This window comes from Streptomyces sp. NPDC059255 (genome assembly GCF_042752355.1).
GTDB lineage: Bacteria > Actinomycetota > Actinomycetes > Streptomycetales > Streptomycetaceae > Streptomyces.
Map to the genome: position 1 here is coordinate 1 of NZ_JBHYZP010000043.1, position 57671 is coordinate 57671.

Here is a 57671-nt window from a genome sequence, read left to right on the forward strand (position 1 = left end):
GGGTGCCTGTGTGTGTTTTGTGCGCTGGGTTTGCTCTGGCGCGCTTCGGTGGTGGGGGGCGGCCCGGGGTCTCCGGCGGGGCCCCGCCCCTCTCCGTTCTCCGAGTGCTCCGAGTTCTGCGAGTTCTTCAAGGTCTCCGCCTACTTGCAGACCGTGCCCGCCGCCGGCACCTTCCCGTCCAGCAGATAGCCGTTCACCGCGTTCTGCACGCACCGGTCGCCGCTGTCGTACGAGCCGTGCCCCTGCCCGTGGTACGTCAGCTCGACCCCGACGCCCTTGCCCAGCGCCGTCGCCATCGCCTTCGCGCCCGCGTACGGCGTCGCCGGGTCACCGGTGTTGCCGACGATCAGGATCGGCGCCGAGCCGGGCGCGCTCACGTCCGGGGTACGCCACTGCCCCTTCACGGGCCACCGGGAGCAGCTCATCAGCCCCCAGCCCAGGTAGTCCCCGAAGACGGGCGACGCCTTGCGGAACGCCGGCAGCCTCTCCTTGGTCTGCGCCAGGGTGTAGCGCTCCTTGGAGTCCGCGCAGTTGACGGCCACATTGGCGGCCTGGAGATTGCTGTACTGACCGTTCTGGTCGCGCCCGTTCAGCGAGTCGGAGAGCGCGAGCAGCAGCGCGCCGTTACCGCCGTCCGCCTCGTCGAGGCCCTGCTCCAGATAGGGCCAGAAGTCCTTCGAGTAGAGCGCCTGCGCCACGCCGTTGGTGGCCTGCGTCCCGGTCAGCTTCCGGGCACCGATCCCCTGGATGGGATGCTTCTCGATCCGGTTGAGCAGATCGATGATGAACGACTGGATCTCCTTCGGCGTCGAGCCGGGCAGCCGGCAGGCGGCGCCGCGCGCCAGGCAGTCCTTCTCGAAGTTGTCGAGGGCGAGCTGGAACCCCTTCGCCTGGCCGAGCGAGCCCTGCTCGGAGTTCTGCGTCGGGTCGACGACGGCGTCGAAGACCGCCCGGCCGACGGACTTCGGGTACAGGTGGGCGTAGACGCCGCCCAGCTCGGTACCGTACGAGATCCCGAAGTAGTACAGCTTCTTGTCCCCGAGGACCTGCCGCATCAGCTCCATGTCACGCGCGGCGTTGGTCGTACCGACGTACGGGAGGATCTTGCCGGAGTTCTTCTCGCAGGCCGCCGCGAAGTCGGCGAGCCCCTTCGTGAAGGCCTTCTCCTGGGCGGGCGTGGTGGGCGTGGCGTCCTGGGCGAAGTACGCGTCGAGCTGCTTGGCGTTCTCGCACCGGACGCCGTCGCTGAGGCCGACCCCGCGCGGGTCGAAGCTCACCAGGTCGTAGCGGGAGCGCAGCTTCTCGTAGTCCTTGGCGAAGGCCGGCAGCCCGGTGATGCCGGAGCCGCCGGGGCCGCCGAAGTTGAAGATGAGCGAACCGATCCGGTGCTTGGTGTCCCGCGCCTTGGCCCGGATGAGGGCGAGGTCGATCGTGGCGCCGCCCGGTTTCGCGTAGTCGAGCGGCGCCTTCATCGTGGCGCACTGCCACCGCGTGCCGCCGGGCAGCGGCGAGGGTGCCGTACCGCCGCCCTCGGAGGCCGACGGGGCCCGGCACGTCTTCCACCGCAGATGCTGGGTGGTCAGGTCGCCGGGGATGCTCGTGGCCCGGGCGTTCCCGCCGGCCGGATTCCCGAGGGCGGCGTCCGAGGCGTCCGCCCGGTCGGAGCCCGGGGTGCCGGAGCATCCGGAGGCGGCCAGCAGGGCGACGGCGGTGACGGCGGCGAGGGCCGCGGACCGCCGTTCGGGGGAGAGGGGCATGGACCCATCGTGCGCCGGGTCGGCCCGCGCCGCGCGGGGCCGCGGTCCATGCGAGTGGCGGCGTCCGCCGTGACGGACTCCACGGGGCCGCTCCCGGTACGGACGGCCGGCCGCCGTGGGGTGCTGTTCCTACAGGGCGCCCTTGCGCGTGAGGTGGCTGAAGCTCAGCCACCCGGGCAGCACGGGCAGCCAGAGCGTCAGCAGCCGGTAGAGCAGCACCGCGGGCGCCGCCACCTCCTTGGGCAGGCCGACCGCGATCAGACCCAGCGTCAGCGCGCCCTCGACCGCGCCGACCCCGCCCGGGGTGGGCGCCGCCGAGCCCAGCGCGTTGCCCGCCAGGAAGACCACCGCGATGCTCGCGTAGCTGAGCTGCTGGTTGCCGTTGTCGAACGCCCGGATCGAGGCGTCCAGGCACATCACGAACACGCCCGTCAGCAGCAGCATCCCGCCGATGCCGGTGAGCAGCTTCAGCGGCCGCTGGAGCACGTCCAGCATGCGCGGCACCACCCCGGCGAACAGCGAGCGCAGCCGCGTGGCCACGAACTTCCGCAGGAACGGGATCGCGGTCACGACCAGGACCAGCACGGCGACGGTCAGCAGCCCCGCGATCACCGTCCTGGACGGGGTGAGCGACGCGGTCTTCTCCGTGCCGGTCAGATAACCGAAGGAGAGCAGCAGCAAGATGTGCGCGCCGAGCCCGAAGAGCTGGGACGCGCCGACGCTCGCCACCGCGAGCCCCGGCCGTACCCCCGCGCGCTGGAGGAAGCGGGTGTTCAGGGCGACCCCGCCGACCGCCGCCGGGGCGACGACCTTGACGAAGGACCCGGCGACCTGCGCCATGACCGTCCGCCCGAACGGCACCCGCTCCGGTACGAAGCCGAGCAGGCTCATCGCCGCCGCCACATAGCTCAGCGCCGAGAACACCAGCGCCGCGAGCACCCAACCCCAGTGCGCGTCGCTGACGACGGTGGCGAAGTCCACCTGGGTGAGCTGCGTCAGCAGGAAGTATCCGGCGACGGCCCCGGCGATGAAGCTGAGGAGCGTCCGCGGTTTGATCCGCTCCAGCTGGACCGGTTCGACCGGCGCCTGCGGCCTGATCAGCAGCACCTGCTGCCGCATCTGGGAGAGCAGATCCTCCTCGCGGGCCTCGTCCAGCGCGTCGTCTATGGCCCGCTTCTCGGCCTGTTTCTCGGCGCGCAGGGACTTCCGTACGGCCTTGCGGTCGCCGCCCCGGTCGAGGGCGGCCACCTCCGCCGCCTTGGCGCGCTTGGTCCTCTCCGAGGCCGCGAGGACCGCCTCGCGTTCGCGCTGCGAGCGCTCACGGGCGAGCCTGCGCAGCGTCGCGCGGGAGGAACGGCTCAGCGCGATCGGCTGGAGCAGCGGCAGACAGTCGGCGATCGCGTCCGGTCCCAGCACCTCGACCGCCGCGGCGACGGAGCGCTCCGCGCCCACCCGCAGCCCCATGGTGGTGAGCATCTGCGCGGTGTCCATCCGCAGCACCAGATCGCCCGCCGCGATCTCGCCGCCGCGCAGCTCCGTCAGGATCACCTTGCCGGAACGATCCACCAGCAGGGCGTCGCCGGTGAGCCTGCGGTGTGCGATACGCCGCGACTGGAGCGCCTTGACCTGCCGCCAGGCCTCCCGTACCAGCTCGTCGGTGATCTCCTCGTCCGGCAGCGAGTCCAGCGACCGGCCGCCCAGGTGCTCGTAGACGAGCATGACGGCGTCCGGGCCCAGCTCGGAGGTGGCGATCAGCTTGGGCGCGTTGGCCCCGGCGGCGATGGCCGCGTACGCGAGCAGCGCCTCCTGTTCGAGGGCCTGGCGCAGGGAGGGGATGGATCTGCGGGTGGTGATGGAGCGCAGCGTGAGCTGGCGCCAGACCCGGTAGAAGAAGCCCTGCGCCTGCTGCTCGCGGTCGACGACGGTGACGTCGAGGGGCGGGCCGTCCTCCAGGGTGACCAGATAGCGCCGCCCCCGGTCGCCCTGTTCGGTCGCGTCGGCGACGTCCTCGGCGCGCATCGCGTTGACGGGGCGGAAGCCGACATGGCGCAGACCCGCCATCAGGGTCTGCCCGGTCGGCCGTACGTTGGGCGAACCGACCGCGTAGAGCGTGCCGTACGCGACGGTCCAGCCGATCAGCACGGTCAGCATGATCGAGAACGGTGTGGTGTACCCGGCGACCAGCATCGCGAAGGCGTCCAGCAGCAGCACCACCCACAGGACCACCCGCCAGCGTGGTCTTCGGGCCATCCCCACGGCGGTCATGTAGGCGATGACGGGGGCGAGGTAGCCGTGGACGGGGTCGGTGGAACCGGCGCCGAGCTGGGGCCGCGTCAGGGCGTCCGTGATCGACTCGGGCGCGGCCCTGGCGACCCAGAGATCGGTGGCGAGAGTGACGCCGTGCGCCAGTACGGCGGCGAGGACACCGTCCGCGATGCGCAGCCCGTCCCGTTTGATCAGCCGCTCGATCGCGAAGGCGACCGGGACGAGCAGCACGGCGATGCTGGAGACCAGCCCGGCCAGCTTGACGATCAGGTCGGGGGCCTGGCCGGTGCCCTTGCTGATGTCCTGTTCCAGGCCGGAGGTGGTGCCGTGGGCGAAGGCGGAGAGGCCGAGGACGAGGGCGATGGCCAGCACGCCGATGAGCAGCCGCAGCAGGTCGGAGGGGCGGTGGACGCGGGCGGCGAGCAGCGGTTCGTCACCGGAGACGCGGTCGGCCCGGGTGGCGCCGCCGTCGCCATCGGTGTCGTCGTTGCCGTCGCGGCCGGTGTCGGGGGCGGTGTCCGGGCCGGTGTCCCGACCGGTGTCCGGGCCGTCGTTCCGACCGGTGTCCGGGCCGGTGTCCCGACCGGTGTCCGATCCTCCGGTGTGCTGACCGCTCTCCGGGCCGTTGTGCCGACCGGTGTCCGATTCGGCGTCCGGGCCGGAGGACGAGGGCCCACCGGCCTCCGGGCGCGGCTCAGCGCCGGAGGTGTGTGCCGCCGGGGGATGCCGCACGGCCCCCTCCTCTGCCGAATCCGTGTCTTCTTGATCTCGTATCACCAGTCACCGCCCGGATGATGGTGGCACGAGCATCCGACAGAGGGGGGCATCAGGGTGTATTGCGGGGGCATCCGGCGCGTGGGTCCGGGGTGCCGCCGATGTCGGTGGCGTGCGGCAGGATGGTCCGGATGAGGAGCGAGCAACCCGAGGACCCCACGGCGCCCGACGGGTCCGGGCCGCCTGACCTGCCCGGACCGTCCGGCCCCCCGGGGCTGCCGGAGTACGTGGAGCGGGTGCTGGACGTGGCCGAGCTGATCCCACCCGGCCGGGTGATGACGTACGGCGATGTCGCGGAGTGGCTCGGCGACGGCGGGCCGCGCCAGGTGGGCCGGGCGATGGCGCTCTACGGCTCCGCGGTGCCCTGGTGGCGCGTGGTCCGGTCCGACGGCGTCCTGCTGCCCGGGCACGAACTGCGCGCCCTGGCCCACTACCGCGAGGAGGGCACCCCGCTGCGCGAGGCAGCGCGGAGCGCCGAGGGCCATGTGCCGCGCCTGGACATGCGGCGGGCGCGCTGGGACGGCGAGGGCGGCGCGGGGCCGGGCACGGACACGGGCGATGTGACTCACAGATGACAGCTTCCGCCATCGGGCCGCGCGGCGGGCGATCCGGCGTCCGGCCCGCCCGCCGTACGGATGACTCCACCGGCACCACGGCCCACGGAAGAGCGCCGTGCCACGGGGCGGAAGGGGCGGAAGGGGCGGAAGCGTCGGAAAGGGCGGAAGCGGCAGAAGCGGCGCCCGCGACGGAAGCGGCACCGGAGCGCGCGACGGAAGCCACACCGGAGCGTGCGCGTCCGGGACGTCCGACGGCGTAGCGTCGACGGGACGCGCCCGCGGTGTCACAGGCGTTCCGTACGCTCCACGCGTTCTCGGCGTCCTCCGCGTTCCGCGTATCCAGGCCAGCCCCGTCACCACCAGCACCTCCTCCAGGACCGGCGAACCACGTGAGCTCCTCCTTTTCCACCGGACGTACCCCGCACCGCCGGGTACGGCAGCGGCCCCCCGGCGGGTACCGGCTGCTGCGTACGCCGCCCGTGCCGGTGACCCCTCCTGTGCTGGACGCAGCGCAGCGCGCCGTGGTTGACCACCGGACAGGGCCACTCCTGGTGCTGGCGGGCCCCGGCACCGGCAAGACGACGACGCTGGTGGAGTCGGTGGCCGAGCGCGTCGCCCGGGGCACCGCCCCCGAACGGATCCTGGTGCTCACCTTCAGCCGCAAGGCGGCGGTGGAGCTGCGGGACCGTACGGCGGTACGGCTCGGCGGCACCCGGGGTCCGCAGGCGACCACCTTCCACTCGTTCAGCTACGCCCTGATCCGCGCGCATCAGGAGGCCGAACTCTTCACGGAGCCGCTGCGGCTGCTCTCCGGGCCCGAACAGGACGTCGCCGTACGGGACCTCCTCGCCGGCGAGATCGAGCTGGCCCGCGACGGCCGGGGGCGCGTCCGCTGGCCCGACGAACTGCGCGCCTGCCTGACCACGCGGGGCTTCGCCGACGAGGTCCGCGCGGTGCTCGCGCGCAGCCGCGAACTGGGCCTCGGCCCCCGCTCGCTGGCCGCCTTCGCGCGCCGTACGGGCCGCCCCGACTGGTCGGCCGCCGCGTCCTTCCTCGCCGAATACCTGGACGTCCTGGACATGCAGGGGGTGCTCGACTACGCGGAACTGGTGCACCGCGCGGACCTGCTCGCCCGGCGCCCGGAGGTCGCGGAGAAGCTGCGGGCCCGGTACGACGCGGTGTTCGTCGACGAGTACCAGGACACCGACCCGGCGCAGGTACGGCTGCTGGACGCACTGGCCGGCGGGGGGCGCACGCTGGTCTCCTTCGGCGACCCGGACCAGTCGATCTACGCCTTCCGCGGCGCCGACGTGAACGGCATCCTCGACTTTCCGCACGCCTTCCCCCGTACGGACGGCACCCCGGCGCCGGTCGAGGTCCTGACCACCTCCCGCCGCTCGGGCGCCGGCCTGCTGGCGGCCACCCGGCTGCTGACGCGCCGTATGCCGCTGAACCGGCTGCCGGCGGAGAAGGTACGGGCCCACCGTGAGCTGGCGGCGGTACGGGAGGGCGGGCGGATCGAGACGTACACCTTCCCGACCCCGTCCACGGAGCTGGACAACATCGCCGACATCCTGCGCCGCGCGCATTTGGAGGACGGCGTGCCCTGGCAGGACATGGCGGTCCTGGTCCGTGCGGGAGGCCGCACGATCCCCTCGATCCGCCGCGCCCTGACCTCGGCGGGCGTCCCCCTAGAGGTCGACGGCGACGACGTACCACTGCGCCACGAACCGGCCGTCGCCCCCCTGCTGACGGCGCTGCGGGCGGTGGCGACGGCGTCGATCGCCCCGCCGGAGGAGCCCCCCGCCCCCGTAGCGGAGCCCGCCCCTGAGCCCGCGCCCTCCCCCGAGCCGGCGCCCGCGCCTGTGCCCGCCCCAGCGCCCGTCCCCGAGCCGGAACCCACCCCCACCCCCATCGCTGAGCCCGTGCCCGCCACCTGGCTCGACGTGGAGACCGCGCTCACCCTCCTCGCCTCGCCCCTCGGCGGCATGGACGCCGCCGATCTGCGCCGCCTCGGCCGGGCCCTGCGGGACGAGGAACGGGCCGGCGGGACCCGGATCCCGGCCGCCTCCGACGTGCTGCTCGCCCGCGCGCTCGCCGAGCCCGAGCGACTGGTGGCGCACGACCCCGCGTACGCCCGGGGCGCGCAGCGGCTCGGCGCGCTGCTGCGCAAGGCGCGCGAGCTGCTGGCCGGCGGCGGCACCGCGGAGGAGGCGCTCTGGGAGCTGTGGGACGGCACGCCCTGGCCCACGCGGCTCGAACGCTCCGCCCTGCGCGGCGGCGCCGGCGGCCGCAACGCCGACCGCGATCTCGACGCCGTGTGCGCCCTGTTCGACGCCGCGGCCCGCGCCGAGGAACGCACCGGCGGCCGGGGCGCGCTCAACTTCCTGGAGGAACTGGACGCCCAGGACATCGCCGCCGACACGCTCAGCCGCCGCGCCGTACGCCCCGACGCCGTGCGGCTGATGACGGCGCACCGCGCCAAGGGGCTCGAATGGGGCCTGGTGGTCGTCGCGGGCGTACAGGAGGGCCTCTGGCCCGATCTGCGGCGCCGGGGCTCGCTCCTGGAAGCCGACCGGATCGGCCGCGACGGGCTCGCGGAACCGCTCACTCCGGGGGCCCTGCTGACGGAGGAGCGCCGCCTGTTCTACGTGGCGGCCACCCGGGCGCGCGACCGGCTCGTCGTCACCGCGGTCAAGGCCCCCGCCGACGACGGCGACCAGCCCTCCCGCTTCCTCACCGAGCTGGGCGTCGAGCCCAGGGACGTCACCGGCCGCCCGCGCCGCCCGCTCGCCGTCGCCGCGCTCGTCGCCGAACTGCGCGCGACCACCGTCGACCCGGCCGCCTCCCCGGGCCTGCGCGACGCCGCGGCACGCCGCCTCGCCCGGCTCGCGGCCCTCAGCGACGAGGAGGGCCAGGCGCTCGTCCCGGCCGCCCATCCGCACCGCTGGTGGGGCCTGTACGAGCCGACCCGCAGCGCGGTCCCGCTGCGCGACCGGGACCAGCCCGTAGCGCTCTCCGGGAGCGCCCTGGACCAACTGGCGAACACCTGTGCCCTCCAGTGGTTCCTGGGCCGCGAGGTGAAGGCGGACGCGCCCGCCACCGCTGCCCAGGGGTTCGGCAACGTCGTCCACGTGCTGGCCGACGAGGTGGCCTCCGGCCGTACCCCCGCCGATCTCGCCGTTCTCATGGAGCGGCTGGACTCCGTATGGGACGCCCTCGCCTTCGACGCCCCATGGAAGTCCCAGCAGGAGAAGGAGCAGGCGCGGGCGGCGCTCGAACGCTTTCTGCGCTGGCACGTCACGGACCGCGGCGGCCGCACCCCCGCCGCCACCGAGCACGGCTTCGACGTGACACTGGAGGCGGGGGCCTACGAGGTACGGATCCGGGGCTCCATGGACCGCGTCGAACAGGACGCACAGGGGCGGGCCTACGTCGTCGACTTCAAGACCGGCAAACAGGCCCCCTCCAAGGACGAGGTGGCCCACCACCCCCAGCTCGCCGTCTACCAGCTCGCGGTCCGCGAGGGCGCCCTGGACGAGGTCTTCGACGGCCGCCGCCCCGAACCGGGCGGCGCCGAACTCGTCCAGCTCCGCCAGCCCGCGCCGAAGAAGGAAGGCGGCGACGCGCTCCCCAGGATCCAGGCACAGGAACCGCTCACGGGGGAGTGGGTCGGCGAACTGCTCACCACGGCGGCCGGCCGCGTACTCGACGAACGCTTCACCCCCACCACGGGCCAGCACTGCGGCCACTGCGCCTTCCGCGCCTCGTGCAGCGCGCAGCCGGAGGGCCGCCAGGTCGTGGAATGAGACACCGGATCGACGGGTGACCGGTATGGGTGGTGGTCCGGGCGGCCTGATCCGACAGCCCCGGAACGGCCCCCGCCCGTGATGTCGGTGGGGCCGGTTAGCCTTCCTGAGGTGTCCGTGCATCTCACCGATCCCGAGCAGCTCAAGGAGCTGCTGGGCATCCCCTTCACCCCGGAGCAGATGGCGTGCGTCACCGCGCCGCCCGCCCCGCAGGTCATCGTGGCCGGGGCCGGGTCGGGGAAGACGACGGTGATGGCCGCCCGGGTGGTGTGGCTTGTCGGCAGCGGACAGGTCGCGCCCGAGCAGGTCCTCGGGCTCACGTTCACCAACAAGGCCGCCGGCGAGCTCGCCGAGCGCGTCCGCAAGGCGCTGGTGCGGGCCGGGGTCACCGATCCCGACGCCCTCCCCGCGGTCCCCGGTGGCGGCTCCCACCCATCACCCGGCCGCCAACCCTCGACGGCGGCGACGAGCGCCGACCCCTCCGATCCGCCGGGCGAGCCGCGTATCTCCACGTACCACGCCTTCGCCGGCCGGCTGCTCACCGACCACGGGCTGCGGATAGGACTTGAGCCCACCGCCCGGCTCCTCGCCGACGCCACCCGCTTCCAGCTCGCCGCCCGCGTCCTGCGGGAGGCGCCGGGACCGTACCCGGCCCTGACCAAGACGCTCCCGGCCCTGGTCAGCGATCTGCTCGCCCTCGACGCCGAACTGGCCGAACACCTCGTCACCCCCGGCCGGCTCGGCTCGTACGACACCGACCTCCTGCGCACCCTCGACGGCGCGCGGCTCTCCAACGCCGACCTGCGCAAGGTCCCCGAGACGGCCGTCGCCCGCCGTGAGCTGCTCGACCTCGTCGGCCGCTACCGCGCCGCCAAACGCGCCCGCGACCTCCTCGACTTCGGCGACCAGATCGCCCTCTCCGCCGAACTCGCCACCACCCGCCCCGAGGTCGGCGCCCTGCTGAGGGACGAGTTCCGGGTCGTCCTCCTCGACGAGTACCAGGACACGTCCGTCGCCCAGCGGCTCCTGCTCTCCGGACTCTTCGGCGGCGGCACCGGACACGCCGTCACCGCCGTCGGCGACCCCTGCCAGGCGATCTATGGCTGGCGCGGCGCCTCCGTGGCCAACCTCGACGACTTCCCGGCCCACTTCCCGGCCGCCGACGGCGCCCCCGCCGCCCGCTTCTCCCTCAGCGAGAACCGCCGCAGCGGCGGCCGGCTCCTCGACCTCGCCAACGGCCTCGCGGAACCGCTGCGCGCCATGCACGAAGGCGTCGAGGCGCTGCGCCCCGCCCCCGGCGCCGAGCGCGACGGTTCCGTACGCTGCGCCCTGCTCCCGACGCACGCCGAGGAGATCGACTGGCTCGCCGACTCCCTCGCCCACCTCGTCCGCACCGGCAAGGATCCCGGCGAGATCGCCGTGCTCTGCCGCACGGCGGGGGACTTCCCGGAGATCCAGGGCGCGCTGGTGGCCCGTGACATCCCCGTCGAGGTCGTCGGCCTGTCGGGGCTCCTGCACCTCCCCGAGGTGGCCGATCTCGTCGCCATGTGCGAGGTCCTCCAGGACCCCGGTGCCAACGCCTCCCTCGTACGCCTCCTCACCGGCCCCCGCTGGCGCATCGGCCCGCGCGACCTGGCGCTGCTCGGCCGCCGCGCCCGGCTGCTCGTCCACCGCGGCCCGGCGGAGGGCGCACCGGACGACACCGAGACGCGGCTGGCCGCGGCCGTCGAGGGCACCGACCCCGCCGAGGTGATCTCCCTCGCGGACGCCCTCGACACCTTCCTGGAGCCGGCCGGGGCCCCGGCGGACCACCTGCCCTTCTCCGCCGCCGCCCGGGTCCGCTTCGCCCGCCTCGCCACCGAGCTGCGTGAGCTGCGCCGCTCCCTGGCCGACCCGCTGATGGACGTGCTGCACCGCGTCCTCGCCACGACCGGCCTCGAAGTCGAACTCTCCGCGTCCCCGCACGCCCTGGCCGCCCGCCGCCGGGAGACCCTGAGCAACTTCCTCGACATCGCGGCCTCCTTCGCCGCGCTCGACGGGGAGGCCGGGCTGCTCGCCTTCCTGGCGTTCCTCCGTACCGCCGCGCAGTACGAGAAGGGCCTGGACCACGCGCTGCCGGGCGGCGAGAACACGGTCAAGGTGCTCACCGCCCACAAGTCCAAGGGCCTGGAGTGGGACGTCGTCGCGGTCCCCGGACTGGTCACCGGACACTTCCCGAGCACCAAGGCCCGCGAAGCCTGGACCGCCCAGCCGAAGGTCCTTCCGCACGCGCTGCGCGGGGACGCGCCGACCCTCCCCGAGGTCGCGTCCTGGGACGCGAAGGGGCTCAAGTCCTTCAAGGAGGAGCTGAAGGCGCACCAGCACACCGAGGAACTCCGCCTCGGCTACGTCACCTTCACCCGCCCGCGCTCCCTGCTGCTCGGCTCGGGCCACTGGTGGGGCCCCACCCAGAAGCGGACGAGGGGGCCGTCGGACTTCCTGTACGCGTTGTACGAGCACTGCGCGGCGGGGCACGGCGAGATCGAGGTGTGGGCGGACGAGCCGGAGGAGTCCGAGGAGAACCCGTCCCTGGCGGCCGGGACCACCCCGCACCCCTGGCCGCTGCCTTTGGACGCGGAGTCCCTGGCCCGCCGCAGGGAGGCCGCGGACACGGTCCTGGCCCACCTGGAGGAACTCCGTGGCCAGGAGTCCGGGGCGGCGAACGCCCCGCGGGAGCTGGGAGCCCCGGGCACCTCGGACGCCCGGGAGAGCGCGGACGAGCTGGCCGGCCCTAACGACCCGGCCGATCCTGACGACCCGGCCGACCCTGACGACCTGGCCGACCCTGACGACCCGGAATTCTGGAACGGCCTCTTCGACTCCGACCTCACCGACCCTGCTGATCCCACCGACCCTGCTGATCCCGGCGACCACTCCGACCCCACCGGCGACGCGGGCGATCTGGGCGCCCCGGACGCCCCGGGCCGGTCCGTTGTTCCACCGGCCGTGTCCGACGAGGACCCCTGGGACCCCCCGGACCCCTGGGACTCCCCGGACCCCTGGGACTCCCCGGACCCCTGGGAGGACTATCCGGAGGACGCCCCCGGGGAGGACCACCCCGACCCCCGGGAGACCGCGCCCCAGCCCTTCCTCCCGGCCCCCCGGTCACCGGTTCCCGGGCGGGGCGGGGCGGGGGAGGGGCCGACCCCCGAAGAGGCCCGCACCCTCGCCTCCTGGGACCGCGACCTCGACGCCCTCGCGGGCGAACTCGCGCGGACCCGCGCCACCGTCCGCGATGTCCCCGTACCGCCGTCCCTCTCCGCCTCCCAGCTGCTGCGCCTCGCCGCCGACCCCGACGCCTTCGCCCACGAACTGGCGCGCCCCATGCCCCGGCCCCCGCAGCCCGCCGCGCGCCGGGGCACCCGGTTCCATGCCTGGGTGGAGTCGCGGTTCGAGGAGCTGCCGCTCCCGATGCTCGGACCCGACGAGCTGCCCGGCGGCGCCGAGGACGAACCCGAGATCGCCGACGAACGCGACCTCGCCGCCCTCAAGGAGGCGTTCGAGCGCACCCCGTACGCCCGGCGCACGCCGTACCGCGTGGAGGCGCCGTTCCATCTCACCCTCGCGGGCCGGATGATCCGCGGCCGTATCGACGCCGTCTACCGTCACCCCGCGTCCACCGACGCGTCCGCGCAGGGCACCGACGATTCCGCACCCGGCGCGGACGCGGCGCCGTACACGTACGAGATCGTCGACTGGAAGACCGGCCGCACCGGCGGCGACCCCCTCCAGCTCGCCGTCTACCGCCTCGCCTGGGCCGAGCAGCACGGGCTCCCGCCCGAGGCCGTGTCGGCGGCGTTCCTCTACGTACGGACCGGCGAGGTCGTCCGCCCCGGCCGGCTCCCGGGCCGCGCGGAGCTGGAACGGATCCTCACCGCCGAGGCTCCTTACGACACCGGGGGCGGCCACGGCGGTCCCGGCGCACCCACGGACGAGCGATCTGCGCGACAGGCAGACGAGACAGCCCGCCGGGCCCGTTAGGCTCGACGTCATGAGCGACATGCCGGACAGCGTCGTCCGTACGTATATCCAGACCCACCGCACGGCCTTCCTCGACGACCTCGCCGACTGGCTGCGCATCCCTTCCGTATCCGCCGACCCCGAACACGACGCTGACGTGCGGCGCAGTGCCGACTGGCTTGCCGCCAAGCTCAAGGAGACGGGCTTCCCGGTCACCGAGATCTGGGACACCCCGGGCGCCCCCGCCGTCTTCGCCGAGTGGCCCTCCGAGGACCCGGACGCCCCCACCGTGCTCGTCTACGGCCACCACGACGTGCAGCCCGCCGCCGTCGAGGACGGCTGGGACACCGACCCCTTCGAGCCGGTCGTACGGGACGGCAGGATGTACGGGCGGGGCGCCGCCGACGACAAGGGCCAGGTGTTCTTCCACACGCTCGGCGTGCGCGCCCATCTCGCCGCCACCGGGCGCACCACCCCGGCGGTCCACCTGAAACTCCTCGTCGAGGGCGAGGAGGAGTCGGGCTCCCCGCACTTCCGTGCCCTCGCCGAGCAGCGTGCCGCGCGTCTCGCCGCCGATGTGGTGATCGTCTCGGACACCGGCATGTGGTCCGAGGACACCCCGACCGTCTGCACCGGCATGCGGGGTCTCGCCGACTGCGAGATCGAGCTGTACGGCCCCGACCAGGACATCCACTCCGGCTCCTTCGGCGGGGCGGTCCCCAATCCGGCCACCATCGCGGCCCGCCTCGTCGGGGCGCTGCACGACGAGGACGAACGCGTCACGGTCCCCGGTTTCTACGACGGCGTCGCCGACCTCACCGACGCCGAGCGTGCCCTCATCGCCGAGCTGCCCTTCGACGAGGCGGAGTGGCTCCGTACGGCCGCGTCACACGGCACCCTCGGCGAGGCCGGCCACTCCACCCTGGAGCGCGTCTGGGCCCGCCCCACCGCCGAGGTCAACGGCATCGGCGGCGGCTACCAAGGCCCCGGCGGCAAGACGATCATCCCGTCCTCCGCCCACCTGAAGCTCTCGTTCCGGCTGGTCGCCGGGCAGGACCCCGACCAGGTGGAGCGGGCCGTGCGGGCCTGGGCCGAGGCGAGGATCCCGGCCGGGATCCGGCACAAGATCAGCTTCGGTGCGGCCACCCGGCCCTGTCTGACCCCGCTGGACCACCCCGCGCTCCGGTCGGTGGTCCGGGCCATGACCCGTGCCTTCGGACAGAAGATCCGCTTCACCCGCGAGGGCGGCTCGGGACCGGCCGCCGATCTCCAGGACGTGCTGGGCGCACCCGTACTGTTTTTGGGTATCTCCGTGCCGTCCGACGGCTGGCACGCGCCCAACGAGAAGGTCGAGATCGACCTGCTCCTGAAGGGTGTGGAGACCACCGCCTACCTGTGGGGCGACCTCGCGGCCACCCCCACCCCGCGCTGACCCCACGCCCGCCTTTCCACCGCCCGCCTCACCACCGACGACTCCACCGACCACTCCGCTGACCAGACACCCACACCGCCCCGGGGGAGTAGAAAGAACCTGTGAGCACCATCAGCAGTGACGCCACCGCACACCAGCCCATCGGCCTGACCGCGCACAGCGGCATCGACCGCGCGGCGCACCACCGTCTCGACGAGGCATGGCTTGCGGCGGCCTGGAGCCACCCGACGACCAGGGTCTTCGTGGTGTCCGGCGGCCAGGTGCTGATCGACGACACCCCTGACGGGCGGACCGAACTGGTCATGACCCCGTCCTTCGAGGCTCCCCTCACCGAGACGCACCGCTACTTCCTCGGCACGGACGGGGACGGCGTACGGTACTTCGCGCTCCAGAAGGACTCGCTCCCCGGGCGGATGGACCAGTCCGCGCGCGCCGCGGGGCTGCGTGAGGCGGGTGTTCTGCTCTCCGCGCGTGACGCGGGTCTCATGGTGCACGCCGTGGCGCTGGAGAACTGGCAGCGGCTGCACCGCTTCTGCTCCCGCTGCGGCGAGCGCACGGTCATCGCGGCGGCCGGTCACATCCGCCGCTGCCCTGCGTGCGGGGCCGAGCACTACCCGCGTACCGACCCCGCGGTGATCATGCTGGTGACGGACGAGGAGGACCGCGCGCTGCTGGGCCGCCAGGTCCACTGGCCCGAGGGCCGGTTCTCCACGCTCGCCGGCTTCGTCGAGCCCGGCGAGTCGATCGAGCAGTCGGTGGCCCGCGAGGTCTTCGAGGAGGCGGGCGTCACGGTCGGCGAGGTCGAGTACATCGCCAGCCAGCCGTGGCCCTTCCCGTCCAGCCTGATGCTGGGCTTCATGGCCCGCGCCACCTCGTCGGAGATCACCGTGGACGGCGAGGAGATCGAGGAGGCGCGCTGGTTCTCCCGCGAGGACCTGCGCACCGCGATCGAGACGGGCGAGATCCTGCCCCCGCTCGGCATCTCCATCGCCGCGCGCCTGGTGGAACTGTGGTACGGCAAGCCGCTGCCGAAGCCGCTGAACTGACCCCGTCGGCACGGCGGACCCCGAGGCACCCGCCCCACCGCCCCAGGGCATCCCGCACAGCAGAGACCCCCGGCCGCCGTCCACGAGGCGACCGGGGGCCGTGCGGTGCGAGGATCAGGCGCTGAGGGCCTGCTTGACCTGGGCGAGGCTCGGGTTGGTCATCACGACCTCGGCGCCCCCGCCGACGGGAACCACCTGCACCGTCGGCACGGTCTGGTTGCCGCCGTTCGCCTTCTCGACGAAGGCCGCCGACTCCGGGTCGTGCTCGATGTTGATCTCCGTGTACGCGATGCCCTCGCGGTCCATCTGGCCCTTGAGCCGACGGCAGTATCCGCACCACGTGGTGCTGTACATCGTCACAGTGCCCGGCATGGTCTCGCACTCCTCTGTCTCGCCTGTCCCGCTGGAAGCGCCGTCCGTCGTACCGGTACGGCGCCCGCAGAATGCTGAACGTAACCGATCCGGCGACCATTCCCGAGGCCGGTATCGCGGGCGCACGATCTGACGGTACGACCGGTGCGGCACCCCTGTGGACAACCGCCGCACCCGCACCGGGGGACCTGGCAGCATGGCGGGGTGACAGCAGCAACGCACCCCTCACTGTTCCCGCGGGAATCCGCCGGCGGCCAGATCGTGGCTCCGCCGCGTGACGCCGACGCCGTGCTCGACGGGCTCGACCCCGAGCAGCGCGAGGTCGCGACGGCCCTGCACGGCCCGGTGTGCGTGCTGGCGGGGGCCGGCACGGGCAAGACGCGCGCGATCACCCACCGGATCGCGTACGGGGTGCGCGCGGGGATACTCCAGCCCGCCAGTGTGCTCGCCGTCACGTTCACCAACCGCGCCGCGGGCGAGATGCGCGGGCGGCTGCGGCAGCTCGGCGCGGGCGGTGTGCAGGCCCGGACGTTCCACGCGGCGGCGCTGCGCCAGCTCCAGTTCTTCTGGCCCAAGGCCGTCGGCGGCTCGCTGCCACGGCTGCTCGACCGAAAGGTCCAGCTCGTCGCGGAGGCCGCCGCGCGCTGCCGGGTCCGGCTCGACCGTAACGAACTGCGCGATGTCACCGGCGAGATCGAGTGGGCGAAGGTCACCCAGACCGTGCCCGCGGACTACCCCGCGGCCGTCGCCAAGTCCCACCGCGACGCCCCGCGCGACGCGGCCGAGATCGGCCAGATCTACGGGATGTACGAGCAGCTCAAGCGCGAGCGCTCGGTGATCGACTTCGAGGACGTCCTGCTCCTCACGGTGGGCGTCCTCCAGGACCGGCACGACATCGCGGACCAGGTCCGCCGCCAGTACCAGCACTTCGTGGTGGACGAGTACCAGGACGTGAGCCCGCTCCAGCAGCGGCTGCTCGACCTGTGGCTCGGCGACCGGGACGACCTCTGTGTGGTGGGGGACGCCAGCCAGACGATCTACTCCTTCACCGGCGCCACCCCCGACCATCTGCTGAACTTCCGCACCCGGCACCCGGGCGCCACCGTGGTCAAGCTGGTCCGCGACTACCGCTCCACCCCGCAGGTCGTCCATCTCGCCAACGGCCTGCTGGGCCAGGCGCGCGGCCGGGCCGCCGAGCACCGCCTGGAGCTGATCTCGCAGCGCGACCCGGGCCCCGAGCCGGTCTGTACGGAGTACGCGGACGAACCCGCCGAGGCCGAGGGCACCGCCCGCCGGATCCGCGATCTGATCGCCGCGGGCGTCCCGGCCGGCGAGATCGCGGTGCTGTACCGCATCAACGCGCAGTCGGAGGTGTACGAACAGGCGCTCGCCGACGCGGGCGTGCCGTACCAGCTCCGGGGCGCCGAGCGGTTCTTCGAGCGCCAGGAGGTCCGGGAGGCGGGCGCGGCCCTGCGCGGTGCCGCGCGCTTCGGAGGGAACGACGCGCTGCTGGACGATGTGGTGGAGCTGCCCTCGCAGGTGCGGGCCGTGCTCTCCACCAAGGGCTGGACCACCGAGCCGCCCGCCGGGTCCGGCGCGGTCCGCGACCGCTGGGAGTCGCTGGCCGCGCTCGTCCGGCTCGCCGAGGACTTCGTACGGGCCAAGCCATCGGCGACCCTCGCCGACCTCGTCACCGAACTGGACGAACGCGCCGCCGCCCAGCACGCGCCCACGGTGCAGGGCGTCACCCTCGCCTCGCTGCACGCGGCGAAGGGCCTGGAGTGGGACGCGGTGTTCCTGGTCGGCCTCACCGAAGGGATGATGCCGATCACCTACGCCAAGACGGACGAGCAGATCGAGGAGGAGCGCCGGCTGCTCTATGTGGGGGTCACCCGTGCGCGGCTCCATCTCACCCTCTCCTGGTCCCTCTCGCGCTCTCCGGGCGGCCGGGCCTCCCGGCGGGTGACCCGCTTCCTGAACGGGCTGCGGCCGGGCTCCACGGCCCCCGGAGCCCGCGCCGCGGGGCCGGGGGCGGGCGGCTCCGTCGAGCGCGGCGGCGCCACCGCCGACGCGCCGGCCGGTGCCACCCGGCGCAGGCGGCGGGGCCCGGCCCGCTGCCGGGTGTGCGGCAGGACCCTCACGGACGCCGGCGAGATGAAGCTGATGCGCTGCGAGGAATGCCCCTCCGACATGGACGAGGGGCTGTACGAGCGGCTGCGGGACTGGCGCGCCGGTCAGGCCAGGCGGATCGGTCAGCCCGCGTACTGCGTGTTCACCGACAAGACGCTGATGGCGATCGCGGAGGCCGTGCCCGGCAGCGCGGGAGAGCTGACCGGTATCCCGGGCGTCGGGATCCGCAAACTGGATCGCTTCGGAGCCGATGTGCTGGCCATCTGCGCAGGTGAGGAAGGTGTGGGCGAGGACGGCGACGACTGAGCCAAACTCGTCGGAAAAATAGTTTGCGCCCGCGCGGGGAATCCCCATAGGTTCTTAACCACGGAACGGCGGGCTTCTCCGAAGCCCGGTCCCCGTGCTCTACTTGTCAAGCAGTACATGTCCACACATACGTGTGACAGATCTTCGGACCTGTCCTTGAGACGCCGAGAGGAGGCGATTCCAGTGATCAGCATCGACTTCAGCTTCATCAGCACCGTCAAAATGACCGATCGTCCGATCGCCTCCGCCTGCTCGCTCGGCCTCTCCCGCACCGAACTCATCGCCAGTGGTCTGTCCGGCGTCTCCGCCGTCAAGCCCGCCGGTCTCTCGGGTCTGCTGACCCGTGAGCGGCCCGTCATGGTCCGCGATGAGCGACCGACCGAGGCACTGGAAGCAGGAGTAGCAGCAGCAGGCAATGCCTATGCCTTTGCGGCGACCGGTGCCGAAACGAAGCAGCAGACGCAGCATCACCTGATGTGGGCCTTCCGTGGGCTCGAACCCTGGAGTGATCCAGCCTGATCGACGATCAGGCCGGCGCCTTCAGGGCCGCGGAACCCCACCCGGGATCCGCGGCCCTTCTGTTTGTCCCGAACGGGACAGCCGGAGCGAAGGGGCCTCGGGACACGCACCACCCGGTACCAGCCGACAACTGGCCGACCAGGCCGGACCGACCAGACGAGGAACGAAACCCGTGCAACTCGAAGCGCACGCCCCGTCCGTACCGCCTTCCGAAGCGATCTCCCCGCCCGTCCCCACGGAGGACTCCACCTTGACCCCGCTGACCGCGCTCACCGCGCTCGACGACGCCATCGAGAACCTCGGCGTGCCCGTTCCCTGCCGTGCCTACGACCCGGAGGTCTTCTTCGCCGAGTCCCCGGCCGACGTCGAGTACGCCAAGGCGCTCTGCGGCACCTGCCCGCTGATCGAGGCCTGCCTCGCCGGCGCGAAGGAGCGGCGTGAGCCGTGGGGTGTCTGGGGTGGCGAACTCTTCGTCCAGGGGGTCGTCGTGGCGCGCAAGCGGCCGCGTGGCCGTCCGCGCAAGAACCCGGTCACGGCATGAACGCCGCCGGAACGATCGACCGTCCCTTCACGCACGATCCCCAGAAGCAGGCCCCGATGACCTCTTCCCTGAGCGAGCCGTCCGGCTCCGCCACCCCAGTTGTTTCCACCATGGGCGCGAACGACTCGCGTCAGAACAGGACCCGCGAGATGCAACTCATCCCAGAAGCCCTGGCTCGCGCGCATATGAACGAGCGCCTGCGTGAGGCCGACGCGGAACGCCGGGCCGTGCGCCTGGTCGCCGCGAGGCGCATGCAGCGTCGTGCCGAGCGCGTGTCCATGCGCGCGCGCCGCGCGCTGGCCATGGCCGTCATGCAGTAACACGGCCTCACCAGGCCATGGGCGTCAGCCACCACCCACGCACCGCGGGGGCCGGTCCCGAGGGACCGGCCCCCGCGGTGCGTTGTCCTGCGTTGTCCAGCGCCGGTGCTCCCGGCGCGGTTGTCGTCGCCCCGCCCCGCCCCGTGCCGAGCAGACCCGACCCGGCCCGCTCGCGACACACGCGGGGTCTCTCAGGCCCCCGCGTCCACCCCCGCTTCGGCGGCCTCGGCGTCCCCGGCGGCCTTGGCCGTCTTCACCTCGTCGAGGTCATCCGCGTCAGGCGCGTCCTCCGCGGCATCCGCTGCGTCCGTGGCCTCCCGCTCCGGCAGGAAGCCGGGCAGCCACTCCTCCAGCTCGTCCCTGAGCCGTACCGCCGCGTTGAGCTGGCAGAGCACCCCGATCGTGCTCAGCGTGACGCGGTGGATCAGCAGATACGACGGCGGCAGATTGAGCTGCTTGCCCAACTGATGGGCGGGCGAACGCGGATCGGCGATCCTCGCCGCCTGCGTACGGATCCAGCTCCGGGTGAAGACGAACTCCTCCACCGCGGCCGGCTCGATGATCGGCAGCAGATACTCCAGCACGGCGTCCGGGTCGAGAGCGATGGATTCCTTGACGAACCCCTCCTCACGCAGCCGGTCGTACACCGCCTCGGCGTCGCCCGCCAACGCCAGCCGCAGCGCCTCACCTATGATGTCGGGCAGCCCGCCCGGGAGCCGGTCCACCGTCCCGAAGTCCAGCACCCCCAGCCGGTACGCGCCCTCCCGCTTCCCGTCCGGTGCCTCCCCGCCCTCCGCGGGCGGCAGCAGCCGGAAGTTCCCCGGGTGCGGGTCCGCGTGCAGCAGCCCCGTGCGCGCCGGACCCGAGAAGAGGAACCGCGCCAGGAGCTGACCCGCCCGGTCCTGCTGCTCCGGTGTGCCGTCCGCGATCACCTCCGACAGCGGAACCCCGTCGATCCACTCGCTCACCAGCACCTGCTCGCCCTGGTGCACCACCTCGGGCACGACCACGTCCGGATCGTCCGCGAACTCCGCCGCGTGCGCCCGCTGGGCCTCCGCCTCCAGCGCGTAGTCCAGCTCCTCGGAGACCCGGTCACGCAACTCGGCGATCAGCGGCTTGATGTCCATCCCCGGGATCAGCGGCCCGAGCAGCACCGCGAAGCGGCTGAGCTGCGTCAGATCGGAGAGCAGCGCCTCCCCGGCCCCCGGATACTGCAGCTTCACCGCGACCTGGCGCCCGTCGTGCCACACCGCCCGGTGCACCTGGCCGATCGACGCGGCGGCCGAGGGCTTCTCCTCGAACTCCAGGAACAGCTCACGCCACTCCTCGCCCAGCCGCTCCGACAGCACCGCGTGCACCGTGCGCGTGGGCATCGGCGGCGCCGCTTCCTGGAGCTTGGTGAGCGCCGCCCGGTAGGGCCCGGCGATCTCCTCGGGCAGTGCCGACTCGAAGACCGACAGGGCCTGCCCGAACTTCATCGCGCCGCCCTTCAGCTCCCCCAGCACCTTGAAGAGCTGGTCCGCCGTGCGCTGTTGGAGCTCCCGGGTGACGATCTCGGCCGACTTGCCGCCGATCCGTTTGCCCAGCCCCCATGTGGCCCGGCCCGCGAAGCCCAGTGGCAGCGTGGCCAGCTTCGCGGTGCGGGTGACCGCCTTCCGGGGAAGATCAGACATGAAGCCCCTCCTAATCCCAGACAGCCGCGCCGCGTACGGCGGTTACCCGGCCATTGTGTCGTGTGGCGCGCCCGTCCCGGCGACGCGCTCCCCCCTTCGCGGTCCGGCCGCCCCGCACGGGCAGTCCCGATGAGGGGCGATCCGCTCCGCACGCCAGTCCAGCAGCGGCAGTGCCGCCTCCCATCGTGCACCCGTACTCGCCGGAAGCTCCCCGTCGAGGAACGAAAGAGCATGAGCCGCCGTCAGCCCGGCCACCGCGGTGGCGAGCGCCAGATCACACGCCTGAACGGCGCGCGCCCCGCGCCCGGAGCGCCACTGGGCCAGCATCCTCGGCCACCCCGCGTCGTGGTCGGTACGGACCCGCGCGAGGCATCCCGCGCACGCCGTCCCGCCGGGCAGCACCAGCGGCCCCACCAGCCCCGTGGCCTCGATCACCCCGGCGTAGAGGTGCGGCGTACCCGTGGCCATCCAGGGCTCGGCCGTCACCGGATCCGGTGCGTACGCCGCGAGCCCGTCCCGCGGCGCGACGATCACCAGGGAGAGCGGCGGCTCTCCCGCCGCGGACTCCCGCGACTCCCCGGGTCCCGGTGGCCGGCCGGGCGCGGACCGCCTGACGAGCTGCCGGGCCGCCAGGTCTCTCCGCTCGCCGACCGAATGGTCCGGCAGCCCGCCGGGCGTCACGTCCCCCGCCGTCGCGCACCCGCCGTCCAGCACATCGACGCGCCCCACCCCCGAAGCCGCCAGGACCGCGGCGACGGCCGCGCCGACCCGGCCCGCACCTCTGACCTGCACCCGCGCGAGCCGCCGCTCGGCCAGCTTCCGCGCCGCCGCGCCCGGCTCCGGATGCAGGACGGAGAGCGACGCGAGATCGGGCCGCAGCCGCTCGACCTCCCCCGTCCTGCCGCGCAGCGCGTCGGCCGCCGGGCCGCCCGCCCCCGGGTCGTCGAGCACCCCCGCCGCGGTGAGCCGCCGTACCAGCGCCTCGACCAGCCCGTCCGGCAGCCCCATCGCACGGGCCTCCTCCCGCAGCAGGGGCAGCCCGCGCGTCCCGTCCAGCAGTTCCAGAAAACTGCCCGTGGCCGTGTCGACCGGGCCCATCACCACCGCGTGCGCGGGCGTCACCCCGAACTGCACCGTCTGCCGGTCCCGCCAGGCGCGCCGCAGCGCGGGCTTCATCATCGGATGCATGTCGGCCTCCCCGTTCCCGCTGATCCGTGTCCGCGTTCGTGATCTCAGCGTGCAGGACGGCGGCCGGCCGTGCCGAAAGTTATCCACAGCCCCGGGTATTAGTCGTTCGAATGGTGCGCGTCTCGCGGGGAAGAAGGGGATCCGGCGCGGCAATCACGGGGATCAGGTGGGAACCCTCCAGGAGGCGGGACTTCCGCCACACCGAGCGGGTAACGTCGGGGCGTGCCCGCCGACCCTTCCGTCAGTCGCCCGCTCCGTGGCTCGGGGACGAGCGCTGTCGAGGTCCGCAGAAGCGCCCGCCGCAGCAGAACGGTCTCGGCGTACCGTGAGGGCGACCGCACGATCGTGCTCATCCCCGCCCGGATGTCGGAGGCGGAGGAGCACCGCTGGGTCTCGGTCATGCTCGACAAGCTCGCCGCCCAGGAGAGCAGACGGGTCCTCGGCGACAGCGCGCTGACCGAGCGGGCCGAGCGGCTCTCCGCGCAGTATTTCGACGGGAGGGCGCGGCCCGCCTCCGTCCGGTGGGTCACCAACCAGAACACCCGCTGGGGCTCCTGCACCCCCGCCGAGGGCAGCATCCGGCTCTCGCACCGGCTCCAGGGGATGCCGGAATACGTCGTCGACTACGTCCTCGTCCACGAACTGGCCCATCTGCTGGTGCCGGGGCACGGCCCGCGCTTCTGGCGGCTGCTGGAGGCGTACCCCCGCACCGAGCGGGCCCGCGGCTATCTCGAAGGCGTGGTCGCGGCCGAACGGCTCCCGCATCTGCCCCTCGCGCGCGGCGGGAACGGAGCGGACGGCGAGGACACCGACGCCGATGTCATGGACGGTGCCGATGTCATGGACGACGCCGATGTCATGGACGACGCCGATGACACGGTCGAAGCGGGCCACGCGGTCGAAGCGGGCGACGGCGAAGCCCGTGCGTGAGCGCCGGCCCCGTCCGGAAGAGCACCTCCCGCTCGGGTGCGGTCGCTGACCGCCGCCCGGGGAGCGCCCGTTCACCGATCCTGTCCCGAGTCTGTACCGGCTTGGCCGATTGTCCGAGGCAGCCGTTAGCCTGGCGCGACGCATTGACATTCGGGATGGGGGACGGTCGTTACGTATGGCACGGGAATTCCAGCGTGGCCACAAGGCCAAGATCAGTGATCTCACGGCGGGGACGGATCTGTACGTGGGGGTGCAGATCGCGGGCCCGGGTCTGACCTTCGACATCAGCTGCTTCGGGCTCGACGCCGACGAACAGCTCTCGGACGACCGGTACTTCATCTTCTTCAACCAGCCGAAGTCCCCCGAGGAATCGATCCAGTTGCTGGGCCCGCAGGCCGGCGACACGGAATCCTTCCGGGTCACGCTGGACCGTGTCCCGGCCGCCGTCCAGAAGCTGTCGTTCACCGCCACGATCGACGGCGCGGGACAGATGTCGCAGGTCGGCCCCGGATACATCCGGATCGTCGCGGGCGGCGAGGAAGTCGTCCGATACGCCTTCACCGGCTCGGAGTTCACCACCGAGCGTGCCGTCATGCTCGGCGACTTCTACCTCAAGGACGTCTGGCGGTTCGCCGCCGTCGGCCAGGGGTTCGACGGCGGACTCGACGCGCTCCTGAAGAACTTCGGCGGCGAGGTCGCCGAGGAGGAGCCCGCCGCCCCGCCACCCCCGGCCGCCGACGGCCCGGTCCCGGGCTTCGCCCCGCCCGCCGGGCCCGCCGCGCCCGCACCGTCCTTCGGAGCCCCCGTCGCACCACCGGCCCCGGCCCCGGCACCGCGGCCCGTGCACGCCGCGCAGACCATCGTGGCGCCGATGACCCCGCCGGGCGGCACCGTGCCGCCGCCGCCCGCGCCGTCCCCGTACGGCCAGCCGCCCCCGCAGCCCCAGTTCGGCCAGGTGCCCGGACAGGCTCCGGGACAGTTCGGCCAGGTCCCGGGAGGGTTCCCCGGCACGCAGCCGCCCGCCGCGCCGTCCCCGTACGGAGTGCCCGCCGCCACCCCCTTCGGCCAGCAGCCGCCCGGCGCCCCCCAGGGCGTCCCGCAGGGCGTCCCCGCCGGCGGCGCCGGTCTCGCCGCGGCTCTCCAGCCGTACAAGGAAGCGCCCACCGGGCAGCGCTGGACCTCGCAGAACGGCCAACTGGTCCGGGTCGACCTCGGTGAGGACGGCAGCCCCGTCCTCGCCCGGCAGGGCAGCATGGTCATGTACCAGGGCAAGGTCGACTTCGGCTACAAGGGGGCCGGTTTCGTCGGCCGTGTCATCGGCAACGCCACCGGCCAGGAGATGCAGCTCATGCGCTGCACCGGACGCGGCCAGGTCTTCCTCGCGGAGGAGGGCGCGCACCTCCACCCCGTCGAACTCCAGGGCGACGGCATCTGCGTCTCGGCGGAGAACGTCCTCGCCTTCGACGAGAGCCTCCAGTACGAGGTCCGCCGCATCGAGGGCCACGGCATCCCCGGCGGCGCCCTGTTCACCATGCAGTTCCAGGGCACGGGCACCGTCGTCGTGAAGACCCACGGCACCCCGGTGGTGCTGCCCGTCACGCCCACCACCTTCGCCGACAGCAACGCCGTCGTCGCCTGGTCGTCGGCCGCGCAGGTGATCATCTCCAGCCAGGTCAGGCTGCGCCGCAACGCCTACCCCGGCCACAGCGGCGAGACCGTGAACCTCCAGTTCCGGGGAGCGCCCGGCAATTTCATCGTCGTCCAGCCGTACGAGGTCTGAAGGAGCCCGGATCATGAACCAGCAGCTCGCGGGCTTCGCCCCGACCCCCGTCGCGGCCCGGATGGAGAACCACGGCCGCTCCATGCTCAAGGTCGCCATGGCCTCGGGACACGACCTCTACGCCCGCACCGGCTCGATGGTCGCCTACGAGGGCTTCGTCCAGTACGAGCCGAACCCGCCCGCCGTCCGCCAGATCGCCTCGCAGTGGGTCACCGGCGAGACCACGCCCGTGATGAAGTGCGCGGGTGACGGTCTGCTCTATCTCGCCGACTACGGCGCGGACGTCGTCGTCATCAACCTCGACAACGACGCGCTCTCCGTCAACGGCTCCAACCTGCTCGCCTTCGACGCCCACCTCCAGTGGGGCGTCGAACGCGTCAAGGGGCTGGCCAAGTTCGCCGGCCAGGGACTGTGGAACGTACAGATCTCCGGGACGGGCTGGGTCGCCCTGACCTCGCGCGGCACCCCGGTCGTCGTCGACTGCGGACGCGGCGAGGACGAGACCTATGTCGACCCCGACGCGCTCGTCGCCTGGTCACCCGCGCTCAAGGTGAAGGGCAAGCGCAGCTTCACGATGTCCTCGCTGATCGGGCGGGGCAGCGGAGAGGCCTACCAGATGGCCTTCTCCGGCCAGGGCATCGTCGTCGTACAGCCCAGCGAGGACAGCACCGACCGCCTGCGGGTCCGGGGCTGAGGGGAGCGAGGAACCCATGCAGAGTCCGCTTTTCGCCTACACGGAACAGCAGTCCCAGGACCGCTACGCCGTCCAGAACCCACAGCTTCTGCGGGTCGCGCTCACCGGCCACGACGATGTCCTCGCCCGCAAGGGCGCGATGGTCGCGTACCAGGGGCTCATCGAGTTCGACGGTGAGTACGAGTCGCACGGACAGCGCCAGACGCGCGCGGTCACCGGCGAGGGCCTGGACCTGATGCGCTGCTCCGGGCAGGGCACGGTGTATCTGGCCAACCTCGCCCAGTACATCCATGTGGTGGATGTCGACCACGACGGGATGACGGTGGACGGCGACTACGTACTGGCGCTCGACTCCGCGCTGCACAGCGAGGTCGTCGCCGTGGACAGCGAGTACGGGATCTCCGGATCCGGCAAGTACCAGCTCAACATCTCCGGGCGGGGCAAGGTCGCCCTGATGACCTCGGGGCAGCCGCTGATGATGGAGGTCACGCCGGACAAGTACGTCAACGCCGACGCCGACGCGGTCGTCGCCTGGTCCTCCGCCCTGCGGGTGCAGATGCAGGCGCAGACGCACTCCTCGGGCGTACGGCGGCGGCGCGGCTCCACCGGCGAGGGCTGGGAGCTCAGCTTCCTGGGCCAGGGGTTCGCGCTCGTCCAGCCCAGCGAGGTCATGCCGCCGCAGCACGCGGAGATCGGCCAGGGGCTGGCCGCGCAGTACGGCGTCGGGGGGAACGGCGCGTACGGGCAGAACCAGGCCAACGACTGGAGCAGGTGACCCCGAGAGGGGGCGGGCCCGGCGCGGGACCCGCCCCCTCACCGGTTCAGGTCAGGCGTCCAGGAGCGCGCGCGTACGCTCCAGCAGCCGGACGACCGAGCCGTCGGCCACCCCCGCCACCTCGTCGTACGCGAACCAGCGCAGGTCCAGCGATTCCTCGCTGATCGACTCGACGGCCCCGGGCCGGGTCAGCGCCGCGTACTGGACATCGAGATGCCAGTGACAGGGCGCCGGGATCGGGTGCCGGTCGAGCTGTACGGGGCCGCCCGCCAGGGGCGTCAGCTCCAGGATCCCGGACTCCTCCCTGGCCTCCCGCAGCGCCGCGCCCTCCAGTGTCGGGTCGCCGGGCTCGCAGTGGCCGCCCATCTGGAGCCACATGCCGAGCTTCTTGTGCAGGGTCAGCAGGACGCGGCCCCGCTCCGGGTCGACGACCAGCGCGCTCGCCGTCAGGTGCCCGGCCTCGCACGCCTTCCACATCCCGTCCGGACGGGCCGCGAGATGGTCCAGATAGAGGCCGCTCAGCTCGCGCTGCGCGGGGTCGGACCCCTCGTACGCCTTCAGGACGAGGACCGCGTTGTCGTGCAGGCTCACTTGTCGGTGTCGTCCTTGTCGTCCTTGTTGCCGGTGCCGCCGTTGCCCGTGCCGCCGTCACCCGCGCCACCGGTGCCGCCCTTGGCGTCAGTGCCGTCGGTGGCGTCCTTGGCGTCCTTGGCGTCCTTCTGGAGGTTCGGCCCGTTGCCGGCCGCCTCGCCGAGCATCTTGTCCAGCTCGGAGAAGTCGAGCTGCTCGTGGTGGACAAAGCCGTCCGGGTCGTCCAGGTCGGAAGCGGTCGGCAGCATGTCCGGGTGCTCCCAGAGCCGGTCGCGCCCGTCGACCCCCCGCGCGTCGGTGAGGGAGGCCCACAGCCGGGAGGCGTCCCGCAGCCTGCGGGGCCGGAGCTGGAGCCCGATGAGCGTGGCGAACGTCTGCTCGGCCGGACCGCCCGAGGCCCGCCGCCGACGCAGCGTCTCGCGCAGTGCGCCCGCCGCCGTCAGCCGGTCCTTCGCGGCCTCGTGGACCACCGCGTCGACCCAGCCCTCGACCAGCGCCAGCGCCGTTTCGAGCCGGGCGAGCGCCGCCTTCTGCTCCGCCGTGTCCTCCGGCTGGAACATGCCCTGCTGGAGTGCTTCCTGGATCTCCTCGGGGTGGCTGGGGTCGAACTGGCCGACCACGTCCTCCAGCTTGGAGGTGTCCACCTTGATCCCGCGGGCGTACCCCTCGACCGCGCCGAACATGTGCGACCGCAGCCACGGCACATGGGCGAAGAGCCGCTGGTGGGCGGCCTCGCGCAGCGCCAGATAGAGCCTGATCTCGTCCTTGGGCACGCCGAGGTCCTTGCTGAACGCCTCGATGTTCAGCGGAAGCAGCGCGGCCCGGCCCGCCGGGCCCAGCGGCAGTCCGATGTCGGTCGAGCCGACGACCTCACCGGCCAGCACGCCCACGGCCTGCCCGATCTGCTGGCCGAACATGGCGCCGCCCATGGAGCGCATCATGCCGATCAGCGGACCCGCCACCGACTGCATCTCCTGGGGCAGCACCTCGCCCATGGCCGTGCCCACCCGCTCCGCCACGGGGTCGACGAGCTGCTGCCAGGCGGGCAGCGTCGCCTCGACCCACTCGGCGCGGCTCCACGCCACGGAGGCGTTGGCACCGGAGGGCAGCGAGGTCACGCCGTCCAGCCAGATGTCCGCCAGCCGCACCGCCTCGTCCACCTGCGCGCGCTCCGAGGGGCCGACGCTCGCGTCCTTCGTGCCGTCCGGGGTGCCCTGGGCGACGGTCTGGCGGGCGATCTGCTTGGCCATGTCCCAGTTCACGGGACCGCCCTCGTAGCTCAGCATCTGGCCGAGCTGCTGGAACGCGGCCCCCAGGTCGTTGGGGTTCAGCGAACCGAACATCGCGGCGAACGGATTGTCCGCGCCGCCCGGGCCGCCGGCACCGGGCATCCCGAATCCTGCGAACGGGTTGCCCTGGCCGCCTGGGCCACCGGAACCCTGACCACCTCCGGCAGGGTCCTTCTTCTTGCCGTCGCCGTCCTCCGGCTCCTCCGGCGGAAGGCCGAATCCGAATGGTGTGTCACTCACGGGGTTCCTCGGCTCGTAGGGCCACCGGCTTCCTGCCGGCGGCGGCTGCCCGACTGCACCTCCCAGCCTAAGCGGCACAGCGGGTGCGGGGGCGGTGCCGAGGGTCGGAACGGGACCGACACCCCGGTGGCTTCCGGGCTCGGTGCTCCGTCGGCCGGTGGCCTGCGGCAGGATGGACGTCTCCTGGTACGTACGCGTCATTCGCATACGTATTGAAGACAACCGCTGGAGACGCCCGGTGAGTTCCCCAGATCCGCAGGTTCGCGCAGCGCGAAACCGCTCAACCCCGACCTCGTCCCGCGGCCCCGTTGTCGCGGTCACCGGCGCCGCCTCAGGCGTCGGTGACCTGCTCACCCGGCGCCTGGCGGCATCCGAGGAGATCAAGCAGGTCATCGCCATCGACGAGCGCCGCGGGGAGGTCTCCGAGGCGCAGTGGCACATCCTCGACGTCCGCGACCCGGCCATCGCGGAGAAGCTGCGCGGGGCGGACGTCGTGGTGCACCTCGCGCTCGACCTCGACCTGGAGACCGACGCCGCCGCCCGTACGGCGTACAACGTGCGCGGCACCCAGACCGTGCTGACGGCCGCCGCGGCGGCCGGGGTGCACCGTGTCGTGCTCTGCACCTCGGCCATGGTCTACGGCGCGCTGCCCGACAACGACATCCCGCTCTCCGAGGACGCCGAGCTGCGGGCGACCGCCGAGGCCACGGGCGTCGGCGATCTGCTGGAGATCGAACGCCTGGGCCGCCGCGCGCCCCGCGCGCACCCCGGCCTGAATGTGACGGTCGTACGGCCCGCCGTCCTCGTCGGCGGTACGGACACGGCGCTCACCCGCTACTTCGAGTCGCCCCGGCTGCTCGTCGTCGCCGGATCCCGCCCGACCTGGCAGTTCTGCCATGTCGAGGACCTGGTGAGCGCGCTGGAGTACGCCGCGCTCGAAAAGGCCGACGGGGAGTTCGCGGTCGGCTGCGACGGCTGGCTGGAACAGGAGGAGGTCGAGGAGCTGAGCGGCATCCGCCGCATGGAGCTGCCCTCGGCGGTCGCCCTGGGTGCCGCGGCCCGGCTGCACCGGATCGGCCTCACGCCCTCCCCGGCCGGCGATCTCGCGTACACGATGCACCCCTGGGTGGTCAGTGTGAGCCGGCTGCACGACGCGGGGTGGCGGCCGCGCTGGACCAACGAGGAAGTGCTCGCCGCCCTCCTCGAAGAGGTCGAGGGCCGCCACACCGTCGCCGGCCGCCGCCTGGGCCGCAAGGATGCCACCGCGGCGGGCGCGGCGGGGGCGACCGTCGCACTGCTCGGTACGGCCGCGCTGGTACGGCGGGCCCGCAAGGCGCGGCGCCGGATCTGAGCCCACCGCGCGGGCGGCCCGCCCCGGGGGAACGGCTGTTCCGTGGTGCCGGTGCGGTACGGCACGATGGCCCCATGGCGAGTACGCGTTCCCACCCGGGCGAGCAGGCGGCGCAGGACCCCATCCGGCTGCTCGCGATCCGTGAAACCCCCCTGACCGTCGACGAGGTCTTCCGCGCGGTGGGGGACGACGCGGCGGGCGGTACGGCGCTCTTCGTGGGCACGGTGCGCAACCACGACGGCGGCGCGGACGTCGACTCCCTCGGCTACTCCAGCCATCCGTCCGCGGAGGCGGAGCTGCGGCGGGTCGCGGAGAAGATCGTCGCCGGTCATCCGGTGCGCGCGCTGGCCGCCGTCCACCGTGTGGGTGATCTGGAGGTCGGTGATCTGGCGGTCGTCGTCGCGGTCTCCTGCCCGCATCGGGCGGAGGCGTTCGAGGCGTGCAGGAAGCTGATCGACGACCTCAAGCACGAGGTCCCGATCTGGAAACACCAGAAGTTCTCGGACGGTACAGAGGAATGGGTGGGCGCGTAGCGCCATCGTTGGGGGGCGGTGGTCGGGCTACGGGAGGGCGGGTGGGTGCGTAGCGCCTTCGTCCGGTCGCGTAGCGCCCCGTCCCGGCACCCTGCGCCCCCGCCCACTCGATTTGCGTAACCGCCTCCCGGCCAGCAGCGTTGGTGCTGCAGATGATTAATCTGCTGATCGGTCAGTTCGCAGACACTCATCCGGTCGGGAGGTCGGTATGGCCGTACTTGCCTGGTTGTTGATCCCGCTGTTCGCTGTCATTGGCGCGGCGATATGGGGAAGCTGGGTCTCCAGGGACCGCACGATAGGGGACATAGCCGAGCTGAACGGCTACGCCCGGTTCCGTGACGCGATGGAGAAGGCGGAGACCAGCTCCGATCCGGTCTGATCCGTCGGCCCGCGGGCCGATCGGTCCGCGGTCACGCCCCCTGTGACCTCGTACGGACCGGCCCCGGGGGTGCACTGACAGAGCCTTCCCGTACTGTCGTTCCATGCCACGCCGCACCGCGACGATGCTCGCTTCCACCCTCGTCCTCATTGCGCTGCTCTGCGCGGGTGTGCTCATCACGGTCCCGTATTCGGAGATGAGCCCCGGACCGACGGTGAACACGCTGGGTGAAGCCGGCGGTGAGCCCGTGCTCCAGGTCTCCGGTCGCAAGACATACCCGACGTCGGGCCATCTCAATATGACGACGGTCAGGGTCACCGGCGCGGACTACAACATGAACATCGTCGAGGCGGTCTACGGCTGGCTGGCCCACGACAGCGTCGTGGTGCCGCACGACACCCTGTATCCGGACGGCAAGACGGAAGAGCAGTCCACGCAGGAGAACGCCGAGGAGTTCAGCCAGTCCCAGGAGAGTGCCAAGGTCGCCGCCCTGGGCGAGCTGGGCATCCCGGTCTCCTCGCGCACGATCGTCTCCTCGGTGGTCAAGGACAGCCCCTCCGAGGGCACCCTGCACGCCGGAGACGTGATCAAGGCCGTGGACGGCACGGAGGTCAAGGCCCCCGAGGATGTCGCGAAGCTCGTCACGAAGCACAAGCCGGGCGAGGACGTCGTCTTCACCATCGTTCCCGCCAAGGCGGCGGAGGCGGCGGAGAAGTCCGGCAAGGAGCCGACGACCACCGAGAAGGTCACGATCACCACACGGAAGTCCGACGAGGGCGACCGGGCGATCGTCGGCATCCAGGCGGGGACCGATCACACGTTCCCGTTCACCGTGGACATCAAGCTGGCCGATGTGGGCGGTCCGAGCGCCGGGCTGATGTTCTCCCTCGGCATCGTCGACAAGCTCACCCCCGGCTCGCTGACCGGCGGCAAGTTCGTCGCGGGGACGGGGACGATCGACGACAAGGGTGTGGTCGGCCCGATCGGCGGCATCGAGATGAAGCTCGTCGGGGCGCGGAACGCGGGGGCGCGCTACTTCCTCACGCCCGACGAGAACTGCGCCGACGCGGCTTCCGACATCCCCGACGGCCTCACCCTGGTCCGGGTGAAGACGATCAAGGACGCGACGGCGTCGCTGGAGAAGATCCGCACCGGGGACGCGGCCGGCCTGCCGAGCTGTTCGGCAAGCTGACCGGCCGCGTCCGCGGAAGGGCCCTCCGCGCGACCTCTTACGCCTCGAAGGTGGCCGAGAGTGCCTCCGCCAGCCCCGGGACCAGCCCGGAGCCCGTGAGGACCTCGTTGGGGGAGTCCTTCTCGCGCAGCCGCAGCGCGGACTCCCGGGCGCCGTCCCGCAGCACCGCCACGGTCATCCGGACCTCCTGGCGCTCCGGGTGGGAGGCGACCCACGCGGCGAGCGCCGTTTCATCCAGATTGTCCGGTACGGAAGCTTCTGCCGACGGCGGCAGCATCAGTCGCTCCACCGTCATCGCGCACCCCGCCACCGCGTCGGGCCACGCGATGGTGCCGAGGAACTCGTCCAGCGGGGTGCCCGCCGGGATCTCGTCCTGCTCGACGGGGGTGAGGGGGGCGGCGGGGGCGTCGTCCTCGTCGAGCCCCAACTGGGCGGCGAGCGCGGGTTCGTCGGCGCGCAGCCGGGCGGTGTCGACCAGCGCGAAGAGCCGGGCGGGCTGATCCCAGCCGAGCGTGGAGGCGTACTCGTCGATTTCGAGCACGGCGCGGGTCAGGGGGCCGGCGGCCATGGGTGTACCTGAAGGAGAAACAGTGGACATGGTCAATATCCTGCCTCCTTCGGACCCGGGTGCGGGAACTAGGTAAAGCCTCAGTAAGTTGAACCAGCAGAACCCTACGAATTCACACGACCGCGAACTTTGAGGTGCGCACGTTGGCTTTCCAGATGCCGGACCGCGGCGGAGGCCCGACCGGGCCACGGATCAGAGTGGGCCGGCCCTCCCGTCGGGCCCGGACCCTGCTCATGACTTTGGGCGTGCTGGCCGTGCTGGCCATGCTCTTCGTCATGTTCGCGGGGTTCTGGACCGACTGGCTCTGGTACCGCTCGGTGAAGTATTCATCGGTTTTCACCACCACTCTCTGGACCAAGATCGGTCTTTTCGCGGTCTTCGGGCTGCTGATGGCCTTCGCGGTGGGGCTGAACATCTGGCTGGCGCACCGGCTGCGGCCGCCGCTCAGCGCGATGTCCATGGAGCAGCAGAACCTCGACCGGTACCGGATGGGGATCGCCCCGTACAAGAAGTGGGTGCTCCTCGCGATCACCGCGCTGGTCGGGCTGATCGCCGGAGCCTCCGCCGCCGGTCAGTGGCGTACGTGGCTGATGTGGATCAACGGGGTGCCGTTCGGGCAGAAGGACCCGCAGTTCAAGCTGGACGTGGCGTTCTACGCCTTCGACCTGCCCTGGTACCGCTTCCTGCTGGCGTTCGGCTTCGCGACGGCCGTGCTGTCGCTGATCGCCGCCGCGCTCACCCACTACCTGTACGGCGGGCTGCGGATCACCAGCCCCGGCGCGCGGGCGACCGCCGCGGCCACCGGGCATCTCTCGGTGGTGCTCGGCGTCTTCGTCTCGCTGAAGGCCGTCGCGTACTGGCTCGACCGGTACGGCCTGGCGGTGAAGTCCAGCGACTTCAAGGCGACGGGCAACTGGACCGGACTGCGGTTCACGGACGCGAACGCGTTCCTGCCCGCCAAGACGATCCTCTTCTGCATCGCGGTCATCTGCGCCCTGCTGTTCTTCGCGACGCTCTGGCGCCGTACGTGGCAGCTTCCGGTGATCGGCTTCGGCCTGATGGTGCTCTCGGCGATCCTGATCGGCGGCCTCTACCCGGGGATCGTCCAGAAGTTCCAGGTCGAGCCGAACGAGCAGGCCAAGGAAGCCCCGTACATCAAGAAGAACATCGACGCCACGCGCCAGGCGTACGGCATCGATGCCGCCGATGTGCAGGACTACGGGGGCAAGGGCGACCCGGACAAGAAGGCCGAGCAGCGCCAGGCGGCCGACACGGCGGCCAGCTACCGGCTGGTCGACCCGAATGTGGTCTCGCCCGCGTTCCAGCAGCTTCAACAGGAGCGTAAGTACTACCAGTTCCCCTCCACGCTCGACGTCGACCGGTACCCCGGTCCCGACGGCAAGCCGCAGGACACGGTGGTCGGTCTGCGCGAGCTGAACATCACCGGTATCCCGAAGCGCAACTGGATCAACGATCACTTCACGTACACCCATGGGTACGGACTGATCGCCTCCAAGGGCACGAACACGGTGACCGACGACAACGAGGGCACGATCGGCGCCCCCGACTTCACCGAGTCGGGCCTGCCGACCAGCGGTGAGCTGCCGAAGTACGAACAGCGCGTCTACTACGGCGAGAAGACCGAGCAGTACTCGATCGTGGGCGGTCCGCAGAAGGAACTGGACTACGAGAAGAACGGCGAGCAGACCACGAGCTACAAGGGGAAGAGCGGCGTCGACCTCTCCAACCCGCTGAACCGCGCGGCGTACGCCGTGGCCTTCAGCGAGCCCCAGATGCTCTACTCCGGCGCCATCGGCGACGGCTCGCGGATTCTCTACAACCGCACGCCCAAGGAGCGCGTCGAGGCCGTCGCGCCCTGGCTGACCATCGACGGCGACGCGTACCCCGCCGTGGTCGACGGCCGGATCCAGTGGATCGTCGACGCGTACACGACGACGAACGGCTACCCGTACGCGTCCCGTACGACGCTCGGCGACACGACCGCCGACTCGCTGACCGACAGCCAGCGCGCAGTCGTCGCCCAGCAGAACCAGGTCAACTACATCCGGAACTCGGTGAAGGCGACCGTCGACGCGTACGACGGTTCGGTCAACCTGTACCAGTGGGACACCAAGGACCCGGTCCTCAAGACCTGGATGAAGGCGTTCCCCGGCACGGTGAAGCCGAAGGGCGACATCGACTCGACGCTGCTGTCGCACCTGCGCTACCCGCAGGACATGTTCAAGGTGCAGCGCGAACTGCTCACCCGCTACCACGTCACGGACCCCGCCCAGTTCTACAGCGGCAGTGACGCGTGGCAGGTGCCGGACGACCCGACCACCAAGGACAGCAACTCCGTCCCGCCGTACTACCTCAGCCTGAAGATGCCCGGCCAGGACGACCAGAAGTTCTCGCTGACCACCACCTTCACGCCCAACGGACGCCCCAACCTGGGCGCGTTCATGGCGGTGGACGCCGATGCCACCAGCACGGACTACGGCAAGATCAGAGTGCTGAGAGTGACGTCCACGGTCCAGGGCCCGCAGCAGGTGCAGAGCGAGCTGAACGGTGTGCCGGAGGTCGCCGAGTTCGTCAGGAACCTGAGAGGCACCGACTCGGACATCGAGTACGGCAACCTCCTCACGGTGCCGCTCGACGGAGGCTTCCTCTACATCGAGCCGGTGTACGCGCGAGGCGGCAGTGCCAACTACCCGCTGCTGAAGAAGGTGGCCGTCTCCTACGGAGGCAAGCCGGTCTTCAAGGACAGCCTGCCGGAGGCGCTGAACGCGGTCTTCGGGGAGGAGAGCACGTCGCCGCCGTCGACCGAGCCGCCGGGCACCACCACCCCGCCGGCCACCGGTGACCAGGCCCTCCAGCAGGCGATCTCGGACGCCCAGAAGGCGTACGACGCGGGCGAGGAGGCGCTGCAGAAGCAGGACTGGACGGCGTACGGCAAGGCGCAGAAGGACCTGCAGGACGCGCTCCAGCGGGCCGCCGACGCGGAGGCCGCTGCGAAGTCGGGATCCGCCGACAAGCCGGGTGACAAGGCCGCCGACAAGTCCGGCGACCAGCCGGCCGACAAGGCTGCCGACACGTCCGGTGACCAGGCCGGGGGAGACTCCGGCAGTGCGGACGGCGGTGGCGGTACGAGCTGACCTGGCATCACCTCCACCCCGTGGTACGGTTGGCACACAACGACGCGGGGTGGAGCAGCTCGGTAGCTCGCTGGGCTCATAACCCAGAGGTCGCAGGTTCAAATCCTGTCCCCGCTACGGCGAAGTCAAGGGCCCGGATCCTTCTAGGATCCGGGCCCTTGCCATGTGCCCGCCCCAACTGTGTTCCAGCTCGGCCCAGTTGGTCTCCGGTGGGTTTGATGTGTCTCTCTGTGGGCATGTCGACAAAACGCTGTAGTGACCTTGCGGGGCGCGGTATACCGGCTGTACGCGGCCGGCGGGTGGTGCGACGATGGAAAATATGGGGGATAGGGCAACTCTGTTGGAGACAGGGCGGTATGTGCAGTCACACGTGAACGACGTGACCGGTGGGACCGGCGCCGCCGACGGGGCCGACACCGAGGCCGAGGAGAGACACCGTCGCGCCGCCGACGCCGGGGACACCGCGTCGATGAGCGTTCTCGGCGCGCTGCTGCTGCGCCGCGGCGATCTCGACGGCGCGGAGCCGTATCTGCGGGCCGCGACCGGCGAGGGCGAGCGCGCCGCCGCGAACAATCTGGGCGTACTGCTGCACCAGCGCGGCTACGTCGACGAGGCGGCCGGCTGGTGGCGGATCGCCGCCGTCGCCGGCTCCGCCCCGGCGGCCCATGCGCTCGGCCGCCACTACCGCGAACTCGGCGACGAGCCCGCGGCCGAGTACTGGCTGCGCCAGTCCGCCGAGCAGGGCCACGCGCTGGGCGCCTACGCCCTCGCCGATCTGCTGGAGCACCGCAGCGACGTCGGGGCCGAGCGCTGGCTGCGCGCCGCCGCCGAGCAGGGGCACCGCGAGGCGGCCTACCGGCTCGCCCGCGCGCTGGAGCGCAGAGCCCGTGAGACGGCCCGCTCCGGCGCCGACGTGGTCTACCGGACCGGTCCGGTGGCCCCCGGCGCGCGAGGCCGCCGTACGGGCCAGGAGCCGCTGCTCTCCCTGGACCCCGTGACCAGCACCGACCCCCGGCTGCCCGCGTACACCGGGACGCGGGGTTCCGGGGCGTGGGGTCCCGGGACGCCGGGGCCGCACGGTCCCAGGACAGGGGGCCCCGGCACGTCCGGCTTCGCGACCATGGGCTCCGGCCCCGCGGCCTCCCTGGTCGGCGAGGCCGCCCAGTGGTACCGGCAGGCCGCCGCCCGCGGCCACCGCCGCGCCGCCCTGCACCTCGGCGCGATCCTGGAGCGGCGCGGCGAGCTGAAGGAGGCCGGCCGCTGGTACCTGAGCGCCGCCAAGGACGGCGAGGCGCGGGCCGCCTGCGCCCTCGGCTTCCTGCTGCGCGACGCCGGGGACGAGGAGAGCGCAGCCGTCTGGTGGCTGCGCGCCGCCCAGGAGGGCGACGGGAACGCCGCCAACGCCCTCGGCGCGCTCCACGCCGCCCGGGGCGAGTCGCAGACCGCCGAGCGCTGGTACCGCGCCGCCATGGACGCGGGTGACGTCAACGGCGCGTACAACCTCGGGCTGCTCTGCGCCTCCCAGGACCGTACGGTCCAGGCCGAGCAGTGGTACCGCCGCGCCGCCTACGCGGGCCACCGCGAGGCCGCCAACGCGCTCGCCGTCCTGCTTCTCCAGGCCGACGACCCGACGGGCGCCGAGCCCTGGTTCTCCAAGGCCGCCGAGGCGGGGAGCGTGGACGCCGCGTTCAACCTCGGCATCCTGTACGCGGGCCGTGACGACGACGGCGCGGCCCTGCGCTGGTACGAGCGCGCCGCGGCCGCCGGGCACACCGAGGCGGCCCTCCAGGTCGGCATCGCCTGTCTGCGCGACGGCGACGACCGCACCGCCGAGCGCCACCTGCGCTGCGCCGCCGGTGGCGGCAGCGCGGAGGCGGCCTTCCGGCTGGCCACCGTCCTCGACTCGCGCGAGCCGCCGCCGGGGCCGCCCGCGCTCGGCGAGCCGTACGGGGTGAAGAGCGAGTGCGAGCAGTGGTACGAGCGCGCCGCCGAGCAGGGCCACCGCCGCGCCCAGGTGCGCGTCGGCATGCTCGCCGCCGGCCGCGGCGACACCGCCGAGGCCGCCCGCTGGTACCGGGAGGCCGCGGAGGCCGGCAGTCGCAACGGCGCCTTCAACCTCGGGCTGCTCCTGGCCCGCGAGGGCGGCGAGCGGGAGGCCGCGCTCTGGTGGACCAGGGCCGCCCAGGCCGGACACGGCAGGGCCGCGCTGCGGCTCGCGCTGCTGGCCGCCCGCCGGGGTGAGCTGACCGAGGGGCAGCGCTGGTGCGCCCGCGCCGTCGAGCTGGGCCCGGCCGAGGTCGCGGAGCGCGCGGCCCGGCTGCGCGAGGCGCTGCACCAGGAGCTGACCGCGTGACCTGCGTGGACGGCCGTCGCGGGGGACGGATACGAATTTGCGCCGCTCGGCACCGTGACGTAATGTTGCATTCAACGGCGCGGGGTGGAGCAGCTCGGTAGCTCGCTGGGCTCATAACCCAGAGGTCGCAGGTTCAAATCCTGTCCCCGCTACTGAAAGTCCTGAGGCCCGGATCTCGATCACGAGATCCGGGCCTCAGGCATGTGAGCCGCGGGCAGTCCTCAGTTCTGGCAGCCCCGGCGGGCAGAACCCGTCACGCGGACGCGCAGCCGGGGCACGTGCCCCGGTACGTCACCTCGACGTCCGAGACCGTGAAGCCGAAGCGCTCGCCCACCGGCAGATCGGCCAGCGGGTCGCCCGACGGGTGCACGTCCCTGATGGCGCCGCACCGCGCGCACACCAGATGGTGGTGCGGACGGTGCGCGTTCGGGTCGTACCGCTTGGCGCGACGGTCCGTCGAGACCTCGATGACCTCGCCCAGCGTCACCATCTCGCCCAGCGTGTTGTAGACGGTCGCGCGGGAGATCTCCGGGAGTCTCGCCACGGCCCGTTCGTGCACCTCGTCGGCGGTCAGATGGACGTGGTCCCCATCGAGGACCTCGGCCACGACGCGCCGCTGCGCCGTCATGCGCCAGCCGCGGTCGCGAAGTCGTTCCAGCAGGTCACTCATGGAAACCAGCCTAACAGTGACGAACACCAGGTCACGAATCAGTGTGACTTTGGATGCTCACCCGAATTAGACGAAGTCCAGTCAGGCTCCCCGTGGTCGACGGTTGTCGCTCGCCCGCCGAAGACGGGAGGGGCCGGCTCTCCTCCGGGAGCCGGCCCCTCCCGCCGCCCTCGGGGGCGTACGGGGGGAGGTGCCCTTCCCGGCCTCAGCCGGCCAGGACGGCCGCCTCGTGCCGGGTCGGGGCCCAGCAGCGGATGATGTCGCGTACGGAGACGATGCCGACGGGCTCGCGCTCGTCGAGCACGATCAGATGCCGGAAGCCGCCGGTCGACATGGCTGCCGCGGCCTCCTCCAGCGTCCATGCCGGTGCGGCGAAGACGACGGCGGTCGTGGTGTGGGAGCAGGCCGTCTCGACGTCCGGGCTCTGGCCCGCGCCGAGCGAGTTGAGGATGTCACGTTCGGTGAGGATGCCGATGCCGCAGTGATCGGTGTCGAGCACGACGGCGGCGCCGACGTGCCGGGCCGACATCAGCCGGGCGGCCTGGCGGAGGGTGTGTGTGGGGCCGATGGTCAGAACCACCGAACTCATGGCGTCACGGACAAGCATGGGGTGGAGCCACCTCCTTGGTGAGCCGGCTTCCGGGGTCCCGCGGGGAGCGGAGGGACCTGGAGAAACGATTCACAAGTTCACAAGTGGGGGGACTCCCAGAGTGACACGGTTGCCCTGAGTCAACAAGGGGGCGGGCGGCGCGGGGGCGGGGGCGCCCGTAAAGCGGACAAACAACCCCTCGCCGGTAGCGCTGGGCTAGTAGCGCTGGTTCAGGTAGCCGAGGAGTTCCTCGTGCAGGACGCCGTTCGACGCCGCCGCGTTGCCGCTGTGCGGGCCCGGACGGCCGTCGAGGCCCGTGAAGCTGCCGCCCGCCTCCTGGACGACGATCGCGGGCGCGGCCATGTCCCACAGCGACAGTTCCGGCTCCGCGCACATGTCCACGGAGCCCTCGGCTACCATCATGTAGGGCCAGAAATCGCCATAACCGCGCGTCCGCCAGCACGCCCGGGACAGATCCAGGAAACCGTCCAGCCGGCCCTGTTCCTCCCAGCCGGTCAGCGAGGAGTACGCGAACGACGCGTCCTGCACGCGCGACACGTTCGAGACACGCAGCCGCGTCGCGGACGACAGACTGCGCCCCGTGTACGCGCCGCCGCCCTTCGCGGCCCACCAGCGGCGGCCCAGCGCCGGTGCGGACACCACACCGACGACCGGTTCGAAACCGCCCTCACCGGCCACCATCAGCGCGATCAGCGTCGCCCAGACCGGTACCCCGCGTACATAGTTCTTGGTGCCGTCGATCGGGTCGACGACCCAGCGGCGCGGGCCCGTGCCCTCGACGCCGTACTCCTCGCCCAGGATCGCGTCGCGCGGCCTCGCCCGCTGGAGGTTGCCGCGGATCAGCTCCTCGGCCGCCTTGTCGGCCTCGCTCACCGGGGTCATGTCCGGTTTTGTCTCGACCTTCAGGTCCAGAGCCTTGAACCGGTCCATCGTCGCGGCGTCGGCGGCATCCGCCAGTACGTGGGCGAGACGCAGGTCATCGTGGTAGTCGGGCATGGGCGCCACAGTATCCACCGGGGCGGTGGAGCTGCCACGGCCCCCTGGGCCCGGTCGGCCGGAACCGGACGACGGTCTTGACAGTGAGCGACGGTCCGTCAACTCTGTGCGCAGAGCCGCACGGCCCCGGAGGCGACGATGCCCAGCGCGCGTGAAGCCCTGCTCAGTGCTGCCCTTTCGGCCCTCGCCGACCAGCCGTGGTCCGCGGTGCGCATGGTCGACGTGGCGGCGGCGGGCGGGGTCTCCCGGCAGACCCTGTACAACGAGTTCGGCAGCAAGGACGGCCTCGCCCGCGCCCTGGTACGGCGCGAGGCGGACCGCTACCTGCACGGAGTGGAACGGCTGCTGCGCGAACGCGCGGACGCCGCCGACCGGCTGGTGGCGGTCGCCGAGTGGACCGTGGGGGAGGCGCGCGCCCGGCCGCTGCTGCGGGCGCTGCTCACCGGCTGCTGGGGCGAGTGGCTGCCCGCCCCGCGCCCCGCACGGCCCGACGCCGCCCCGTCCGGCATCCCGGCGCAGCGCCGCGCCGACGCGGGACCGCCCGCCACCACCGAGCTCGTGGCACTCGTACGGGACAGATCCGCGGCCGCGCTCGACCCCACCCGCAAGGACCACGGGCGCCCGGATCCGGGCCGTCCGGAGCACGGCCGCGGCGAACACGGTCACGCGGGCCACACCGGCCCCGTCGGCCACAGCCGGTTCACCGCGTACGGCCGTACCGAACTGCTCTACCGATGCGAACTGGCCATGCGGCTCGCGCTCGCCCATCTCGTCGCGCCCGGCGCCGAACCCGTGGGCCCGCTGGTCCGCACCGCCGTCACGGCCCCGCCGTCCGCGCTGCTCAGTGCGCCGAGCCCGAGAGCTGGAGCCCGATGACGCCCACGATCACCAGCGAGATGGAGATCAGTTTGAGGACGGACACGAGGTCGCCCAGGAAGACCATGCCGTAGATCGCCGTACCGGCCGCGCCGATACCCGTCCACACCGCGTACGCCGGGCCCACGTCGAGCTTCTTCAGGGCGAGCGTCAGCAGTCCGAAGCTGCCGAGTGCGAAGGCCGCGAAGGCGATCGTCGGCCAGAGGCGGGTGAATCCGTGGGAGAGTTTGAGACAGACGGCGAAGCCCGTCTCCAGGATTCCCGCCACCACGACCAGCAGCCACGCCATGTCAAACGTCTCCCCACGTCAGTGACCGCCCGGCGCGCCGGGTCTTCCGCCGACCGTCTGTGACCAACTGTGACAGGGCTGTCGCTCCTGATGGTGATTATGCCCTTACCAGTCGTGCCGGTCCGCAAACACGGCCACGGCCCGGCCGGCACGGTCCTGGGCCGGCGGACCCGGTCCTGGCCCGGCCGACACCGTCCGGGCCGGCGGACCGGCCACGGCGTGGCGCGGTCAGTCGCCCTCGCGCCGCTCGCGCGTGGCGAGCAGCCGCCGGAGCGAGTACAGCCGGGCCGGATCGGCGTGCCCCTCGGCCACCCACGCGTCGAGCGCGCACTCCGCCTCGTCGTGGCTGCACGCGCGCGGACACCCCTCCGTGCCCGGCACCAGGTCGGGGAAGGCCAGGATGACCCGCGAGGGATCGACATGGTGCAGGCCGAAGGAGCGGATGCCGGGGGTGTCGATCACCCAGCCCTCCGCCTTGGCCAGCGGCAGCGCCAGCGCCGAGGTGGTGGTGTGCCGGCCGCGCCCCGTCACGGCGTTGACGTCGCCGGTGATCCGCTGCCTGTCGTCCGGCACGAGGGCGTTGACCAGGGTCGTCTTGCCGACGCCCGAGTGGCCGACGAAGGCCGTGACCCGGCCGTCGAGGTATTCGCGTACGAGATCGGCCGCGTGACCGCTCATCAGCTCGTCGCGGCGCGTGACGACATGACGGATGCCCAGCGCCCGGTAGGTCTCCAGCAGTTCGTCCGGCGGCGCGAGGTCGGACTTGGTCAGGACCAGGAGCGGTTCGAGACCCCCGTCGAAGGCGGCGACGAGACAGCGGTCGATCAGCCGGGGGCGCGGCTCCGGGTCGGCGAGCGCGGTGACCACGGCGAGCTGGTCGGCGTTGGCGACGACCACGCGCTCGTACGGGTCGTCGTCGTCCGCCGTGCGCCGCAGCACGGAGCGGCGCTTCTCGATCCGTACGATCCGGGCGAGCGTGTCCTTCTTGCCGGACAGGTCCCCGACGAGGAAGACCTGGTCCCCCACCACGGCGGCCTTGCGGCCCAGTTCGCGCGCCTTCATCGCCACGACGGCCCGGTCCTCGACGAGACAGGTCAGCCGCCCCCGGTCGACGGTCAGGACCATGCCCTCCGACGCGTCCTCGTGCTTGGGCCTGATGTTCGTACGCGGCCGGTTCCCCTTGGGATTGGGGCGGGAGCGGATGTCGTCCTCGTCGGGGTTCTTGCCGTAGCGCCGCATGCCCTCAGGCACCCGCTCCCGCGAGCATCTCTGTCCACATCCGCGGGAAGTCGGGCAGGGTCTTGGCGGTCGTGCCGACGTTCTCGATCTCCACACCGGCCACGACGAGGCCGATGATCGAGCCCGCCGTCGCCATGCGGTGGTCGTCGTACGTGTGGAACACGCCGCCGTGCAGCGGGCGCGGGCGGATGTGCAGACCGTCCGCGGTCTCGGTGACGTCACCGCCCAGCTCGTTGATCTCCTTGGTGAGCGCGGCCAGCCGGTCCGTCTCGTGGAGCCGCAGATGGGCGACGCCGCGCAGGGTGGACGGCGAGTCGGCGAGCGCGGCGACCGCCGCGATGCCGGGCGTCAGCTCCCCGACCTCGCTCAGGTCGAGGTCGACGCCGTGGATCCGGCCCGTACCGGTGAAGGTGAGGCTGGTGCCCCCGGCCGTCTCGGTGAACTCGCAGGAGCCACCCATCGCGGTGAAGATCTCGCGCAGCGCGTCGCCCGGCTGGGTGGTCCGTACCGGCCAGTCGGGGACGGTCACCCGGCCGCCGGTGACCAGCGCGGCGGCCAGGAACGGCTGGGCGTTGGACAGATCGGGCTCGACCGTCAGGTCGCGGCCGAGGAGCGCGCTGGGGGAGACCCGCCAGACGTTCGGCTCGCCGCCCGTCTCGGGTTCGTCCACCTGCGCGCCGACCCCGCGCAGCATGTCGACGGTCATCCGGATGTGCGGCAGGGACGGCAGCCGGGAGCCGGTGTGGCGCACCTCCACGCCCTGGTTGAAGCGCGGCCCCGAGAGCAGCAGCGCCGAGACGAACTGGGAGGAGGCGGAGGCGTCGATCTCGACGGTGCCGCCGTCCAGCGCGCCGCCGCCGTGCACGGTCAGCGGGAGCGAGCCGCGGTCGTCGTCGTCGATCCGGGCGCCGAGGGCGCGCAGCGCGTCGATGACGCTGTGCAGCGGACGCTCGTACGAACGGGGGTCGCCGTCGAAGCGGACGGGCCCGTCGGCGAGGGTTGCCACGGGCGGCAGGAAGCGCATCACCGTACCGGCGTTGCCGACGTCGACCGAGGCGGGGCCGCTCAGCCCGGCGGGGATCACGCGCCACGCCTCGCCGCTGGGGCCGCCGCCGGAGCTGGACGAGACGGTCTCCTCGATGCCGACGCCCATCGCGCGCAGCGCCTCGGCCATGAGCAGGGTGTCGCGGGAGCGCAGCGGACGGCGCAGCCAGCCGGGCTCGGCGGCCAGCGCGGCGAGGACGAGGCCACGGTTGGTGACCGACTTCGATCCGGGCACGGTGACCGTCGCGTCGACGGCCCCGCTCGCGTAGGGGGCGGGCCAGAGGGCGGACTGCACGGAGCTTTCGGTCATGACCCACACTTTAGTGGGTCTTGACGATGCCGGATCCTGATCAAATACGCAGCAACCCGGGCGTAATGTGAAGGTGATAGGCGGTTCGGTGTCTCAGTGGTCAGAGGCCCAGCAGCCAGCGTCCGCCGCCGATCAGGGAACAGAGCGAGACGGCGTGGAAGAAGAGCAGCCACAGTGTCGGCGGCGTGTGGGTGAGCCGGCCGAGCTGGTCGGCGTCCGAGTCCCCGGCGCCGCCGTGCCGCCGCTTCGACTGGAGCTCGAACGCCGGGCGCACGCCGCCGAGCAGCAGGAACCAGACGGCGGTGTACGCGAAGGCCGCCTGGACGTCGGGGCTGGTCAGCCAGGAGATGAGGAGGAAGGCGGCACCGGTGACGATCACGGTGAGCGCCCCGTACGCGTTGCGGATCATCACCAGTATCGCGAGCAGCAGCGCGGTCGTCAGCCAGAGCAGGAGGGTGATGTGGTCCGCGGCGAGCAGCCAGGCGCCGCCGAGCCCCAGCAGGGGCGGCGCGGTGTAACCGGCGGCGGCGGTGAGGATCATGCCGAGGCCGGTCGGCTTTCCCCGGCTGACGGTGAGGCCCGAGGTGTCGGAGTGCAGCCGTATCCCGTCGAGTCTGCGCCCGGTGCACAGGGCTATCAGCCCGTGGCCGCCCTCGTGCGCGATGGTGATGGCGTTACGGGAGAGCCGCCACAGCGCGCGCGGGACGACGACGACGAGCGCGACGGCCGCCGTGGCGATCACCAGCCACTCGTCCGGTGCCGACTGGGTGCCGAAGACGCGATCCCAGAGATCGCCGAGCGAGGTCGGGTCGATGCTGGCCATTTCTCGGGCGGCTCCTCAACTGGGGGTACGTCGTGGCAGTCTGGCACTCATACGCGGTACGGGGGAAAGACGCTCAGCCGCCGCCCCCCCTTCCGGCGGACGGGAAACGCACAGGCAGTTCATAAGGTGGTTGATGGGGAATGTGCGGCAGGTACGCGGCGAGCCGCCGGCCCGAGGACCTTCAGGGGATCTTCGGCATCGAGAAGTGGGAGCCGGAGGAGACGCTCGCCCCGGACTGGAACGTGGCGCCCACCAAAGAGGTCTATGCGATCCTTGAGCGCCCCCTGAAGGACGCGCCCACGCCCCGTCCGGTGCGCCAGCTGCGGCGGCTCAGGTGGGGGCTCGTCCCGTCCTGGTCGAAGACGCCGGAGGGCGCCGCCCGGATGATCAACGCGCGGGCCGAGACCGTCCACGAGAAGCCGTCCTTCCGCCGGCCCTTCGCCTCGCGGCGGTGCATCCTGCCCGCCGACGGCTACTACGAGTGGGTCACCGGCTCCGACGAGCGGCAGCTGGAGGAGCAGGGCAAGAAGAAGCGGACGCGGAAGCAGCCGTACTTCGTCACCCCCGCCGACGGCTCGGTGATGGCGCTGGCCGGGGTGTACGAGTTCTGGCGCGACCCGACCCTGCCGCCCGACCATCCGCTGGCCTGGTGGGCGACCTGCTCGGTGATCACCACGGAGGCGGAGCGGACCCCGCTCGCGGTGGCGCCCGCGGAGGGGCCGGAGGCGCTGGCGGACATCCACCCCCGGATGCCGCTGATGCTGACCCCGGACCGCTGGGACGCCTGGCTGGACCCGGCCCGTACGGACCCGGACGACCTGCGGGGGCTGCTGGAGCCGCCGCCGGCCGGGCTGATGCGGGCGTACCCGGTCGCGACGGCGGTCAGCAGCGTCCGCAACAACGGGCCCGAGCTGCTGGAGGAGCTGGCCGCGCCGGAGGAGAGCACGCTGTTCTGAGGGGCGTGCCCTGGTCCGGGGGCGTGGCCCCTTCTGAGGAGCGTGCCCTGGCCCGGGGAGGGGCCCCGGGGCGGCAGGATGGCTCTGTGACTCAGGATGACCGTGTGACCCACGACGGCCGGGTGACCCGTGTGACTCGTGACATGCCTCGGGAGCCGACGGCCCAGACCGTGGAGACCCCCGCCGGGGACGCCAGGATCACCTGGCACCCCGCCCCGCGCCCGCGCCTCGTCCTCGCCCTCGGCCATGGCGCGGGCGGCGGGATCGAGGCGCGGGACCTGCGGGCGCTCGCCGGGGCGCTGCCGCCGCTCGGGGTGACCGTCGCTCTGGTGGAGCAGCCCTGGCGGGTGGCGGGGAAGAAGGTGGCGCCCGCGCCCGCGACCCTCGACGCCGGCTGGCGGGCGGTGTGGCCCGCGCTGGAGCGGCCGGGGCTCGGCCTCGTCGCGGGCGGGCGCAGCGCCGGGGCGCGCGTGGCCTGCCGTACGGCGCGCGAGCTGGGCGCCCGCGCGGTACTGGCGCTGAGCTTCCCGCTGCATCCGCCCGGCCGCCCCGAGAAGTCCCGGGCGGCGGAGCTGCTGGGCTCCGGGGTGCCCACCCTGGTCGTACAGGGAGGCAACGATCCCTTCGGAAAGCCCGCGGAGTTCCCCGAGGGGGCGGTGGAGTGGACGCCCGGGGAGACACCGGAGGGGGCAACGCGGTCGCCGGAACCCTCCGGAGGCGGTTACGGGCTCCTTGAGGTGCCGTACGGGGATCACTCCTTCGCCGTACCCAGGAAGGCACCTCTCGGACCGGACGGCACTCTGGAAGTGATCACCGGGGGCGTCGCCCGGTGGCTGGCGGCCCTGGGCGGTTCCCGGCGGGAATGATGCGCGAGGGGTCGCTGTTGTGACGAACGTCGGTACACAGCGCATCGAGAGGGAGTCCGTCGTATGGGTTCGACCATCTGCCCGCGCCGCAAGGACGCCACTGACCTGGAGTGGACGGTGCTTTCCGCGGCCCGGAACGCCCCGGGGCGGGCCGGCGCCGGAGCGGACCGACAGGCCCCGTCCCGGCAAGGTCGACTATTCTCCGATTCGAGTGGGTCCGCTTTTGGATCCGCCGGGGCATTGGAGGAGGTGGGTCCGGTCACTGGGACCGACGGAGCGACCGACGACGGCCACATCGAAGAGACCACAGCCGAGCGCAACGCCCGCTTCGAGCGGGACGCCCTGGGCTACCTCGATCAGATGTACTCGGCCGCGCTGCGCATGACGCGCAATCCGGCCGACGCCGAGGACCTGGTGCAGGAGACCTATGCCAAGGCGTACGCGTCCTTCCACCAGTTCCGTGAGGGCACCAACCTCAAGGCGTGGATGTACCGCATCCTCACGAACACCTTCATCAACTCGTACCGCAAGAAGCAGCGCGAACCCCAGCGCAGTGCCGCCGAGGAGATCGAGGACTGGCAGCTCGCGCGCGCCGAGTCGCACATGTCGACCGGGCTGCGCTCCGCCGAGTCGCAGGCGCTGGACCACCTCCCTGACTCCGATGTGAAGTCGGCGCTCCAGGCGATTCCGGAGGAGTTCCGGATCGCCGTCTATCTCGCCGATGTAGAGGGCTTTGCGTACAAGGAGATCGCGGACATCATGGGGACACCCATCGGTACGGTGATGTCACGACTCCACCGTGGCCGCCGCCAGTTGCGCGGCATGCTGGAGGATTACGCCCGTGACCGCGGGCTTGTCCCGGCAGGTGCCGGGGAGTCGTCGGACGATCGGAAAGGTTCGGGCTCATGAGCTGCGGAGAGCCGCATGAGACGGATTGCGCCGAGGTTCTCGACCACCTCTACGAGTTCCTCGACCGGGAGATGCCCGACAGCGACTGCACCAAGTTCGAGGTCCACTTCGAGGAGTGCTCCCCGTGCCTGGAGAAGTACGGCCTTGAGCAGGCCGTGAAGAAGCTGGTGAAACGGTGCTGCGGCCACGACGACGTACCGGCCGACCTGCGCGCCAAGGTACTGGGACGGATCGACCTGATCCGCTCGGGCGAGGCGGTACCCGACCATGACGTGGCATCGACGACGGCCGTGACCACAGCGGCCGGCGGCGAACTGCCGGGGACCGGCCTGCCCGGAGTCGCCAAGGAGTGACGCGTCCCCTTCGGGGCCGTCTTCTTCGGACCGTCCTCTTTGGGACCGCCCGTTCGGGACCGTCCGTTCGGGACGCCGGTGGACCATGACGGGGGCGTATCGCGCGCTGCGCGGTGCGCCCCCGTCATGGTCCATAGCACCTTATTCACCCGAAGGTGCTAATCAGCGCCAATTACCCGATGATCGCCCCCCAACTCGCTAGCCTGACCCTCTGTTTGGGCGGCGTCGAGGGAGGGGGCTGGGACGCGTGAGGGCCATACCGGGTGCGGCGCGCGCGTACATTCTGGTGACCGCGCTCTGCGCCGCCGCCTGTGCCCAGCCCGCCCTGCGCGACGCCGGCTCCACCCCCTGGCTCGCCGCCGGGCTGCTCGCTGCGCTCTACGCCCTCTGTGAGCTGCCCGCCCGCTGCCGCGTCCTCGGGCGCTCGCTGAACGGCTCCGTACCCGTCGCGGCCGGGTCGTTCTTCCCCGTGCTGCTCGCCGCCGCCCTGCTGCTGCCGCCCGCCGCCGCGGCGCTGGTCGCCGTGCCCGGCGCGCTGCTCGGCCGGATCGAGCAGCGGCCGCGGAGCGCGCGGCGGATCTGGCGCGCGGCCCAGCTCGCCCTCGCCACCTGGGCGGCGGCCCGGGCGCAGATGGTCTTCGGCGGTCCCGTCGCGCTCGGCGGCGGGGGGTACGGGCTGACCGTGCCCGACTTCCCGTACGTCCTGCTCCCCGCGGGCGCCGCGGCCCTCGCCTTCTGCCTGGTGGTCACCGCGCTGGACGGCTCCATCCTCGTCGTCGCCGAGCGGATGGACCCGCGCACCGCCTGGCGCGGACTGCTGGCGAGCTCCCTCGCCCCGCACGCCGCGCACGGGCTGGCCGGACTGATGATGGCCGTCCTGTGGCGCAGCCCGTACGGGCCGCTGTCGGCGCTGCTGGTCCTGCTGCCGATGTACATCTCCTGCTGGGTCTTCGCCCAGTACCACCGCGAGCGCGCCGCCCATCAGGCCACGATCAGGGCACTCGTCCAGGCCGTCGACATCAAGGACACGTACACCCGGGGGCACAGCGAGCGCGTGGGACACGCCTCCGTGCTGATCGCCCGGGAGATGGGCATGGAGCGGGAGCGGATCGAAGTCCTCCGCTTCGCCGGGATCCTGCACGACGTCGGCAAGCTCGGCGTGCCGACCCGGGTGCTCCGCAAGGACGGCCCCCTGACGCCCGAGGAGCGCCGCGTCATCGAACTGCACCCCGAGTACGGGCACGAGATGGTGCGGGGCATCGCCTTCCTCGGCGAGGCGCGCGGCGCGATCCTCCACCACCACGAGCGGCTGGACGGCAGCGGTTACCCGTACGGGCTCGCCGGGGACCGGATTCCCGAGTTCGCCCGGGTGGTGGCGGTGGCGGACGCCTTCGACGCGATGACCTCGACCCGTTCCTACCGGCGCGGGCGGCCGGTCGCGACGGCGGTGGCGGAGCTGGAGCGGTGCGCGGGGACGCAGTTCGACCCGGCGATGGTGCGGGCGCTGGTACGGGCCCTGGACCGGCACGGCTGGCGGACGGCGGTCACGGCGGACGAGGAGACCGCCCCGTCCGCCCCGGCTTCCCCGTCCACCCCGTCCGGCCCGGCTTCCCCACCAGCCCCCGGGCCGCGCGGAAACGTCCCTTCGGCGCGCACCACCGAACCGGGCGCGGCGGCCGGGGCGTACCGCACGGCCGGCCCGCGTACGACCGACACCCGTGCGCCCGGCGGCGTGTCCCGTGGCGGCCGACGATGACCGCCGCCACCACCACCGTCCAGGCGCCGGCGGGCCACGCCCGCACCCGCGCCCTCCCCCTCGCCGTCGTCGCCCTGTACGGCGCGGCCGGGCTGCTCACCGCCGCCGGCCTCGGCTCGACCCTCTGGCACGGCCTCGCGGAACCCCGGGTCGCCCTCGCCTTCGGCGTCCTCGTCGCCGTCGGCGAACTGGCCCGCTGGGGCGCGCTCCCCGGCGAACGGGAGCCCGCGCCGCTCGCCGCCGCCGGGGCGCTCGGCTACGCCCTGCTCGGCGAGAACGCCGGGCAGGAGACCACCCACGGCGTCCTGCAGACCGTGGCCGTCGTCCTCGCCGCCACCCTCGCCGGCGCCGCCCCCCATGTCGCGCGCGGTCACGGCCCCACCCCCGACCAGCTGGTCCGGCGGGTACTCACCGCCGGCTTCGCCGCCGTCTGCTTCCAGCCGCTCTACAACTCCGGCGAACTGCGCGAACACGTCGGCGCCGGGCCCGGCCACGCGCTCCTGCTCCTCGTCCTGCTGGTCCTCACCGCGCTCTGCGACGCCGTACTGGCCGCCCTGATGGTGCGCGCCCGCACCCGCCATCCCTTCGGCCCGCTGCTCCGCGACGAACTGCGGGCCCTGCTGCACATCGGCTCCGCCGTCTGCGCCACCGGCGCCGTGATCGCCCTCGGCGTCGCCGTCGCCGGACTCTGGGCGCTGCCCGTGTTCTGCGTACCGCTGCTGCTCACACAGCTCTCCTTCCGCCGGTACGCCGCCGTACGCGCCACCTACGCCCAGACCATCGCCTCGCTCGCCCGCGCCACCGAGATCGCCGGCTACACCCGGCACGGACACGCCCGCAGGGTCGCCGACCTCAGCCGGGCCGTCGGCCGCGAGCTGGGGCTCTCCGGGCCCGAGCTGACCGTCCTGGAGTACGCCGCCCTCATGCACGACATCGGCCAGCTCTCCCTCGTCGACCCGGTGCCCGAGGGCGCCACCGCGCTGCTCCCGGTCGCCGAGCAGCGCCGTATCGCCCTGCTCGGCGGCGCCGTGGTCCGGCAGACCGGGGTGCCCGCCGCCGTCGCGATGGTGGTGGAGCGCCAGGCCGATCCGTACCGCGAGCAGCCCCTCCCCGCCCGGATCATCCGCGCCGTGAATGCGTACGACGACCTCGCCGGGGAAAGTGCCAGTGCGGGCGGACCGCTCGCCGCGCTGGAGCGGCTGCGGCTCGGCACGGGGCACGACTACCAGCCCGAGGTGGTCGAATCCCTGGCGCGCGTCCTCTCCCGGGGCGGCCCGGCCGCTGGTGGGGCGGGGTAACCCATGGGTAATGAGCGGGCGTCCGACCGGGCATGGTTGGATGCGAAGAAGAGGGTGGAAGAAGAGGGTGTCAGGGGGCACTGCCCGACGACCGGCAGGCGGGAATCGTGAAGATCTTCGGGAAGGTACGGCATCGGCCCTCCGCCTCGTGGCGGCAGGCCACCGACCGCGCGTTCACGCTGATCGGTGACGGCCGGTACGAGGACGCGGGCGCGCTGCTGACGCGCGCCGCCGATCTCGAACCGTGGCTCTCCGAGTCCTGGTTCAACCTGGCGCTGCTGCACAAGTTCCGGCACGACTGGGAGCAGGCGCGCGCCGCCGGACTGCGCGCCGTGGCCCTGCTCGACAAGGAGACCGGCGCCCCCGACTGGTGGAACGTCGGGATCGCCGCGACCGCCCTCCAGGACTGGCCGCTGGCCCGCCGCGCCTGGCAGGCGTACGGGCTGCGCGTGCCGGGCGATCCGCACAGCGTCCAGGCGAACGGCGAGCCCGAGGGCATGGTGCTGGGCAGCGCGGCCGTCCGGCTCTCCCCGGAGGGCGAGGCCGAGGTGGTCTGGGGCCGCCGGATCGACCCGGCGCGGATCGAGGTGCTGTCGATCCCGCTGCCCTCGTCGGGCCGCCGCTGGGGCGAGGTCGTCCTCCACGACGGCGTGCCGAACGGTGAGCGCACCACCTCCGCGAGCCCGGACGGAGCCGTCCGCGCCTACCCGGTCTTCGACGAGATCGAGCTGTGGGCCCCCTCGCCCGTACCCACCTGGGTGGTGCTGCTCGAAGCGGCCACGGAAGGGGACCGGGACGCCCTGGAACGGCTGGCCGCGGACGCCGGTTTCGCCGCCGAGGACTGGTCGTCCTCGGTGCGGCTGCTCTGCCGCTCCTGTTCGGAGTCGACGATGCCGAGCGCCGAGGGCGACGGCGAGCACCTCGACCCGCACGACCACAGCGAGCCGGGCCACCCGGGGCCGCTGGGGCACCGTACGGCCGGCGAGCTGTGGGCACCGGAGCGCGAGTGCGGGATCGCGGCGCCGCCCGGGCTGGTGCGCGGCCTGCTCGACGGATGGGTCGCCGACAGCCCGGACAGCCGGGAGTGGCGCGACCTCGAAGAGGTGTGCTGAACGCAGGGCGGGGACGGCCCCGGAGCGCACCGGAGGGCCCGGACCGCTGCCCCCTCGGTCACCCGCCGGACCGCCCGCCGGGGCAGCCGTAGCCCGTCCGCCCGGTCACCCGCCGGGTCCGGGACCGGTGAGCCTTGCGCGGGCTGCCCTTAGGCTGTACGGGCACACCGGCGCACCGCCCGGGATCGTGCAAGCAGCATCGGTACCGAGGAAGGCGTACTGCGGACATGGCGCAGCAGGAGACGGACCAGGGATACGAGAGCGGCACCTCGGTGGCGGAACCGGGGGACGGGTTCGTCGTGGACACGGAGGACGCGGCGGCCCGTGAGCTGGCGCACCGCGAGCGCGGCACGTCCCGCCCGATCACCGTGGTCGGGAACCCGGTGCTCCACAAGGAGTGCCGGGACGTCACGGAGTTCGACGACGAACTGGCCCGGCTGATCGACGACATGTTCGCCAGCCAGCACACGGCCGAGGGCGTGGGCCTGGCGGCCAACCAGATCGGCGTGGACCTGAAGGTCTTCGTCTACGACTGCCCGGACGACGACGGCGTACGGCACGTCGGCGCCGTCTGCAACCCGGTGCTGGAGGAACTGCCCCCGTCGGAGCGTCATCTCGACGACTCCAACGAGGGCTGCCTCTCCGTGCCGACCGCGTACGCCGCGCTGGCGCGCCCCGACTACGCGGTGGTCCGCGGCCAGGACGCGCAGGGCAAGCCGATCAGGGTCGCGGGCACCGGCTACTTCGCGCGCTGCCTCCAGCACGAGACGGACCACCTGTACGGGTACCTCTACATCGACCGGCTGTCGAAGCGCGACCGCAAGGACGCGCTGCGACAGATGGCGGAGAACACGCCGCGCTACGAGGTCGTCCCCAACTCCTGAGCGGTGCCGGGCTCCTGGGCGGCGCCCGGTCCCTGGGCCGTGCCCGGTCCCTGGGCCCCCTCGGGGGTGTCCGGGGTGTTCTGCGCGCCGCCGGACGTCGCCCCGTCCCGCGGCGGCAGGAGGCCGTCGGAGCGCTCCAGCGACCCAGGGTCCACCGTCCGCAGGTACGTGTCCCAGATCCGTACGGGGAAGACGTTGCCGCGCTCGGTGTCCGGGCCGCCGACGCCCTGCATGCCCAGGAGCTGCGGGGTGTCCGGCTTCGTACGGAACATCGCGACCGCGGTCGAGAGCTTCTCCGTGGAGCCGATGAACCACGCCGAGCGCATGTAGTCGCCCGCGTTGGTGCCGCCCGCCCAGACGGGCGCCCCGGCCGGCCGGGGCGCCCGTACACCCTGGTCCTCCCGCTCCACCAACTCCCTCTTCGCCAGTGCGGCGAGGGCGTTCTGCCCCGTGTTCAGGAGTGAGGCGGAGACCTCCGCGGCCACCTCGGCCCTCATCGCGCGCTGCGGCTCCGGCCTGGTGAATCCGTCGACGGGGACGCCGTCGCGTTCGACCGAGGCCACCGAGTACGGCTCGGTCCGGCTGCCGTAGTTGACGAAGGTCGTGTAGGCGCCGGCCAGCCGGACGGCGCTGGGGGTCGAGGTGCCGATGGAGAACGTCGGCTCCAGCTTCGCCATGGACTCCTCGCGCAGCCCGGCCGAGACGGCCATCCGCCGGACGTTCCGCAGCCCGACCTTCTCGCCCGCGCTCACGAACGGGGCGTGCCCCGTGCCCAGCATCGCCCTGGCCAGCGGCGACCCGATGAACGCGGGGACGGCCACCGGGGCGTCCGTCGCGCGCGGGCCCGGTGCGGCGGTGTCCTTCCCGGTCGGCTCCGCGGCGGAGCCGTACTCCAGTGCGGCGGCGTACACGAACGGCTTGAACGCGGAGCCGGCGGGCACGCCCGAGGTGTCCGCGTTGTTGCTGAAGTGGGTGATCGCGTCGGCGCCGCCGTACACCGCGACGACCGCGCCGTCCTCGGGCCGTACGGACGCGGCGCCGACCTCCACATGGCGGTCGGCCGGGCGCTTCTCCGGGTCGAGGCCGTCCTTCCGTACCGTCTCGACCGCCTTGGCCAGCGCGTCCACCTTGTCCTTCTCGAAGGTCGTGTGGACACGGTAGCCGCCGCCCGCGAGATCCTTGTCGGTGATGCCGCCGCGGCTCTTGAGGTACTTGTTGGCGATGTCGACCAGATAGCCGGTCTGCCCGGCCTGACTGGTCGGCTTGACCGGCTTCCTCGGCTCGGGGAAGTCCTGGTACGTGGCGCGTTCGGCGGCGCTCAGCACACCCGTCTCGACCTGACGGTCCAGCACCCAGCTCCAACGGTCCACGGCCCGGCGGTGGTTGGCCGGGCTGAGGGAGGGGTCGTAGCTGTCCGCGCCCTTGAGGAGGGTGGCGAGCAGTGCGGCCTGGCCGGCGTCCAGATCCTTGGCGGGGACGCCGTAGTAGGCGTACGCGGCGGCCTGGACGCCGTACGAGTCGCGGCCGAACCAGGAGGTGTTGAGGTAGCCCTCCAGGATCTCCGCCTTGGTCTTCCGGTTGCTGATCTTCAGCGCGAGGACGAGTTCCTTGACCTTGCGGCTGACCGTCTGGTTCTGGGTGAGGTACGTGTTCTTCACGTACTGCTGGGTGATGGTCGAGCCGCCCTGGGTCTCCTCGCCCTCGATGATGCTGAGGGCGGCGCGGCCGATGCCGGTGAAGGAGACGCCCGAGTCGGAGTAGAAGTCGGCGTTCTCCGCGGCGATGACGGCGCGCTGCACGGAGGCGGGGACCTGGGCGAGCGTGACGTCCTGCCGGTTGACGTCGCCCACGCTCACCATGCGGCTGCCGTCGGCCCAGTAGTAGACGCTGGCCTGGCGGCGGGCGGAGTCGTGTGCGCCGGGTATCTCGACCTGGGCATAGACGACGGCGAGCAGGCCGCCCAGGGACACGGCCGAGAACAGGGCGACGCCGGAGACCAGCTTCCAGGACGGTGTCCAGCGCCGCAGGCCGTGGCGGCCGTGGCGGGGGTAGTCGATCAGCCGCCTGCGGGCGGGGGCGGGGTGCTCGTCGGCTTCCCCCGTATGTGAACGTTCTGTGCGGGTCGGGGCTTGTGTGGTGCGGCGCGACCGGAGCGCGTGGGGCAGTCTCATCGGTGCGGACCTCCTCCTCGGTCAAGAGCCCCACCGTGGGGAGGTGGTGGCTCGGACTCTGGAATGGAGAGTTCCGGTGGGTGGTGGAGGTTGTTGCCCTCCATGGAATCTTCACAACTGGCAGGTTTGATTATCCGGAAGGTCGGACCTAAGGATCCTGTCACCCAGGGTGTTCGGGCCATGCGTGACGTTCAGGCCACGTGTGAGGGCCCCCGGAAGGTGCGGCGGTACGCGTGCGGCGTCGTCCCGAGCGTGCGGAGGAAGTGGTGGCGCAGCCCGGCCGCGTTCCCGAACCCGGAGCGGCCGGCGACGCTGTCCACCGTCTCGTCCGTCCCCTCCGGCAACTCCTGTGCCAGCAGCACGCGCTGGCGCAGCAGCCAGCGGTGCGGAGTCGTCCCCGTCTCCTGCTGGAAGCGGCGGGCGAACATACGCGGCGACATGTGCGCCCGGGCGGCGAGCTGTTCGACCGTCATCTCCCGGTCGAGGTGGCGCTCCATCCAGCCGAGGACCTCCACGTTGAAGGTGGCACTGTCGGTTCCATGGCCCCCCCGCCGTTCGTACGGGCGTTTCCCTGTCCCGCGCCCATGGTAGGAAGTGAGGCGGGGGACCACGGTCGAAGGGGGAGACGCATGGCGAGCAGGGGGACCGGCTCCATGCCGGGGGACGAGTTCTTTCTTCCGGGGAACTCCTCCTTCACCGATTTCCTGATAGCCCACAGCCCGGAGCTGCTGGGCACGCGCCGCTTCCTGCCCCCGGGCGCCCGGCCCGCCCCGGATCAATTCCCGCACGGTACGACGGTGTTGGCGCTCACCTACCGGGACGGCGTGCTGATCGCCGGTGACCGGAGGGCCACGATGGGGAATCTCATCGCGCAGCGCGATCTGGAGAAGGTGCACGCCACCGACGACTTCACCGCCGTGGCCTTCGCGGGCACGGTCGGGCTCGCGGTGGACATGGTCAAGCTGTACCAGGTCGAACTGACGCACTTCGAGAAGATGGAGGGCATCCCCATGACCCTCAACGCGAAGGCGAACCGGCTGGCCGGGATGGTCCGGGAGAACCTCGACCAGGCGATGCAGGGCCTCGTCGTGGTGCCGCTGCTCGCCGGGTACGACGAGTCGGCCCCCGAGGGCGCGCGGGGACGCATCTTCAGCTACGACGTCACCGGCGGCCCGTGGGAGAAACGGGACTTCCACGTGGAGGGGTCCGGATCCCCGTTCGCCCGGGGCGCGTTGAAGAAGCTGTACCGCGCGGGGATGGACCGCCGCGACGCCGCCCTGACCGCGCTCCAGGCGCTGTACGACGCGGCGGACGACGACTCGGCCACCGGCGGGCCCGACATCGGCCGCGCGATCTACCCCGTCGTCTCGGTGATCACGGAGGACGGCTACGAGCGGCTGCCCGAGGCCGAGACGGCCGCTCTGAGCCGCGCGATGATCGCCGGGCGCCGGCACCGCCCGGACGGTCCCCCTGCCACGCTCTGACGCGACCGCCACGCTCTGACGCGACCGCCACGCTCTGACGCGACCGCCACGCTCTGACGCGACCGCCACGCTCTGACGCGACCGCCATGCTCTGCCCTGACCGGCACGCGCTGCCCCGACCGGCCCCCGGCGCGCGACCCGACTGCCACACTCTGACCCCATGAACCGTTTCGACATCGACGATGATCTGGTGCGCACCCTGGTGCGTGAGCAGCACGCGGACCTCGCCGGGCTGGATCTGCGACCGGTCGACGGCGGCTGGGACAACCAGATGTGGCGCCTCGGCGACGAGTTGGCCGTACGGATGCCGCGCACGGAGCAGGCCCCCTCCCTGCTGCGCAACGAGCACCGCTGGATGCCCGAACTCGGTCCTCGCCTGCCCCTTCCGGTCCCCGTCCCGGTGCGCGTCGGCGAACCGTCCGCGCGCTTCCCGCGCCCGTGGACCATCACGACCTGGGTGCCCGGCGAGCCGGCCGACCGGACCCCGGTCACCCGGGGCGGGCCCGC

General features: G+C 72.5%; 45 protein-coding genes, 2 tRNA genes and 2 pseudogenes (1 of these 49 running past the window's edge). 32 read left to right on the top strand and 17 right to left on the bottom strand.

The window, feature by feature from the left end:
* Positions 1 to 140 precede the first annotated feature (140 nt).
* Positions 141 to 1757 carry an alpha/beta hydrolase gene (locus tag ACFXKG_RS35065; protein ID WP_384847644.1) on the bottom strand — a complete coding sequence of 539 codons (1617 nt, stop codon included), beginning with the start codon at positions 1755 to 1757 and terminating at the stop codon, positions 141 to 143.
* Between the two features lie 129 nt (positions 1758 to 1886).
* Positions 1887 to 4754: a lysylphosphatidylglycerol synthase domain-containing protein gene (locus ACFXKG_RS35070; protein ID WP_384847646.1), complete on the bottom strand. Its 2868-nt coding sequence runs from the start codon at positions 4752 to 4754 to the stop codon at positions 1887 to 1889.
* Positions 4755 to 4927: 173 nt separating this feature from the next.
* Here ACFXKG_RS35070 and ACFXKG_RS35075 point away from each other — a divergent pair, with 173 nt between their 5' ends.
* From ACFXKG_RS35075 to nudC, 5 genes are all read left to right on the top strand, one after another.
* On the top strand, positions 4928 to 5371 hold the full coding sequence (locus ACFXKG_RS35075; protein ID WP_384847649.1) for an MGMT family protein: 444 nt from the start codon (positions 4928 to 4930) through the stop codon (positions 5369 to 5371).
* A gap of 371 nt (positions 5372 to 5742) precedes the next feature.
* On the top strand, positions 5743 to 9162 hold the full coding sequence (locus ACFXKG_RS35080; RefSeq protein ID WP_384847652.1) for an ATP-dependent helicase: 3420 nt from the start codon (positions 5743 to 5745) through the stop codon (positions 9160 to 9162).
* A gap of 111 nt (positions 9163 to 9273) precedes the next feature.
* Positions 9274 to 13182, top strand: a complete 3909-nt coding sequence (locus ACFXKG_RS35085) for a UvrD-helicase domain-containing protein (RefSeq protein WP_384847655.1) — start codon at positions 9274 to 9276, stop codon at positions 13180 to 13182.
* 10 nt (positions 13183 to 13192) lie between these two features.
* Entirely contained in the window at positions 13193 to 14593 is a 1401-nt protein-coding gene (locus tag ACFXKG_RS35090) for a dipeptidase (protein ID WP_384847658.1), read from the top strand.
* 101 nt (positions 14594 to 14694) lie between these two features.
* The gene (nudC, locus tag ACFXKG_RS35095) at positions 14695 to 15639 is read left to right on the top strand and encodes an NAD(+) diphosphatase (RefSeq protein ID WP_384847660.1); all 945 of its coding nucleotides are present in this window, start codon (positions 14695 to 14697) and stop codon (positions 15637 to 15639) included.
* Positions 15640 to 15753: 114 nt separating this feature from the next.
* Here the strand turns inward: nudC and ACFXKG_RS35100 are convergent, their stop codons facing one another.
* Positions 15754 to 16011, bottom strand: a complete 258-nt coding sequence (locus ACFXKG_RS35100; protein WP_365812130.1) for a mycoredoxin — start codon at positions 16009 to 16011, stop codon at positions 15754 to 15756.
* A 204-nt stretch (positions 16012 to 16215) separates the two neighbouring features.
* Here ACFXKG_RS35100 and ACFXKG_RS35105 point away from each other — a divergent pair, with 204 nt between their 5' ends.
* The 4 genes from ACFXKG_RS35105 to ACFXKG_RS35120 all read left to right on the top strand — a co-directional run bounded on the left by ACFXKG_RS35105 (position 16216) and on the right by ACFXKG_RS35120 (position 19827).
* Complete coding sequence (locus ACFXKG_RS35105) at positions 16216 to 18447, top strand: ATP-dependent DNA helicase UvrD2 (RefSeq protein ID WP_384847664.1); 2232 nt, start codon at positions 16216 to 16218, stop codon at positions 18445 to 18447.
* A gap of 183 nt (positions 18448 to 18630) precedes the next feature.
* Entirely contained in the window at positions 18631 to 18966 is a 336-nt protein-coding gene (locus tag ACFXKG_RS35110; RefSeq protein WP_384847667.1) for a hypothetical protein, read from the top strand.
* A gap of 172 nt (positions 18967 to 19138) precedes the next feature.
* Positions 19139 to 19507 (top strand): WhiB family transcriptional regulator, encoded by a 369-nt coding sequence (locus ACFXKG_RS35115; RefSeq protein ID WP_384847670.1) that lies wholly within the window; start codon positions 19139 to 19141, stop codon positions 19505 to 19507.
* Positions 19504 to 19827 carry a hypothetical protein gene (locus tag ACFXKG_RS35120; protein ID WP_382896334.1) on the top strand — a complete coding sequence of 108 codons (324 nt, stop codon included), beginning with the start codon at positions 19504 to 19506 and terminating at the stop codon, positions 19825 to 19827. The genes ACFXKG_RS35115 and ACFXKG_RS35120 overlap by 4 nt, the downstream gene beginning before the upstream one ends.
* A gap of 191 nt (positions 19828 to 20018) precedes the next feature.
* On the opposite strand, the gene ACFXKG_RS35125 is transcribed toward ACFXKG_RS35120, so the two are convergent.
* Positions 20019 to 21500, bottom strand: coding sequence for an ABC1 kinase family protein (locus ACFXKG_RS35125; protein ID WP_384847673.1), 1482 nt, complete (start codon positions 21498 to 21500; stop codon positions 20019 to 20021).
* A gap of 42 nt (positions 21501 to 21542) precedes the next feature.
* Positions 21543 to 22688 (bottom strand): ThiF family adenylyltransferase, encoded by a 1146-nt coding sequence (locus ACFXKG_RS35130; protein WP_384847676.1) that lies wholly within the window; start codon positions 22686 to 22688, stop codon positions 21543 to 21545.
* Positions 22689 to 22910: 222 nt separating this feature from the next.
* Between ACFXKG_RS35130 and ACFXKG_RS35135 the strand changes: the two are divergent.
* The 4 genes and pseudogenes from ACFXKG_RS35135 to ACFXKG_RS35150 form a co-directional block, all read left to right on the top strand.
* Positions 22911 to 23468, top strand: a pseudogene (locus ACFXKG_RS35135) (M48 family metallopeptidase); the annotation flags it as partial.
* 325 nt (positions 23469 to 23793) lie between these two features.
* Positions 23794 to 25398, top strand: a complete 1605-nt coding sequence (locus tag ACFXKG_RS35140) for a TerD family protein (protein ID WP_384847679.1) — start codon at positions 23794 to 23796, stop codon at positions 25396 to 25398.
* A gap of 13 nt (positions 25399 to 25411) precedes the next feature.
* Positions 25412 to 26092, top strand: a complete 681-nt coding sequence (locus ACFXKG_RS35145; RefSeq protein WP_384847682.1) for an AIM24 family protein — start codon at positions 25412 to 25414, stop codon at positions 26090 to 26092.
* Between the two features lie 16 nt (positions 26093 to 26108).
* The gene (locus tag ACFXKG_RS35150; RefSeq protein WP_384847685.1) at positions 26109 to 26867 is read left to right on the top strand and encodes an AIM24 family protein; all 759 of its coding nucleotides are present in this window, start codon (positions 26109 to 26111) and stop codon (positions 26865 to 26867) included.
* Between the two features lie 51 nt (positions 26868 to 26918).
* Here the strand turns inward: ACFXKG_RS35150 and ACFXKG_RS35155 are convergent, their stop codons facing one another.
* On the bottom strand, positions 26919 to 27458 hold the full coding sequence (locus tag ACFXKG_RS35155) for an NUDIX hydrolase (RefSeq protein ID WP_384847688.1): 540 nt from the start codon (positions 27456 to 27458) through the stop codon (positions 26919 to 26921).
* The gene (locus ACFXKG_RS35160; RefSeq protein WP_384847691.1) at positions 27455 to 28987 is read right to left on the bottom strand and encodes a zinc-dependent metalloprotease; all 1533 of its coding nucleotides are present in this window, start codon (positions 28985 to 28987) and stop codon (positions 27455 to 27457) included. The genes ACFXKG_RS35155 and ACFXKG_RS35160 overlap by 4 nt, the downstream gene beginning before the upstream one ends.
* Before the next feature lie 238 nt (positions 28988 to 29225).
* Here ACFXKG_RS35160 and ACFXKG_RS35165 point away from each other — a divergent pair, with 238 nt between their 5' ends.
* The 4 genes from ACFXKG_RS35165 (at position 29226) to ACFXKG_RS35180 (ending at position 32442) form a co-directional block, all read left to right on the top strand.
* Positions 29226 to 30338: an SDR family oxidoreductase gene (locus ACFXKG_RS35165; RefSeq protein WP_365812154.1), complete on the top strand. Its 1113-nt coding sequence runs from the start codon at positions 29226 to 29228 to the stop codon at positions 30336 to 30338.
* A gap of 74 nt (positions 30339 to 30412) precedes the next feature.
* The gene (locus ACFXKG_RS35170) at positions 30413 to 30871 is read left to right on the top strand and encodes a molybdenum cofactor biosynthesis protein MoaE (RefSeq protein ID WP_382896363.1); all 459 of its coding nucleotides are present in this window, start codon (positions 30413 to 30415) and stop codon (positions 30869 to 30871) included.
* Positions 30872 to 31079: 208 nt separating this feature from the next.
* Positions 31080 to 31250 (top strand): hypothetical protein, encoded by a 171-nt coding sequence (locus ACFXKG_RS35175; RefSeq protein WP_365812158.1) that lies wholly within the window; start codon positions 31080 to 31082, stop codon positions 31248 to 31250.
* Between the two features lie 103 nt (positions 31251 to 31353).
* Positions 31354 to 32442 carry a PDZ domain-containing protein gene (locus ACFXKG_RS35180; protein ID WP_384847694.1) on the top strand — a complete coding sequence of 363 codons (1089 nt, stop codon included), beginning with the start codon at positions 31354 to 31356 and terminating at the stop codon, positions 32440 to 32442.
* A 37-nt stretch (positions 32443 to 32479) separates the two neighbouring features.
* On the opposite strand, the gene ACFXKG_RS35185 is transcribed toward ACFXKG_RS35180, so the two are convergent.
* Positions 32480 to 33040 carry a PPA1309 family protein gene (locus ACFXKG_RS35185; protein ID WP_384847697.1) on the bottom strand — a complete coding sequence of 187 codons (561 nt, stop codon included), beginning with the start codon at positions 33038 to 33040 and terminating at the stop codon, positions 32480 to 32482.
* 125 nt (positions 33041 to 33165) lie between these two features.
* Between ACFXKG_RS35185 and ACFXKG_RS35190 the strand changes: the two genes are divergently transcribed.
* From ACFXKG_RS35190 to ACFXKG_RS35205, 4 genes are all read left to right on the top strand, one after another.
* Positions 33166 to 36165, top strand: coding sequence for a UPF0182 family protein (locus ACFXKG_RS35190; protein WP_384847805.1), 3000 nt, complete (start codon positions 33166 to 33168; stop codon positions 36163 to 36165).
* 43 nt (positions 36166 to 36208) lie between these two features.
* Positions 36209 to 36282: transfer RNA gene (locus ACFXKG_RS35195), tRNA-Met, on the top strand.
* A gap of 193 nt (positions 36283 to 36475) precedes the next feature.
* Positions 36476 to 38518: a tetratricopeptide repeat protein gene (locus tag ACFXKG_RS35200; RefSeq protein ID WP_384847700.1), complete on the top strand. Its 2043-nt coding sequence runs from the start codon at positions 36476 to 36478 to the stop codon at positions 38516 to 38518.
* A 78-nt stretch (positions 38519 to 38596) separates the two neighbouring features.
* Positions 38597 to 38670 (top strand) — tRNA-Met (locus tag ACFXKG_RS35205).
* A 101-nt stretch (positions 38671 to 38771) separates the two neighbouring features.
* Here the strand turns inward: ACFXKG_RS35205 and ACFXKG_RS35210 are convergent.
* The 3 genes from ACFXKG_RS35210 to hisN all read right to left on the bottom strand — a co-directional run bounded on the left by ACFXKG_RS35210 (position 38772) and on the right by hisN (position 40794).
* Positions 38772 to 39188, bottom strand: coding sequence for a Fur family transcriptional regulator (locus ACFXKG_RS35210; RefSeq protein WP_384847703.1), 417 nt, complete (start codon positions 39186 to 39188; stop codon positions 38772 to 38774).
* Between the two features lie 205 nt (positions 39189 to 39393).
* Complete coding sequence (locus ACFXKG_RS35215; RefSeq protein WP_384847706.1) at positions 39394 to 39795, bottom strand: cyclic nucleotide-binding/CBS domain-containing protein; 402 nt, start codon at positions 39793 to 39795, stop codon at positions 39394 to 39396.
* Between the two features lie 198 nt (positions 39796 to 39993).
* Positions 39994 to 40794 carry a histidinol-phosphatase gene (gene hisN / locus ACFXKG_RS35220; protein WP_384847709.1) on the bottom strand — a complete coding sequence of 267 codons (801 nt, stop codon included), beginning with the start codon at positions 40792 to 40794 and terminating at the stop codon, positions 39994 to 39996.
* Between the two features lie 138 nt (positions 40795 to 40932).
* Here hisN and ACFXKG_RS35225 point away from each other — a divergent pair, with 138 nt between their 5' ends.
* Positions 40933 to 41670, top strand: a complete 738-nt coding sequence (locus ACFXKG_RS35225; protein WP_384847712.1) for a TetR/AcrR family transcriptional regulator — start codon at positions 40933 to 40935, stop codon at positions 41668 to 41670.
* Here the strand turns inward: ACFXKG_RS35225 and ACFXKG_RS35230 are convergent.
* The 4 genes from ACFXKG_RS35230 to ACFXKG_RS35245 all read right to left on the bottom strand — a co-directional run bounded on the left by ACFXKG_RS35230 (position 41636) and on the right by ACFXKG_RS35245 (position 45366).
* Positions 41636 to 41959, bottom strand: coding sequence for a multidrug efflux SMR transporter (locus ACFXKG_RS35230; RefSeq protein WP_365812171.1), 324 nt, complete (start codon positions 41957 to 41959; stop codon positions 41636 to 41638). The two genes, ACFXKG_RS35225 and ACFXKG_RS35230, sit on opposite strands and share 35 nt — an antisense overlap.
* 228 nt (positions 41960 to 42187) lie before the next feature.
* Positions 42188 to 43198, bottom strand: a complete 1011-nt coding sequence (gene rsgA / locus ACFXKG_RS35235) for a ribosome small subunit-dependent GTPase A (RefSeq protein ID WP_384847808.1) — start codon at positions 43196 to 43198, stop codon at positions 42188 to 42190.
* A gap of 4 nt (positions 43199 to 43202) precedes the next feature.
* Positions 43203 to 44552, bottom strand: a complete 1350-nt coding sequence (aroA, locus tag ACFXKG_RS35240; RefSeq protein ID WP_365812173.1) for a 3-phosphoshikimate 1-carboxyvinyltransferase — start codon at positions 44550 to 44552, stop codon at positions 43203 to 43205.
* A gap of 100 nt (positions 44553 to 44652) precedes the next feature.
* Complete coding sequence (locus ACFXKG_RS35245; protein WP_384847812.1) at positions 44653 to 45366, bottom strand: M50 family metallopeptidase; 714 nt, start codon at positions 45364 to 45366, stop codon at positions 44653 to 44655.
* A gap of 149 nt (positions 45367 to 45515) precedes the next feature.
* Between ACFXKG_RS35245 and ACFXKG_RS35250 the strand changes: the two genes are divergently transcribed.
* The 8 genes from ACFXKG_RS35250 (at position 45516) to def (ending at position 53509) form a co-directional block, all read left to right on the top strand.
* Positions 45516 to 46331, top strand: a complete 816-nt coding sequence (locus ACFXKG_RS35250; protein WP_384847716.1) for an SOS response-associated peptidase — start codon at positions 45516 to 45518, stop codon at positions 46329 to 46331.
* Positions 46332 to 46474: 143 nt separating this feature from the next.
* Complete coding sequence (locus ACFXKG_RS35255) at positions 46475 to 47197, top strand: alpha/beta family hydrolase (protein ID WP_384847719.1); 723 nt, start codon at positions 46475 to 46477, stop codon at positions 47195 to 47197.
* A gap of 249 nt (positions 47198 to 47446) precedes the next feature.
* Positions 47447 to 48106 (top strand): sigma-70 family RNA polymerase sigma factor, encoded by a 660-nt coding sequence (locus ACFXKG_RS35260; RefSeq protein ID WP_365812177.1) that lies wholly within the window; start codon positions 47447 to 47449, stop codon positions 48104 to 48106.
* Positions 48103 to 48459: a mycothiol system anti-sigma-R factor gene (gene rsrA, locus ACFXKG_RS35265; protein WP_384847722.1), complete on the top strand. Its 357-nt coding sequence runs from the start codon at positions 48103 to 48105 to the stop codon at positions 48457 to 48459. The genes ACFXKG_RS35260 and rsrA overlap by 4 nt, the downstream gene beginning before the upstream one ends.
* A gap of 247 nt (positions 48460 to 48706) precedes the next feature.
* Complete coding sequence (locus tag ACFXKG_RS35270; protein ID WP_384847725.1) at positions 48707 to 50215, top strand: HD-GYP domain-containing protein; 1509 nt, start codon at positions 48707 to 48709, stop codon at positions 50213 to 50215.
* A complete protein-coding gene (locus ACFXKG_RS35275; protein ID WP_384847728.1) occupies positions 50212 to 51513 on the top strand; it encodes an HD-GYP domain-containing protein in 1302 nt (433 codons plus the stop codon). The genes ACFXKG_RS35270 and ACFXKG_RS35275 overlap by 4 nt, the downstream gene beginning before the upstream one ends.
* 107 nt (positions 51514 to 51620) lie before the next feature.
* Positions 51621 to 52625 (top strand): hypothetical protein, encoded by a 1005-nt coding sequence (locus ACFXKG_RS35280; RefSeq protein WP_365812182.1) that lies wholly within the window; start codon positions 51621 to 51623, stop codon positions 52623 to 52625.
* Between the two features lie 227 nt (positions 52626 to 52852).
* Positions 52853 to 53509, top strand: a complete 657-nt coding sequence (gene def, locus ACFXKG_RS35285) for a peptide deformylase (RefSeq protein WP_384847732.1) — start codon at positions 52853 to 52855, stop codon at positions 53507 to 53509.
* Here def and ACFXKG_RS35290 read toward each other — a convergent pair.
* The gene (locus ACFXKG_RS35290; protein ID WP_384847735.1) at positions 53485 to 55680 is read right to left on the bottom strand and encodes a transglycosylase domain-containing protein; all 2196 of its coding nucleotides are present in this window, start codon (positions 55678 to 55680) and stop codon (positions 53485 to 53487) included. The two genes, def and ACFXKG_RS35290, sit on opposite strands and share 25 nt — an antisense overlap.
* 191 nt (positions 55681 to 55871) lie before the next feature.
* Positions 55872 to 56192 (bottom strand): annotated as a pseudogene (locus ACFXKG_RS35295) (helix-turn-helix domain-containing protein); the annotation flags it as partial.
* A 117-nt stretch (positions 56193 to 56309) separates the two neighbouring features.
* On the opposite strand from ACFXKG_RS35295, the gene prcB reads away from it, so the two are divergent.
* Positions 56310 to 57164 carry a proteasome subunit beta gene (prcB, locus tag ACFXKG_RS35300; RefSeq protein ID WP_384847738.1) on the top strand — a complete coding sequence of 285 codons (855 nt, stop codon included), beginning with the start codon at positions 56310 to 56312 and terminating at the stop codon, positions 57162 to 57164.
* A 160-nt stretch (positions 57165 to 57324) separates the two neighbouring features.
* On the top strand, positions 57325 to 57671 hold the start of the coding sequence (locus tag ACFXKG_RS35305; protein ID WP_384847741.1) for a phosphotransferase. The gene runs 559 nt beyond the window's last position; the window shows 347 of its 906 coding nt (coding positions 1–347); it begins with the start codon at positions 57325 to 57327; its stop codon lies off the right edge, out of view.

What these genes read in the sequence shown, in the direction of transcription:
- ACFXKG_RS35065 (WP_384847644.1), bottom strand. Translation starts at nt 1,757, where the DNA reads ATGCCCCTCTCCCCCGAACGGCGGTCCGCGGCCCTCGCCGCCGTCACC.
- ACFXKG_RS35075 (WP_384847649.1), top strand. Translation starts at nt 4,928, where the DNA reads ATGAGGAGCGAGCAACCCGAGGACCCCACGGCGCCCGACGGGTCCGGG.
- ACFXKG_RS35090 (WP_384847658.1), top strand. Translation starts at nt 13,193, where the DNA reads ATGAGCGACATGCCGGACAGCGTCGTCCGTACGTATATCCAGACCCAC.
- ACFXKG_RS35100 (WP_365812130.1), bottom strand. Translation starts at nt 16,011, where the DNA reads ATGCCGGGCACTGTGACGATGTACAGCACCACGTGGTGCGGATACTGC.
- ACFXKG_RS35120 (WP_382896334.1), top strand. Translation starts at nt 19,504, where the DNA reads ATGAACGCCGCCGGAACGATCGACCGTCCCTTCACGCACGATCCCCAG.
- ACFXKG_RS35125 (WP_384847673.1), bottom strand. Translation starts at nt 21,500, where the DNA reads ATGTCTGATCTTCCCCGGAAGGCGGTCACCCGCACCGCGAAGCTGGCC.
- ACFXKG_RS35130 (WP_384847676.1), bottom strand. Translation starts at nt 22,688, where the DNA reads ATGCATCCGATGATGAAGCCCGCGCTGCGGCGCGCCTGGCGGGACCGG.
- ACFXKG_RS35140 (WP_384847679.1), top strand. Translation starts at nt 23,794, where the DNA reads ATGGCACGGGAATTCCAGCGTGGCCACAAGGCCAAGATCAGTGATCTC.
- ACFXKG_RS35145 (WP_384847682.1), top strand. Translation starts at nt 25,412, where the DNA reads ATGAACCAGCAGCTCGCGGGCTTCGCCCCGACCCCCGTCGCGGCCCGG.
- ACFXKG_RS35150 (WP_384847685.1), top strand. Translation starts at nt 26,109, where the DNA reads ATGCAGAGTCCGCTTTTCGCCTACACGGAACAGCAGTCCCAGGACCGC.
- ACFXKG_RS35170 (WP_382896363.1), top strand. Translation starts at nt 30,413, where the DNA reads ATGGCGAGTACGCGTTCCCACCCGGGCGAGCAGGCGGCGCAGGACCCC.
- ACFXKG_RS35175 (WP_365812158.1), top strand. Translation starts at nt 31,080, where the DNA reads ATGGCCGTACTTGCCTGGTTGTTGATCCCGCTGTTCGCTGTCATTGGC.
- ACFXKG_RS35180 (WP_384847694.1), top strand. Translation starts at nt 31,354, where the DNA reads ATGCCACGCCGCACCGCGACGATGCTCGCTTCCACCCTCGTCCTCATT.
- ACFXKG_RS35185 (WP_384847697.1), bottom strand. Translation starts at nt 33,040, where the DNA reads ATGTCCACTGTTTCTCCTTCAGGTACACCCATGGCCGCCGGCCCCCTG.
- ACFXKG_RS35190 (WP_384847805.1), top strand. Translation starts at nt 33,166, where the DNA reads ATGCCGGACCGCGGCGGAGGCCCGACCGGGCCACGGATCAGAGTGGGC.
- ACFXKG_RS35200 (WP_384847700.1), top strand. Translation starts at nt 36,476, where the DNA reads ATGGAAAATATGGGGGATAGGGCAACTCTGTTGGAGACAGGGCGGTAT.
- ACFXKG_RS35210 (WP_384847703.1), bottom strand. Translation starts at nt 39,188, where the DNA reads ATGAGTGACCTGCTGGAACGACTTCGCGACCGCGGCTGGCGCATGACG.
- ACFXKG_RS35215 (WP_384847706.1), bottom strand. Translation starts at nt 39,795, where the DNA reads ATGCTTGTCCGTGACGCCATGAGTTCGGTGGTTCTGACCATCGGCCCC.
- hisN (WP_384847709.1), bottom strand. Translation starts at nt 40,794, where the DNA reads ATGCCCGACTACCACGATGACCTGCGTCTCGCCCACGTACTGGCGGAT.
- ACFXKG_RS35225 (WP_384847712.1), top strand. Translation starts at nt 40,933, where the DNA reads ATGCCCAGCGCGCGTGAAGCCCTGCTCAGTGCTGCCCTTTCGGCCCTC.
- ACFXKG_RS35230 (WP_365812171.1), bottom strand. Translation starts at nt 41,959, where the DNA reads ATGGCGTGGCTGCTGGTCGTGGTGGCGGGAATCCTGGAGACGGGCTTC.
- rsgA (WP_384847808.1), bottom strand. Translation starts at nt 43,198, where the DNA reads ATGCGGCGCTACGGCAAGAACCCCGACGAGGACGACATCCGCTCCCGC.
- aroA (WP_365812173.1), bottom strand. Translation starts at nt 44,552, where the DNA reads ATGACCGAAAGCTCCGTGCAGTCCGCCCTCTGGCCCGCCCCCTACGCG.
- ACFXKG_RS35250 (WP_384847716.1), top strand. Translation starts at nt 45,516, where the DNA reads ATGTGCGGCAGGTACGCGGCGAGCCGCCGGCCCGAGGACCTTCAGGGG.
- ACFXKG_RS35255 (WP_384847719.1), top strand. Translation starts at nt 46,475, where the DNA reads ATGCCTCGGGAGCCGACGGCCCAGACCGTGGAGACCCCCGCCGGGGAC.
- rsrA (WP_384847722.1), top strand. Translation starts at nt 48,103, where the DNA reads ATGAGCTGCGGAGAGCCGCATGAGACGGATTGCGCCGAGGTTCTCGAC.
- ACFXKG_RS35275 (WP_384847728.1), top strand. Translation starts at nt 50,212, where the DNA reads ATGACCGCCGCCACCACCACCGTCCAGGCGCCGGCGGGCCACGCCCGC.
- def (WP_384847732.1), top strand. Translation starts at nt 52,853, where the DNA reads ATGGCGCAGCAGGAGACGGACCAGGGATACGAGAGCGGCACCTCGGTG.
- ACFXKG_RS35290 (WP_384847735.1), bottom strand. Translation starts at nt 55,680, where the DNA reads ATGAGACTGCCCCACGCGCTCCGGTCGCGCCGCACCACACAAGCCCCG.
- prcB (WP_384847738.1), top strand. Translation starts at nt 56,310, where the DNA reads ATGGCGAGCAGGGGGACCGGCTCCATGCCGGGGGACGAGTTCTTTCTT.